59 protein-coding genes and 1 riboswitch are annotated in these 55,727 nt (G+C 57.4%); of the genes, 27 read left to right on the top strand and 32 right to left on the bottom strand.

Annotated elements, in window-relative coordinates; genetic code table 11:
* Positions 1 to 90 precede the first annotated feature (90 nt).
* Positions 91 to 975: a YitT family protein gene (locus KDN35_RS10195; protein WP_171565089.1), complete on the top strand. Its 885-nt coding sequence runs from the start codon at positions 91 to 93 to the stop codon at positions 973 to 975.
* A 158-nt stretch (positions 976 to 1,133) separates the two neighbouring features.
* Here the strand turns inward: KDN35_RS10195 and KDN35_RS10190 are convergent, their stop codons facing one another.
* Complete coding sequence (locus KDN35_RS10190) at positions 1,134 to 2,942, bottom strand: sensor histidine kinase (protein WP_212132659.1); 1,809 nt, start codon at positions 2,940 to 2,942, stop codon at positions 1,134 to 1,136.
* On the bottom strand, positions 2,939 to 3,658 hold the full coding sequence (locus KDN35_RS10185) for a response regulator transcription factor (protein ID WP_171565091.1): 720 nt from the start codon (positions 3,656 to 3,658) through the stop codon (positions 2,939 to 2,941). The genes KDN35_RS10190 and KDN35_RS10185 overlap by 4 nt, the downstream gene beginning before the upstream one ends.
* 146 nt (positions 3,659 to 3,804) lie before the next feature.
* Here KDN35_RS10185 and KDN35_RS10180 point away from each other — a divergent pair, with 146 nt between their 5' ends.
* Entirely contained in the window at positions 3,805 to 4,488 is a 684-nt protein-coding gene (locus tag KDN35_RS10180) for an ABC transporter permease (RefSeq protein ID WP_212132658.1), read from the top strand.
* Complete coding sequence (locus KDN35_RS10175; protein ID WP_212132657.1) at positions 4,488 to 5,378, top strand: ABC transporter ATP-binding protein; 891 nt, start codon at positions 4,488 to 4,490, stop codon at positions 5,376 to 5,378. The genes KDN35_RS10180 and KDN35_RS10175 overlap by 1 nt, the downstream gene beginning before the upstream one ends.
* Positions 5,379 to 5,391: 13 nt before the next feature.
* Here KDN35_RS10175 and speE read toward each other — a convergent pair whose 3' ends face one another.
* The 3 genes from speE to KDN35_RS10160 form a co-directional block, all read right to left on the bottom strand.
* A complete protein-coding gene (gene speE / locus KDN35_RS10170) occupies positions 5,392 to 6,255 on the bottom strand; it encodes a polyamine aminopropyltransferase (protein WP_171565094.1) in 864 nt (287 codons plus the stop codon).
* Positions 6,256 to 6,341: 86 nt separating this feature from the next.
* Positions 6,342 to 7,049 (bottom strand): HAD family hydrolase, encoded by a 708-nt coding sequence (locus KDN35_RS10165; RefSeq protein WP_212132656.1) that lies wholly within the window; start codon positions 7,047 to 7,049, stop codon positions 6,342 to 6,344.
* A 132-nt stretch (positions 7,050 to 7,181) separates the two neighbouring features.
* Positions 7,182 to 7,604 (bottom strand): acyl-CoA thioesterase, encoded by a 423-nt coding sequence (locus KDN35_RS10160; protein WP_212132679.1) that lies wholly within the window; start codon positions 7,602 to 7,604, stop codon positions 7,182 to 7,184.
* A 423-nt stretch (positions 7,605 to 8,027) separates the two neighbouring features.
* Here KDN35_RS10160 and KDN35_RS10155 point away from each other — a divergent pair, with 423 nt between their 5' ends.
* Complete coding sequence (locus tag KDN35_RS10155; protein WP_171565097.1) at positions 8,028 to 8,951, top strand: DMT family transporter; 924 nt, start codon at positions 8,028 to 8,030, stop codon at positions 8,949 to 8,951.
* Here the strand turns inward: KDN35_RS10155 and brnQ are convergent.
* The 3 genes from brnQ to KDN35_RS10140 form a co-directional block, all read right to left on the bottom strand.
* The gene (brnQ, locus tag KDN35_RS10150) at positions 8,948 to 10,297 is read right to left on the bottom strand and encodes a branched-chain amino acid transport system II carrier protein (RefSeq protein WP_171565098.1); all 1,350 of its coding nucleotides are present in this window, start codon (positions 10,295 to 10,297) and stop codon (positions 8,948 to 8,950) included. The genes KDN35_RS10155 and brnQ overlap by 4 nt on opposite strands.
* 152 nt (positions 10,298 to 10,449) lie before the next feature.
* Positions 10,450 to 11,379 (bottom strand): DNA-3-methyladenine glycosylase 2, encoded by a 930-nt coding sequence (locus KDN35_RS10145; RefSeq protein WP_212132655.1) that lies wholly within the window; start codon positions 11,377 to 11,379, stop codon positions 10,450 to 10,452.
* A gap of 195 nt (positions 11,380 to 11,574) precedes the next feature.
* Entirely contained in the window at positions 11,575 to 12,495 is a 921-nt protein-coding gene (locus KDN35_RS10140) for a proline dehydrogenase family protein (RefSeq protein WP_171565100.1), read from the bottom strand.
* Between the two features lie 238 nt (positions 12,496 to 12,733).
* Between KDN35_RS10140 and KDN35_RS10135 the strand changes: the two genes are divergently transcribed.
* Positions 12,734 to 14,434 carry a sigma-54 interaction domain-containing protein gene (locus KDN35_RS10135; protein ID WP_171565101.1) on the top strand — a complete coding sequence of 567 codons (1,701 nt, stop codon included), beginning with the start codon at positions 12,734 to 12,736 and terminating at the stop codon, positions 14,432 to 14,434.
* 467 nt (positions 14,435 to 14,901) lie between these two features.
* Here KDN35_RS10135 and KDN35_RS10130 read toward each other — a convergent pair whose 3' ends face one another.
* Positions 14,902 to 16,059 (bottom strand): PQQ-dependent sugar dehydrogenase, encoded by a 1,158-nt coding sequence (locus KDN35_RS10130; protein ID WP_171565102.1) that lies wholly within the window; start codon positions 16,057 to 16,059, stop codon positions 14,902 to 14,904.
* 128 nt (positions 16,060 to 16,187) lie between these two features.
* On the opposite strand from KDN35_RS10130, the gene KDN35_RS10125 reads away from it, so the two are divergent.
* A complete protein-coding gene (locus KDN35_RS10125) occupies positions 16,188 to 16,409 on the top strand; it encodes a hypothetical protein (protein WP_171565103.1) in 222 nt (73 codons plus the stop codon).
* A gap of 31 nt (positions 16,410 to 16,440) precedes the next feature.
* Positions 16,441 to 16,644 (top strand): hypothetical protein, encoded by a 204-nt coding sequence (locus KDN35_RS10120; protein ID WP_171565104.1) that lies wholly within the window; start codon positions 16,441 to 16,443, stop codon positions 16,642 to 16,644.
* Between the two features lie 101 nt (positions 16,645 to 16,745).
* Here the strand turns inward: KDN35_RS10120 and KDN35_RS10115 are convergent, their stop codons facing one another.
* Entirely contained in the window at positions 16,746 to 17,387 is a 642-nt protein-coding gene (locus KDN35_RS10115; protein WP_349290968.1) for a PilZ domain-containing protein, read from the bottom strand.
* Positions 17,388 to 17,485: 98 nt separating this feature from the next.
* Between KDN35_RS10115 and KDN35_RS10110 the strand changes: the two genes are divergently transcribed.
* On the top strand, positions 17,486 to 17,659 hold the full coding sequence (locus tag KDN35_RS10110) for a DUF5325 family protein (protein ID WP_171565106.1): 174 nt from the start codon (positions 17,486 to 17,488) through the stop codon (positions 17,657 to 17,659).
* Between the two features lie 10 nt (positions 17,660 to 17,669).
* Here the strand turns inward: KDN35_RS10110 and KDN35_RS10105 are convergent, their stop codons facing one another.
* From KDN35_RS10105 to KDN35_RS10095, 3 genes are all read right to left on the bottom strand, one after another.
* Positions 17,670 to 18,725: a tetraprenyl-beta-curcumene synthase family protein gene (locus KDN35_RS10105; protein ID WP_212132654.1), complete on the bottom strand. Its 1,056-nt coding sequence runs from the start codon at positions 18,723 to 18,725 to the stop codon at positions 17,670 to 17,672.
* A 178-nt stretch (positions 18,726 to 18,903) separates the two neighbouring features.
* Positions 18,904 to 19,824, bottom strand: a complete 921-nt coding sequence (locus tag KDN35_RS10100; protein WP_171565108.1) for a response regulator — start codon at positions 19,822 to 19,824, stop codon at positions 18,904 to 18,906.
* Positions 19,825 to 19,828: 4 nt separating this feature from the next.
* A complete protein-coding gene (locus tag KDN35_RS10095) occupies positions 19,829 to 21,115 on the bottom strand; it encodes a sensor histidine kinase (RefSeq protein ID WP_212132653.1) in 1,287 nt (428 codons plus the stop codon).
* Positions 21,116 to 21,317: 202 nt separating this feature from the next.
* On the opposite strand from KDN35_RS10095, the gene KDN35_RS10090 reads away from it, so the two are divergent.
* The 3 genes from KDN35_RS10090 to KDN35_RS10080 are packed head-to-tail and all read left to right on the top strand — an operon-like array spanning position 21,318 to position 24,800.
* Positions 21,318 to 22,316, top strand: coding sequence for a TAXI family TRAP transporter solute-binding subunit (locus tag KDN35_RS10090; protein ID WP_171565110.1), 999 nt, complete (start codon positions 21,318 to 21,320; stop codon positions 22,314 to 22,316).
* A gap of 6 nt (positions 22,317 to 22,322) precedes the next feature.
* Positions 22,323 to 22,853 (top strand): DUF1850 domain-containing protein, encoded by a 531-nt coding sequence (locus tag KDN35_RS10085; RefSeq protein WP_212132652.1) that lies wholly within the window; start codon positions 22,323 to 22,325, stop codon positions 22,851 to 22,853.
* Positions 22,854 to 24,800, top strand: coding sequence for a TRAP transporter permease (locus tag KDN35_RS10080; RefSeq protein ID WP_212132651.1), 1,947 nt, complete (start codon positions 22,854 to 22,856; stop codon positions 24,798 to 24,800).
* A 251-nt stretch (positions 24,801 to 25,051) separates the two neighbouring features.
* On the opposite strand, the gene KDN35_RS10075 is transcribed toward KDN35_RS10080, so the two are convergent.
* On the bottom strand, positions 25,052 to 25,393 hold the full coding sequence (locus KDN35_RS10075) for a hypothetical protein (protein WP_171565115.1): 342 nt from the start codon (positions 25,391 to 25,393) through the stop codon (positions 25,052 to 25,054).
* Positions 25,394 to 25,902: 509 nt separating this feature from the next.
* A complete protein-coding gene (locus KDN35_RS10070) occupies positions 25,903 to 26,802 on the bottom strand; it encodes a CvfB family protein (RefSeq protein WP_171565116.1) in 900 nt (299 codons plus the stop codon).
* A 236-nt stretch (positions 26,803 to 27,038) separates the two neighbouring features.
* On the opposite strand from KDN35_RS10070, the gene KDN35_RS10065 reads away from it, so the two are divergent.
* Positions 27,039 to 27,818, top strand: a complete 780-nt coding sequence (locus KDN35_RS10065) for an undecaprenyl-diphosphate phosphatase (protein ID WP_212132650.1) — start codon at positions 27,039 to 27,041, stop codon at positions 27,816 to 27,818.
* A 33-nt stretch (positions 27,819 to 27,851) separates the two neighbouring features.
* Here the strand turns inward: KDN35_RS10065 and KDN35_RS10060 are convergent, their stop codons facing one another.
* Positions 27,852 to 28,058, bottom strand: coding sequence for a hypothetical protein (locus KDN35_RS10060; RefSeq protein WP_171565118.1), 207 nt, complete (start codon positions 28,056 to 28,058; stop codon positions 27,852 to 27,854).
* A gap of 35 nt (positions 28,059 to 28,093) precedes the next feature.
* The gene (locus tag KDN35_RS10055) at positions 28,094 to 28,480 is read right to left on the bottom strand and encodes a toprim domain-containing protein (RefSeq protein WP_311837990.1); all 387 of its coding nucleotides are present in this window, start codon (positions 28,478 to 28,480) and stop codon (positions 28,094 to 28,096) included.
* Between the two features lie 151 nt (positions 28,481 to 28,631).
* On the opposite strand from KDN35_RS10055, the gene KDN35_RS10050 reads away from it, so the two are divergent.
* Positions 28,632 to 28,790 (top strand): hypothetical protein, encoded by a 159-nt coding sequence (locus tag KDN35_RS10050; protein ID WP_171565120.1) that lies wholly within the window; start codon positions 28,632 to 28,634, stop codon positions 28,788 to 28,790.
* An 89-nt stretch (positions 28,791 to 28,879) separates the two neighbouring features.
* Here KDN35_RS10050 and KDN35_RS10045 read toward each other — a convergent pair whose 3' ends face one another.
* On the bottom strand, positions 28,880 to 29,437 hold the full coding sequence (locus tag KDN35_RS10045) for a histidine phosphatase family protein (protein ID WP_212132649.1): 558 nt from the start codon (positions 29,435 to 29,437) through the stop codon (positions 28,880 to 28,882).
* A gap of 246 nt (positions 29,438 to 29,683) precedes the next feature.
* On the opposite strand from KDN35_RS10045, the gene KDN35_RS10040 reads away from it, so the two are divergent.
* The 3 genes from KDN35_RS10040 to KDN35_RS10030 are packed head-to-tail and all read left to right on the top strand — an operon-like array spanning position 29,684 to position 32,825.
* Positions 29,684 to 31,024 carry an ammonium transporter gene (locus tag KDN35_RS10040; protein WP_171565122.1) on the top strand — a complete coding sequence of 447 codons (1,341 nt, stop codon included), beginning with the start codon at positions 29,684 to 29,686 and terminating at the stop codon, positions 31,022 to 31,024.
* Complete coding sequence (locus KDN35_RS10035; RefSeq protein WP_171565123.1) at positions 30,921 to 32,087, top strand: DUF294 nucleotidyltransferase-like domain-containing protein; 1,167 nt, start codon at positions 30,921 to 30,923, stop codon at positions 32,085 to 32,087. The genes KDN35_RS10040 and KDN35_RS10035 overlap by 104 nt, the downstream gene beginning before the upstream one ends.
* Before the next feature lie 12 nt (positions 32,088 to 32,099).
* Positions 32,100 to 32,825: an exonuclease domain-containing protein gene (locus KDN35_RS10030; RefSeq protein ID WP_171565124.1), complete on the top strand. Its 726-nt coding sequence runs from the start codon at positions 32,100 to 32,102 to the stop codon at positions 32,823 to 32,825.
* Positions 32,826 to 32,861: 36 nt separating this feature from the next.
* Here KDN35_RS10030 and KDN35_RS10025 read toward each other — a convergent pair whose 3' ends face one another.
* From KDN35_RS10025 to KDN35_RS09990, 8 genes are all read right to left on the bottom strand, one after another.
* Positions 32,862 to 33,578, bottom strand: coding sequence for an MOSC domain-containing protein (locus tag KDN35_RS10025; RefSeq protein ID WP_171565125.1), 717 nt, complete (start codon positions 33,576 to 33,578; stop codon positions 32,862 to 32,864).
* A gap of 36 nt (positions 33,579 to 33,614) precedes the next feature.
* Positions 33,615 to 34,415, bottom strand: a complete 801-nt coding sequence (locus KDN35_RS10020; RefSeq protein ID WP_171565126.1) for an NAD kinase — start codon at positions 34,413 to 34,415, stop codon at positions 33,615 to 33,617.
* Positions 34,416 to 34,501: 86 nt separating this feature from the next.
* On the bottom strand, positions 34,502 to 34,951 hold the full coding sequence (locus tag KDN35_RS10015; RefSeq protein ID WP_171565128.1) for an NUDIX domain-containing protein: 450 nt from the start codon (positions 34,949 to 34,951) through the stop codon (positions 34,502 to 34,504).
* A gap of 169 nt (positions 34,952 to 35,120) precedes the next feature.
* Positions 35,121 to 35,522 carry a YugN family protein gene (locus tag KDN35_RS10010; RefSeq protein ID WP_171565130.1) on the bottom strand — a complete coding sequence of 134 codons (402 nt, stop codon included), beginning with the start codon at positions 35,520 to 35,522 and terminating at the stop codon, positions 35,121 to 35,123.
* 133 nt (positions 35,523 to 35,655) lie between these two features.
* Positions 35,656 to 36,600, bottom strand: coding sequence for a S1 domain-containing protein (locus KDN35_RS10005; protein WP_212132648.1), 945 nt, complete (start codon positions 36,598 to 36,600; stop codon positions 35,656 to 35,658).
* A gap of 79 nt (positions 36,601 to 36,679) precedes the next feature.
* Positions 36,680 to 37,810 carry a glycine oxidase ThiO gene (gene thiO, locus KDN35_RS10000; protein ID WP_212132647.1) on the bottom strand — a complete coding sequence of 377 codons (1,131 nt, stop codon included), beginning with the start codon at positions 37,808 to 37,810 and terminating at the stop codon, positions 36,680 to 36,682.
* A 178-nt stretch (positions 37,811 to 37,988) separates the two neighbouring features.
* Positions 37,989 to 38,101: riboswitch (TPP riboswitch) on the bottom strand.
* A 62-nt stretch (positions 38,102 to 38,163) separates the two neighbouring features.
* Positions 38,164 to 38,445 (bottom strand): excisionase family DNA-binding protein, encoded by a 282-nt coding sequence (locus KDN35_RS09995; RefSeq protein WP_171565136.1) that lies wholly within the window; start codon positions 38,443 to 38,445, stop codon positions 38,164 to 38,166.
* The gene (locus KDN35_RS09990) at positions 38,396 to 39,757 is read right to left on the bottom strand and encodes a glucose-6-phosphate isomerase (protein WP_212132646.1); all 1,362 of its coding nucleotides are present in this window, start codon (positions 39,755 to 39,757) and stop codon (positions 38,396 to 38,398) included. The genes KDN35_RS09995 and KDN35_RS09990 overlap by 50 nt, the downstream gene beginning before the upstream one ends.
* A 235-nt stretch (positions 39,758 to 39,992) precedes the next feature.
* Between KDN35_RS09990 and KDN35_RS09985 the strand changes: the two genes are divergently transcribed.
* From KDN35_RS09985 to KDN35_RS09975, 3 genes are read left to right on the top strand one after another with little or no spacing between them, the layout of a single operon-like run.
* Positions 39,993 to 41,267 (top strand): efflux RND transporter periplasmic adaptor subunit, encoded by a 1,275-nt coding sequence (locus tag KDN35_RS09985; protein ID WP_212132645.1) that lies wholly within the window; start codon positions 39,993 to 39,995, stop codon positions 41,265 to 41,267.
* 27 nt (positions 41,268 to 41,294) lie between these two features.
* On the top strand, positions 41,295 to 42,014 hold the full coding sequence (locus KDN35_RS09980) for an ABC transporter ATP-binding protein (protein WP_171565140.1): 720 nt from the start codon (positions 41,295 to 41,297) through the stop codon (positions 42,012 to 42,014).
* Positions 42,011 to 43,198, top strand: coding sequence for an ABC transporter permease (locus tag KDN35_RS09975; RefSeq protein WP_171565141.1), 1,188 nt, complete (start codon positions 42,011 to 42,013; stop codon positions 43,196 to 43,198). Before KDN35_RS09980 ends, KDN35_RS09975 begins: the two co-directional genes overlap by 4 nt.
* Before the next feature lie 284 nt (positions 43,199 to 43,482).
* Here the strand turns inward: KDN35_RS09975 and KDN35_RS09970 are convergent, their stop codons facing one another.
* From KDN35_RS09970 to KDN35_RS09960, 3 genes are all read right to left on the bottom strand, one after another.
* Positions 43,483 to 43,662, bottom strand: a complete 180-nt coding sequence (locus KDN35_RS09970; protein ID WP_171565142.1) for a hypothetical protein — start codon at positions 43,660 to 43,662, stop codon at positions 43,483 to 43,485.
* 62 nt (positions 43,663 to 43,724) lie between these two features.
* Complete coding sequence (locus KDN35_RS09965) at positions 43,725 to 43,871, bottom strand: hypothetical protein (protein ID WP_212132644.1); 147 nt, start codon at positions 43,869 to 43,871, stop codon at positions 43,725 to 43,727.
* Positions 43,868 to 44,140, bottom strand: a complete 273-nt coding sequence (locus KDN35_RS09960; protein ID WP_171565145.1) for a DUF3886 domain-containing protein — start codon at positions 44,138 to 44,140, stop codon at positions 43,868 to 43,870. Before KDN35_RS09960 ends, KDN35_RS09965 begins: the two co-directional genes overlap by 4 nt.
* 91 nt (positions 44,141 to 44,231) lie before the next feature.
* Here KDN35_RS09960 and sspK point away from each other — a divergent pair, with 91 nt between their 5' ends.
* The 5 genes from sspK to KDN35_RS09935 all read left to right on the top strand — a co-directional run bounded on the left by sspK (position 44,232) and on the right by KDN35_RS09935 (position 47,936).
* Entirely contained in the window at positions 44,232 to 44,363 is a 132-nt protein-coding gene (sspK, locus tag KDN35_RS09955) for a small acid-soluble spore protein K (RefSeq protein WP_171565290.1), read from the top strand.
* Positions 44,364 to 44,405: 42 nt separating this feature from the next.
* Positions 44,406 to 44,768, top strand: a complete 363-nt coding sequence (locus KDN35_RS09950; protein ID WP_212132643.1) for a DUF3905 domain-containing protein — start codon at positions 44,406 to 44,408, stop codon at positions 44,766 to 44,768.
* Positions 44,769 to 44,857: 89 nt separating this feature from the next.
* A complete protein-coding gene (locus KDN35_RS09945; protein ID WP_171565147.1) occupies positions 44,858 to 45,157 on the top strand; it encodes an iron-sulfur cluster biosynthesis family protein in 300 nt (99 codons plus the stop codon).
* A 117-nt stretch (positions 45,158 to 45,274) separates the two neighbouring features.
* Entirely contained in the window at positions 45,275 to 46,393 is a 1,119-nt protein-coding gene (locus KDN35_RS09940) for a site-2 protease family protein (protein ID WP_171565148.1), read from the top strand.
* Positions 46,394 to 46,592: 199 nt separating this feature from the next.
* Positions 46,593 to 47,936 carry a hemolysin family protein gene (locus tag KDN35_RS09935; protein ID WP_171565149.1) on the top strand — a complete coding sequence of 448 codons (1,344 nt, stop codon included), beginning with the start codon at positions 46,593 to 46,595 and terminating at the stop codon, positions 47,934 to 47,936.
* A 103-nt stretch (positions 47,937 to 48,039) separates the two neighbouring features.
* On the opposite strand, the gene KDN35_RS09930 is transcribed toward KDN35_RS09935, so the two are convergent.
* The 3 genes from KDN35_RS09930 to atoS form a co-directional block, all read right to left on the bottom strand.
* Positions 48,040 to 49,365: a short-chain fatty acid transporter gene (locus KDN35_RS09930; protein ID WP_212132642.1), complete on the bottom strand. Its 1,326-nt coding sequence runs from the start codon at positions 49,363 to 49,365 to the stop codon at positions 48,040 to 48,042.
* 212 nt (positions 49,366 to 49,577) lie between these two features.
* Complete coding sequence (locus tag KDN35_RS09925) at positions 49,578 to 50,969, bottom strand: sigma-54-dependent transcriptional regulator (protein WP_212132641.1); 1,392 nt, start codon at positions 50,967 to 50,969, stop codon at positions 49,578 to 49,580.
* Positions 50,941 to 52,794: a two-component system sensor histidine kinase AtoS gene (gene atoS, locus KDN35_RS09920; RefSeq protein WP_171565152.1), complete on the bottom strand. Its 1,854-nt coding sequence runs from the start codon at positions 52,792 to 52,794 to the stop codon at positions 50,941 to 50,943. Before atoS ends, KDN35_RS09925 begins: the two co-directional genes overlap by 29 nt.
* 97 nt (positions 52,795 to 52,891) lie before the next feature.
* Between atoS and KDN35_RS09915 the strand changes: the two genes are divergently transcribed.
* The 3 genes from KDN35_RS09915 to KDN35_RS09905 all read left to right on the top strand — a co-directional run bounded on the left by KDN35_RS09915 (position 52,892) and on the right by KDN35_RS09905 (position 54,854).
* Positions 52,892 to 53,362 carry a low molecular weight protein-tyrosine-phosphatase gene (locus KDN35_RS09915; RefSeq protein ID WP_212132640.1) on the top strand — a complete coding sequence of 157 codons (471 nt, stop codon included), beginning with the start codon at positions 52,892 to 52,894 and terminating at the stop codon, positions 53,360 to 53,362.
* A gap of 229 nt (positions 53,363 to 53,591) precedes the next feature.
* Positions 53,592 to 54,164 carry a C39 family peptidase gene (locus KDN35_RS09910; RefSeq protein WP_171565154.1) on the top strand — a complete coding sequence of 191 codons (573 nt, stop codon included), beginning with the start codon at positions 53,592 to 53,594 and terminating at the stop codon, positions 54,162 to 54,164.
* 33 nt (positions 54,165 to 54,197) lie between these two features.
* Positions 54,198 to 54,854, top strand: a complete 657-nt coding sequence (locus KDN35_RS09905; protein ID WP_212132639.1) for a hypothetical protein — start codon at positions 54,198 to 54,200, stop codon at positions 54,852 to 54,854.
* Positions 54,855 to 55,727: the final 873 nt, after the last annotated feature.

Below are 55,727 nucleotides of genomic sequence, written 5' to 3'. Positions count from 1 at the left end.
TTTCTATTCTGAACATATCTGAAAATGCGCAAGCGATTGGACAGTTAATGGTATAATAAAAACATAATTATTATCGTAGGAGGGGAATGAATGGAAGAAACGCTCAAACAACATGCCACTCATAAAAAATTGACCCTCGGCAAACTGCTCAAGAGGGCGCTGTTCATCCTGATCGGGTCTGGCCTCGTCTCCGTCGGGCTGGAAATCTTTCTGGTCCCAAATCACATCATTGACGGTGGAATAGTCGGGATATCTATCATCTTGTCCCACTTGACAGGCTGGACGCTCGGGTTGTTCCTGTTCCTGCTCAATCTGCCGTTTTTGATCGTCGGCTATAAACAAATCGGAAAAACGTTTGCAATTTCAACGCTGTTGGGCGTTACAGCCATGTCGATAGGAACCACGATGCTGCACGACGTTCGTCCGTTGACGGAAGACCCGCTCCTGGCAACCGTATTTGGCGGCATCATTCTCGGCATTGGTGTGGGCTTGGTCATCCGCTACGGAGGATCGTTGGACGGCACGGAGATTGTGGCGATCCTGTTTAACAAAAAGACACCGTTTTCCGTCGGTGAGATCGTCATGTTCTTCAACGTGTTTATTCTCGGAAGCGCCGGTTTCGTGTTCGGCTGGGACCGTGCCATGTATTCGCTGATGGCGTACTACATCGCCTTTAAGATGATTGATTTGACGATTGAAGGGTTTGAAGGCTCCAAATCGGTCTGGATCATCAGCGACAACTACAAGGAAATTGGAGACGCCATCGTCGCCCGGCTGGGACGGGGTGTAACGTACCTCCGCGGAGAAGGCGGATATACCGGCGACGACAAAAAAGTGGTGTTCTGCATCATCACTCGCCTGGAGGAAGCCAAGCTGAAGCTGATTGTCGAGGAAGTGGACCCCGGCGCATTTCTCGCCGTCGGCAACATTCACGACGTTCGCGGCGGGCAGTTTAAAAAGAGGGATATTCACTAACCGTTTGACAGGAAAACCGTGCCTGCTGGTGCAGAGGGGCACGGTTTTCGTTTTTTCCTGTCTTGTATTCTTTATAATTTGATTTGTAAGTCCGCCCGTCTTCTGCGGCAGCATCGACACCACCCGGCTCGCCTGTTCCAATGCCTGCGGAGACAGATTCAGCATCCAGAGCGGATCACCCGCTCCTGTTTCACCTCGTCCCGTTCCTTCAGATCATCGGCGGGCGGAAACAGCATCGCCACTGTCGTCCCCCTGCCCGGTTCGCTCTCGACGCGTATCTTTCCACCGTGCGCCAGCACCAACTGCTTGGCAATCGCCATGCCCAGGCCGGACCCGCTGGCGTCTTCCTGCGTGTGACCTCCCCGGTAGTACCGTTCAAACAGGTTTTCCTTCGTCTCTTCGTCCATTCCCGGGCCGTCGTCTGCCACCTTCACGACAAACCCGCCGCCGCTGTTTGGTCCGACTGACACCAGCACGTTGGTTCCGGGCGGCGTATGCTTCACCGCGTTGGCCAGGACGTTGGCGACGATCCGCCGGAACCATTTGCCGTCCACCTGCCCCAACAGCGACGCCACCTCCGGTTGAAAGCGGATGACGTGCCGCTCCGCCCCGGGGTCGTTGACCGTATCGACGACGATGCGCCGCACCTGTTCCACGATCTCCGCTGTTTTCTTCACCATCGGCAGGGCGTTGTTCTTCAGCCGGTACGTCAGGTTCAAATCCTCGATCAACCCGGTCATGTAGTCGGCCTTTTCCCGAATAATCCCGCCGAACCGGCGAATCTCGCCGGGCCCCCATTCGTACTGGTCCGATTCCAGGATGGCCGCGTAGCCGTAAATGGAACTGAGCGGCGTCTTCAAATCGTGGGACAGGCCGGTGATCCACTCTTCCCGGGTCCGTTCCATGTCCTTTCGCCGCCGTTCGCTGTCGCTCAGGACGGCCGTCAAATGCTGCAGAGCGTCAAAGATGTCCTGAAACACGGCAAACGACTTCTTCCGCCTGCCCCTGCGTGTGGTGCCCACGAGCCTGCCGTTTCGGCCTGTCGGTTCTTGATAGCGTCCGTTTGCCAACTGTTCCAGCCAGTTCATCATGTGCAAGAGCGGCTGACCCACCCTGCGCCCGTACCACAGAGCAGCTGCGAGCACAACCAGCACCAGGATCAGCACGATTTTTAACAACGCCTCCTGCACCAGGCGATCGCTGTTCTCGGCGGCGGAGGTGCCGGGGCGGTAGAGCGGATTGGGGACGCCGACAACAAACGTGCGGCCGGTAGCCTCATCGTAGCGGCTGATGATATTGACCGGCCGGCTTCTCCGCTCCTGTTCCGCCTGCAGTATCTCAGCCGCCTCCAGCCGTTTGGCCGCCTGCGGATTGTTCCACTGCTCCACAAGGCTCCCCTGTCTGTCGTACACGGCCAGCCAGGCGTTGTGTTGGCGAAACGCCTCCTGCACTTCGCTCCCTGGCGCCGGACGGGAGACAGCATTTTCACCGGCCTCCCGCGGCAGCACCAGATGCAGCAGCCGAACCTCCGGCGCCGGGGTGCCGTACAGCACCAAATAGCTCTCCTCTCCCGACCGGATCGTCCAGATACGGGTGTGATGCGGAAAGCCGCTTTCGGGCTGAGCAAGCCCCACCAGTTCGCCCGGCGTGTACCGGCGCGGCACATCAGGCGGACAGTTGTAGGCGTAGACCGCTTCGCCGTTTCTGTCGATGACCTGCAGCCAGCCGTTTTGATTTTTTACGCTGTGCTCCACGTCCTCGTCGACGCGGACGCCATTTTTGTCCACAGCAATGAAGAACAAGGACAAGTCGCTGGCGCTGAGGAGGCTTAAATCGGTTGCCATTTCCCTTTTTGTGAGCTGGTAGCCTAACAATGCGAGCGAGATCACCAGCACGACGATCAGCACCACAAAAAACAGGAGCAGCTGGCGGAAGTGATGGACGATCATTTTGCGGCGCAGCCTCATCGCTTCCTCCCGTCAGCCACCAGTTTGTAGCCCAAGCCTCTTACCGTGACCAAGTATTTCGGCTGGCTCGGATTTTCTTCAATTTTCTGCCGCAGCTTGTGAATGTGGACCATGACCGTGTTTTCGTCAAAGAAGCCGTACTCGTTCCAGACGTGCTCGTATATCTGTTGCTTGGTGAGGACGCGGTTGGGACGCTCACAAAAAAAGAGCAGCAGGCGAAAGACCTGGGCGGAGCATTCCACCTGCTTGCCGTCGACGATCAGTTCGGCCGCCGCGACGTTTACCTGAAACCGGCCGAAATCGTATACGCGGCCGGAATCGTATGGCTGCTCCCTGGACTGGGACAGCGTCCGGCGCAGGTGTGCCTTCATCCGCGCCACCACTTCCAGCGGATGAAACGGCTTGGTGATGTAATCGTCCGCTCCGTACGCAAAGCCGCTCAGCTTGTCATAATCGGAGTCGCGGGCGGTCAGGAAAAAAATCGGCGCCTGCGTTCGCTGCCGTATCGCGGTGCACAGCTCAAACCCGCTCCTATCCGGCAGCATCACGTCCAGAATCAGCAGGTCGTAAGCCTTCTTCTCGATGAGCCGGATGGCCTCTTCCGCACGCGTGCAGGTGTCCACGTTGCGGAACCCCTCTTTTTCAAGCACGGTTTTGAGCATCTGCAAAATCGCTTCTTCATCATCGACCAGCAATATGTGCGCTTGGTGTTCCACAGCCGTTCCCTCCTTGTGTTTTCATCATACCACGTGATTGAGCGCGGGCGGGTGACGACCGGCATGTTTAAGAAAACGATAAGGAAGCGATTGGGGAGAAATAAGGCTCTCCTTTTACACTGAATCGTGAAAGGAGAGGAATCAACATGTGGGCAGTTTGCTTTCAAGAGTGTACCCGTCTGTTGCGGAGCGTGAAGTCGCTCATTACCGTCGCTGTGATCGTCGGGATCTCCTATTGGGTCTCCGATCTGGTCAATCAGGTAGCAGACATATTCTCGGAAAAGGAGCTGGCGCACGGACATGCGCTGGGCGTGTTCGTGCTGGTGATGCTTTTCGGGCCGCTGTTTGTGTTTGGCCTGTCCCATGACATCATGAACCGGGAACTGTCCAGCCGGACGATCCGGTTTTTGCTTACCCGTACCTCGCGGGCGAGCATCGTGCTCGGCAAATGGTTCGGTGTCCTGCTGTTCTGGACGTGCTGCATGCTGGTCACGTTTGGCGTCCTGTTCGCCTCCGTCCGCACGTTTGACGCCAACACGCTGTGGCAGTGCATGACGCTGTTGGTGTACAGCACGTCCCTCGCGCTGTTGATGTCCATCGCGGTGCCGCGCCCCAGCTACACGATGTTTGCGGGGATCGTCCTGGGGTTGGGACTGCCCTTTCTCGGCCTCTGGACGCTCGTCTCCTCCCATGCCACGGCGAAGTGGATCGGCTATCTGACCCCCTACTTCTACATCGAAAAAGGGGGCGCGTTCACCGGCGTCATCTGGCTGTACGCACTGCTCTTTCTCAGTGCGTCCGTCTATCTGTTTCAACGGAGGGATTGCTAGTGGCACTCGTGGAAACCAACCAGTTGACCAAGCGTTTTGGCGAGCGAACGGTCGTCGACGGCGTCACCCTGTCCGTAAACGCCGGCGAAATCTTCGGTTTTTTGGGAAAAAACGGGGCTGGCAACATGCTGACGGGCATTATCCGCCCCACTTCCGGTACGATCCGCATGTTTGACGGCGTCGGCCAGCCGGATGACTGGAAGCGGCGGATCGGCGTCCTGCCCGACTACTCCACCTTTTACGACTCGCTGACGGCTCTGGACCACCTGCGCTATCTGGCACGGGTCAAAGGCATCCGTCTCAGCAAAAAGGAGTGCGAGCGCATCCTGGAGGACGTCGGTCTGGCGGAACACGCCGGACAAAAGGCAAAGACGTTTTCCTTCGGGATGAAGAAAAAGCTGGGCATCGCCCAGGCGCTGGCGGGCGATCCGGAGCTGCTGTTTCTCGACGAGCCGACCTCCGGCGTGGACGTGGAGTCGGCGCTGCAGATTCAGCAACTGCTGCTCAGGCTGCACAAGCAGGGAAAAACCATATTCATGACCTCGCACAACCTGCATGAGGTGGAAAAAATCTGTACGCGGATCGCGATCATGAAGGCGGGGAAGATTGCCTCCCTGGGCAGTCTGGCCGAACTGCAGGCGGCGCATCGCTCCTGGCGCACCGTCCGTGTCCGCCACTCCCAATTGGCCGCAGAACAGAAGCCCGAGCTGGTCGCCTTCGCCGAACGCATCGGCCGCCATCTTCAGTGGGAAGAGGGCCGGTTCTCCCTGCAGGTGGACGACGACCAGAACGTGGCTGCGCTGGTGCGGGCGCTGGTGCAGGCCCGCGTGGACATTTACGGCGTCCACGTGGAGGAGCCGTCCCTGGAGCGCATTTTTCTCGAGGAATGACGAAGGAGAGGGATTATCCCTCTCCTAACGTTTGCTTTATAAAGACCGGCAGATGAAAACACTGATGGATGATGCCCTCATCGACATACCGCGTATCCTTTCCGGAGACGCGCCCGGCTACCGGCTGATCGTACGTCTTCGACCCGAGGGTAAAGCTCCACAAGCCTCCCGGGTACGTGGGCACAACTGCCGTGTACATGCGGGTGATCGGAAACAGTTGGCTGATGTTGCGGTACGTCTGCCCCATCACATCGGCGTGAAAGATGGGGGACTGGCTCTGGCAGACCATCAGCCCGTCCGCTTTCAGCGCCTGTTGCACATGCTCGTAAAACGAATAGGAAAACAACTGCTCCGCCGGGCCGATGGGATCGGACGAATCGACGATGATCACGTCGTAGGTATCTTTCATCTCGCGGACAAACTCCACCCCGTCGCGATACAGGAAACGGACGCGGGGGTCCGACAAGCCGCCCGACACTTCGGGCAGATGCTGTTTGCACACCTGCACAACGCACTCGTCTATCTCCACCAAATCAACCTGTTCCACTTCCGGATATTTGCACACTTCACGGGCCGCCCCGCAATCTCCACCGCCAATCACCAGAACGCGGCGAGGCTGGGGATGAAACGCCAGCGGCACATGGGCAATCATTTCATTGTAAATAAATCCATCCATTGATGTTGTTTGCACAACTCCGTCCAAGACAAGCATCCGGCCAAAATCGTAGGAATCGAGAATCATCACATGCTGAAACGCTGACTGTTCCTCGTGGATCACTTCACGAATCCGGTAACGAATCATCAGGTTCTCCCGTTCGTTCTCGGTCAGCCAGCACGAACCGGCGCTGTTTTGAACAAACTTGGGCAATACGCTCATTTCTCACCCTCCTGAAAAACAAATAGAATCATTATCACCCTATCGAAAAATCGAATGATTTTCAAGGATGCGCGCGCTGCCCCCCCTCAGGCGACAATTTCCCAAAGCTCTTCCAACCGTTTGATCACAGCGAGGGGCTTGTGATCCGTAGCAGGCGGCACGCCGGCGGGATTCAGCCATACTGCCGAGAGGCCTGCATCCATCGCGCCGGCGATGTCAGCTGTCCAGTTGTCCCCGACGAACAGTGCTTCCGCCGGGGAAGCCCCCAAGCGCTCAAGTACAGCCGCGAAAATGCGCCGGTCCGGCTTGTGCCAGCCAATCTGCTCGGAGACGAACACCCTCTCAGCGGGAAAGAGGGGGGTGAGCCCCAGGCGTTCAATTTTTTCAAACGCCATGTCCGCAGGTCCATTGGTGACAATTGCCAGGGTGTACCGTTCTTCAAGCTGCGTCAGCAGCGACTGAACGGCGCGGTCGGGAACGACGGCTGCCATGCAGGCGGCCACATACTGCTCCTGAAAGTCGTCCAGCCGGTCTGTCTCCCCCCGGCGCCCAAATTCGGCGAGGGTGCGCGACAGCCGCAGGCGGCGCAGTTGGTCAAAGTTGATCCGCTTCTCCCGGATGTCCGCCCACAAGGCGTCGCTGTGCCGCTGCAGCGCCTCGTACACGGCATCGGGGTCAAGCCCGATCGTCAGCGGGTGGGATGCGATCGTCTGCCGCATGCCCTTTTCCCAGCAAGCTGAAAAATCAAACAGCGTGTCGTCCAAATCAAACAAGATCAGCTGAAAGTCCGGCATGGCCCTCCTCCTTTGCAAGCGTTTCATCGATGCGCCGGTTGTGCGCAAAAAAACAGCCCCCATCTTACCCATTGTAGAAGAAAAACGGGTAAAATGGAGAGGCCATTGTTGTCAGGCTGACCATGTTGTTGGTTATCCGCTGGTCTGCCCGCTCGGCATCGCCTCAGCCAGCGCGCGGGCCAGATCGTCCGGCAGCGGGACCGAGCGTCGCGCAACCGTGTCGATCATCACCATCGTCACGTCGGCGTCTGCCGCCCGTTCGTCCTGCTGATTGTACAGCTCCTGGCGGATGACGAAACTTTTCTCCCCGATTTTCACCACGGAAGTGCGCACCTGCACCTGCTCCAGCATCCGCAGTTCCTTGCGGTAGTTGATCTGAATGCTGACCACGACCGGCATGATCTGCCGCCGCTTCAGCTCCTCCAACGTAAACCCCTGCTGAAACATCCAGTCAAACCGGGCCCACTCCATGTACTCCAGGTATTTGGCGTTGTTGACGTGCCCGATCACGTCGATGTCGGTCGAACGAACGACCAGATCAAACAGATGCTGCATCCCCATCGCCCCTCTCTTCCTTTACCTGTCTTTTTTCCAGTATAGCGAATGACCGCCGCTGAGTGAATATTCATTCGCAATATTCAGAAGGATTCTGCTGTTTTTTCTTCTCACATTCCTTATAATGAAAGCGTACAGACACATGCGGGAACCGCACGCTGAAAGGGACCTGATCCCTGTTTTGGCAGGTGTTGGGACAGCTTGGTTACCACACCGGTTGCACGCCGGCCGGATCGGCGTGATGCGCCGGTGCGCAGGCAGCCGGACGTTTTCCCATCTTCCGGGAGGTGAAACACAATGGCACGTACCCTGTTTGAATGCGATGTACCCGGCGTTCCCCTCACCTAGCCGGTGCGGGAACGATCCTCGGATGTCCCCCCGGCACGCGACACGCAACACACCACATTTCCGGGAGGGGCTAACATGATGAATCCACAGTGGAAACAGCAGTTGATTGGAGGCGTGTGCCTCACGCTTGCCGCCGCCATCTGGGGCGGCGTATACGTCGTCAGCAAAGTGGTATTGGATGTAATTCCGCCGTTTACGCTCCTGATCATCCGCTTCACCATCGCGCTGGTGGTACTGGGCGCCTTTGTCGCAGCGCGGCGGGAGTTTATTGCGAGACGGGATTTTCCGCTCATCATGACCGTCGCGTTTGTCGGCGTCACGATCTCGATTGCCGCCCAGTTTGTCGGCACCAAACTCTCAACCGCCCACATGGGAGCGCTGATTACCTCAGCGTCGCCCGCCTTCATCGCCCTCTTTGCCGTCTGGCTGTTGAAGGAACGGATAAATGGACGGCAGTTGACCGGCATCCTGCTGGCCACCGTGGGCGTGCTGATCGTGATCGGCGTCCCGGACGAGGCTGATGCCCAATCGTCCCTGATCGGCAACCTGATTCTGCTGCTGGCAGCGGTCAGTTGGGGATTGTACACGGTGTTGAGCAAAAAGGCGACGCTCCGCTACTCATCCCTGTCGGTGACGACTTACGTGGCCTTGTTTGGCATCATCTTTACCAGTCCGTTGATGGTGTGGGAACTGTCGGTGACGCCCGTCACCTGGGGGTTCGGCTGGGAGATTTGGGCCGGCGTGCTCTACATCGGCATCATCTCCACGGCGGGGGCGTTTTACCTGTGGAACAAAGGATTTGAGCTGATGCAGGCGGGCAGCGGGGCAGGATTTTTCTTCATCCAGCCAGTCGTGGGCGCGCTGCTCGGCTGGCTGCTGTTGAACGAGCATCTGGGCCTCGGCTTTTTTGCGGGAGCCGCGTTCATCTTTGGCGGCGTCGCCCTGTCCAACCTGCAGCAAGCGGAATCGTACGAGAAAAACGAAGGCACACCCCATTAGGGTGTGCCGCTTGTTGTTTCCTGGTATTTCGCGCCCCCTGGCTGACGAACGCATCCCACGAGGAAGCCGATCGCAGCTCCGCATACTGCGGGGAGCAGCCAGCCGATGCCTTCGTTGTAAAGCGGAAGGTGTGCAAATACCGACGTGATCCCGTCAAGCGAAAGCCCGAACTGTTTGAGCCCATCGACGATGCTGATAATTGCGGTAGCGATGGTGGCTCCGACGTACACTTCCGAGTATCCGCGGAACAGGCGATGCAGGAAGGAGAGCAGCATCAGCACAATCGCGATCGGATAGATCATCAGCAGCACGGGAACGGAAATGGCAATCAACTGGGTCAAGCCGACGTTGGCCACTGCCGCGCTGAACAGGCTCAGGATCAGCGCCATGGTTTTGTAGGACACGCCCGGCAGCCGTTCCGAAAAGAAATGGCTGCAGGCGGTCACCAGACCGACCGACGTCGTCAGGCAGGCGAGTATGACACCGGCTCCGAGCAGCAGCAGTCCCTTCCCGCCAAACAGGTGCTGAACCACCGTTGTCAGGATTTGCCCGCCATTTTCAGACTGACCCAGCGAGTGGCTGGTCACTCCCAGGTACGCAAGGGCGAGATAGACCAGCGCCAATCCGGTGGCGGCGATCACTCCCGCCTTGACGGTGGCCCACCCGAGCTTTTTGCGCCCGGTGATGCCGCGGTCCTCGATCGCGGACGTGACAACGATGCCGAACACCAAGGCAGCCAGGGCGTCAAGGGTGAGATACCCCTCCACGAAGCCCTTGAAGAACGGCGCCGTTTGGTACGCTTCGGCAGGCTCGCCCGCTGATCCAATGGGATGCAGGAACGATTGGACAAACATCACCGCAATGATCAGCAGCAGGGCCGGCGTCAGCACCTTTCCGATGCGGTCCACCAGTTTGGAAGGACGCAAACTCAGCCAGAAGGTGACAGCAAAATAGACCAGTGTAGTGAGAAACAGCGGCACCCAGCTCGTCTTCGCGCTTTCAGGGAGAAACGGCAGCACGCCCATCTCGAAGGCAACCGTTCCGGTCCGAGGAATCGCCAGAAACGGCCCGATGGCCAAATAGACGACAACGGTAAATACGGCGCCAAATACCGGGTGAACCCGGCCTGCCAACATCTGCAAATTTCCGCCGCTCATCCCGGTGGCAATGACACCCAGGAGCGGCAACCCCACACCAGTGATGATAAACCCGGCCATGGCCTCCCATGCATGGGTACCCGCGGCTTGCCCCAAGGCCGGCGGGAAGATCATGTTGCCCGCTCCGAAGAACAGGGCAAACAGCATCAGCCCGATGGTCAGGGTTTCTCTATGGGTTAATTCTCTCATGGTTTTCCTCCCCAACTCTCAGGTAAATTGAAATTTTTTGAAATTTTTTAAAGTCCCTGTGAAACGCTCAGGTATCACACGAGTGTTAACTATATACCTTACGTTCGTTTTTTTCAAGTCCAAATAATGACAAAAAAAGACGCCCAGAGGCGTCATGCGTTCTGATCTTCCTTTCGTTTGACAGCGCCGACCGCTTCCCACACATAAAGCGACACATAGCTGCGCCAGGGTGCCCAGCTCTCGCCAATCCGGCGGATTTCCTGTTCGTCCGGCTTGCCCGGCAGGCTGTACACCAACTGGATGCCGTTGCGCAGTCCAATGTCGGCCGCGGGGAGCAGATCCGACCGGCCCATGCCAAACATCATCAGGCACTCCACCGTCCATCTGCCGATACCGCGCAGCGGTGTGAGATATGCAAAAATCTCCTCGTCCTCCATCCTCCACAAACTGTCCAGATCGACACGGCCATCCACTACGGCGCGGGCGAAGTCGATGATGTATTCCGCCTTGCGCTGACTGAACTGCAGCGGCCGCAGTTCTGCCGGCTCCAGGCGGGCGACCGCCTCGGCCGTGGGAAAAGCAAAATAAGTGCGGCCTTGATCGTCCTGCAGCTTCTCTCCCGCCAACTCCAGCAACCGACGGGTCAAAGCAGCGGCAAACGGCAGATTCACCTGCTGTCCGATGATCGTCCGGACCATCGACTGAAACAAGTCGGCGTCCAACAGAAAGCGAAGCCCGCGAAAGCGCTCCGTCAGCGGGCGCAGGACATCATCCTGCCGCATGTGCCGGTACAGCGGCTCCAGGTCCACGTCGACACTGAACATGTGCCGGATCGTCGCTTCGAGCGCCATCTTTTCACTGGCGGTCAAGGCTGCATCCGTCCGCCATGTGATCGCCGGTTGTTCCACATCCCCGGTAAAATGCAGGGCCGCCACCACGGGCCGCTGTCCGACGCGAAACACGCGGCGGATCATTCGCGCTTCCGCCTCCACCTGCATCTGCGGGTCCGGGTGCGTTTCCAGCCTCTTCAGCAGCCGTTCAAACGAATACGGCGGTTTCACGGCAATTATGGAACCATCCATCGACACACATCGCTCCTCTCTGCGCGGACATCCAGCCCGTCGTGCTTGTATCCAGCCTACACCAAAAAAGGCCGTATGTCACACGGTTGGTGACAACACGGCAACAAAACGTAAAAGGACTCCTGAACCATGCCTGTGGGAAAAAACATCCTCGCCCGCCCAACGCGGGGCAGGCGAGGATCGTTTGGCGGCTTCTTACTTGCTGAACAGCCCTTTGATCACAAACGCCACGTTGGCCGGACGCTCGGCCAGACGGCGCATGAAGTATCCGTACCAGTCGTTGCCGTACGGCACGTAGACGCGCATTGTGTATCCTTCGCGCGCCAGCTCGATCTGGGACTGCGGACGAATGCCGTAGAGCATCTGGAACTCAAACTGCGTGCGCGGAATGTTGTACTCTTTTTCCAATTGCTTCACGTAGGCAATGATGTTGTCGTCGTGCGTGGCGATCGCGGCGTAGCAGCCGTTCAGCAGGTGCTGCTTGATGATCTTCTTGTAGTTTTCATCGACGTCTGCCTTGTTCGGGAAAGCCACTTCCGGCGATTCCTTGTACGCCCCTTTGACCAGTCGCAGGTTGACCTTCTTTTCTTTCAGCTTTTCGACGTCTTCGCTGGACTTGTACAGGTAGGCCTGGATGACGGTGCCCACGTTGTCGTAGTCTTTCAGGAGTTCGTCCAGAATCTCCAGCGTCACTTCGTTGTGTGCGTAGTCCTCCATGTCAATCCGCACGAAAATGTTGCCGTTTTTCTTGGCTGCGTCCAAAATCCGCCGCATGTTGTTCATGCACAGATCGCGGCTGATGTCCAGGCCAAGCTGGGTCATTTTCAGCGACAGGTTGCAGTCCACGCCGGATTGGTGAATCGCTTCCAGCGTTTTGATGCAGTAGTCTGCCGACTCGTTGGCCTCTTCCACGCTGTAGACGAACTCGCCCAGGTGGTCCAGCGTGCAGACAAGCCCCTTTTGGTTCAACTGGCGAACGGTTTTGATCGCTTCGGCAATCGTTTCACCGGCGACGACGCGGCTCGCGCCGAACCGCAGGCCCCACTTTTTCGCCGCAGCGTTCAGCGTCTTGTTTTTGGACAGGAACAGGAAAAAGTCTTTCATGAGTTGTTCCATGAGAAATCGGTCTCCTCCTCAACAGGGATCTGTGTCCATATACCTAGCAGGAATCGTGCCAAACAGGATGAACAGGACAGATGCCAGCGATTCAGCTTGCTGACGCACAGGAAATTACACACATATGTACAGATTGTGTCCATTCTTGTACACTTTTGATTACAAGGTAAAACACTGTCCATCCGGTGGTTGGCCTGTACCATGCGTGTACTTCTTAGTTTGGATAGGAAGTGATTTTTTGAAACCGTTATTTTCTCTCGATTGTCCATTGGCTTGTCTGGCCGAGCCAATCGGCTCCGCTGCTGTCAGTATACGTGATGGCGAAACGGAAGGTGTGCTGCACCTCGGCGATCGCGACGCTGCCGTTCTCGTCGTCCCGGAGAAGGAGACGCTGCTGAAGGCGGGTGAACGGCTCCTTGCCTGGAAACGCCCCTCTGTGCCCGATCTGGTGACGCTCAACGAGGCAAACAATCCCTCCGGCCTGGTGACTGCTCATCGGCTGTTCAGCGCTTTCGTCACGTTGGCGCAAAACCAGTCCGCCCTGCTGCACACGCTGCTGGACACGATGAGTGAGGCCATTACGATTGTCGATATGCACAACGTGGTTCATTACTGGAACAAGGCGGCCGAGAACATTTACGAAATCGACCGCGCGCAGGTGGTGGGCACGCCGCTGGACGCCCATTTTGACAGCGAGTCCATCCGCCTTCTGGACGCGCTCAAGCAGGGCACCTCGGTGCAGCGGGTCTACCACATCCCCCGGCCGGACCGGCACGTGCTGATCAACGCCGCCCCGATCCGGCAGGAAGGGGATATTATCGGCGCGATATCCATCGAACAGGATATTACCGAACTGGTGCGGCTCAACGAGGAACTGTCCCACACCACCGCCCACCTGCACAATCTGCAACAGGAGATGAGCCGCTTTCAGGCGGCCGACGACCCGTTTTTCACGATCAAGGGACATTCCGCCGCCATTCAGTCGGCGATTCAAGCGGCGCGCAAGGTGGCTCAGACGGACGCTACCGTCCTCATCTACGGCGAGAGCGGCGTGGGCAAGGAACTGTTCGCCCAGGCCATCCACCAGGCCAGCCGACGGCGGGAGAAGCCGTTTATCGCCATCAACTGCGGGGCCATCCCGGCTGCGCTGTTTGAAAGCGAGCTGTTCGGCTACCAGGGCGGAGCGTTTACCGGAGCGGAGAAAAAGGGAAAGCCCGGCAAGCTGGAACTGGCCCACGGCGGAACGCTGTTTTTGGATGAAATCGGCGAACTCCCGTTGGAACTGCAGGTCAAGCTGCTGCGCGCCCTGCAGGAGCGGCAGTTTTACCGCGTGGGCGGCACCGAGCCGATCACCGTCAACACCCGGATCGTCGCCGCTACCAATCGCCAGTTGGAACACATGGTGGCGGAGGGCCGCTTTCGCGAAGACCTCTACTACCGTCTGAACGTCTTTACGCTGGAGATTCCGCCGCTTCGGGAGCGGCGTGAGGACATTCCCGAGCTGGTGCAGTTGTTCCTGCACGAGTACGCCATCGCCAACGATCAGCCTGTCCCGCGCATCACTCCGGACGTGATGCAGGCCCTGATTGACCACACCTGGCCGGGCAACATCCGCCAGCTTCGCAACGTCATCGAGCGCCTGTCCATCCTGCAGGAAGGAGGTGTCATTCTGCCGGAGCACCTGCCTTCCGCCATCCGCTCCCTGACGTTGGCAGCGCCGCCTGCCGTGCCGCTGACACCCCCGTATGCGCCCGTTTCCCAGACTTCACCGGCGGGCTACCCGTTCGCTCCGGACTCGGCCCTGTCGGAACGGGAACGCATCCTGGCCGCGCTTGATCGCACCTACGGAAACAAAAAGGCGGCGGCCGACCTGCTCGGCATCTCGCGCGGCACGCTGTACAACAAAATGAGAAAGTACGGGATCAGCCATGAGCGGTAAGGGGACGCTGCAGCTTAGTACCTGTTCATGATCGCATCTGCTTGCCTGCTGCAAAAAGAAACGCCCAATCATAAACGATTGGGCATCAGACTGAAGACAAACGGTTCATTGAGTTAGCGTCCACAAAAAATGATTTCCAGGCCGAAAGGCCTGCCCATTCATCAACCGAAGCGGAAGACAATGTGCATCGCATGGCGGGATGGGCCAAGCGAGCTCCTTTGACGACCTACTCAGCGGAAAAACGAAGACGCGGGAATCAACAGGGGACACAAGTCTCACTTCCTCGAAATACCCAGATGTTTGTCCCCTGCCCGCGTCTCGTTTTGGAGCGGACATCATTCGCTTCTGTGCTGGCGTCAAGCGAGCGAGCGGGCCCGCTCTCCCATGCGGCGCGGACTTGTCTACACGCTGAACGCCCAATCATAAACGATTGGGCATTTTTGTCGATCATCGCCGCACCGAAGCAGCTAACGTCCAGGTCTCAGCCGAATGATGCGGTCGTCTCCGGGCCCAGGCTCACCGCGTCCATCCCGGTTGCTGGTCAGGAGGTAAAGCGAACCGTCCGGCCCTTCCACGACATCGCGAAGCCGACCGTATTTGTTTTGGTAAAACACCGAAAACGATTGGACGACAGAAGGGTTCCCCGGGTCCAGGGCGACATTCAGGAGTTGTTCACCGCGCAAATTGGCGACCAACAGCCGTCCTCGCCACGGGCCTCTGGTTACAAATGTCATTCCCGCAGGGGCCCAGGTGGTGTCGCCGCTGTGCAGGATCGGCGCTGTCATACCGGCAGCCTGCTGATCCCCCTGGATGACCGGCCAGCCGTAGTTGCCCCCCGGCTCGATCAGGTTGAGCTCGTCGTGAGCGAAAGGGCCGTGCTCCGAACTGTACATGCGGCCAGAGGACGGACTCCAGCCAATCCCCTGCGGATTGCGGTGACCCCAACTGTACACCGGTGATTGCGGAAACGGATTGTCTGCCGGTATCGTACCGTCCAGGTTGAGGCGCAGGATTTTCCCCGCCAGACTGGAGAGGTCCTGTGCCCGTTCCGGGACGCGGGCATCGCCGGTGGTGATGTACAGCCGACGGTCCGGGCCGATTTTCAGTCGTCCGCCGTTGTGAATCACGTCCCCCGGAATCCCGTCGATCAGCACCTTGTCCACCCGTGCCCGATTGTTCTCCTCCCGCAGCCGCACGACACGGTTGTAGGTGCTGTCTCCCTGACGATAGGTGTGGTACACGTACAGCCAGTGGTTGGCGGCAAAATCCGGATCGACGGCCAGCCCCAACAGACCGCCTTCCCCTTCGCTCGTGAACGGCGCGGGAAAGGTGATAAGCGGTTCCGGAAGCAGCCTGCCCTGCTGGATCACGCGCACGCTCCCTGGCCGTTCTGTAAAAAAGATGCGCCCGTCCGGGGCGACGTCCAGCGCCCAGGGCACGTTCACGTTGTCTGCCAGCGTCTCCGGCGTATACGGCACCTCCTCATCCGCCAGCACCGTGGGACGGGGCGCCGCGACGACCGGTTCCACAGCTGGTCTTTCCTGCCGTTCTGCGTTATTTGCTTCACACCCGCCGGCAGCCGTCAAGGCGATAGCCGCAGCAGCTGCCATCATCCACTTCCTCATCTCATCCCTCCGACAGCCATCTTCTCAGTCAGTTTGGTCATTTCGCCTCCTGAACAAAACTCCCGCAGGCTTTTTATACTTTTTTCCAGCCTTTTCTGCTACGCTCCCTTTCGGAAGGAGCGTGATTCATGGTGCATTCCTGCTTCTACTTGGTGCGGAAAAGTCGTCTTCCCCGCTATACGCGCAAATTGATCCGCCTGCGGATTCCGTTTGTGCTGGAAGAGACACACCGCATCATCAGCATCCCAGACGGCTACGTAGCCCTGGTGTTTCCGGAGTTGCCCGCACGCCAATACCAACTTGTTTTCCGGACATTCGGCTTTGACGGCCTTCCGTATCCGCATGTGTAATGACCTCTCTCTCGGAAAGGAGGTGATTGCCATGACGAAGCATCTGTACTTTGCCGTTCGTCTCCAGGACGCGGTGCACTTCATCCGGGTGTTGACCAGCCACGGCATTACGCGTTACCATCTGGAGCCGCACGAGGATCACGTTGCCTTCGTGTTCCGCAGCGTCTCTGCTGTCCGGTACACCATGCTCCGGCATGTCTTTGGTGCAGATGGCAAGTCTCGTCAAAGCCGTTGACAAGCGGACCGGCGTTCCCATGAGGGGCGCCGGCCCCCTAACCTTCTCTTTTAGGCAGACAGAAAAAAATTGGTTCCCTGTCAGAACCAATTTGCATTCCGCTATTCCGGTTGAGCCACCCTCCGTTCTGCCAACTGCCGCTGCAGCAGGTACTTGCGCAACGTGTGAAAATATCTGGAGCCAATGCCGACAATTTTGCAGCCGTAGAAGTAATGCGGTCCCTCGACACGCTCGTGGATCACCTGCAGGTCAGCCTGAACGATGCCATCGGCGCGATTGCGGCCGTACAGCTCCACGTAGAAGCACAGCTTCCGTTCGTCGGGAACGGGCTTGTTGGCGCGGATCGCCAATCCCCCCAGACTCAGGTTGACGAGATTCACCTTTTGATAGAAAAAGGCATTGGGCGCTGCGGAATCGACGGACTGATACTGGACCCATCCCTGGACGTCCATGTCAAACCGCGGATATCGACGGCGCTGCTCGCGAAATTCCATGACGGTCGGCGAGTGGAACAGAAAGAGACGATTGCGTTCTTTTGCCAGCACCACCGCCTCAAAATTGTTGATGGTGTCGTAGTCGCTGGTTCGCACACAAGGCAGTTGGTCCCCCACCGTCACGTCCACCTGGTCGGGAAAGACAGCCTCGATGAGGTCGCCCTCTTCATAGATAACGCTGCCTTCAAATAATTGCTTGCCTTTTCGAATTTGCAAGATGCATTCCATCTGCAGTCTCCACCACTTCACACAAAAATTTGCCGGCTTTTCCGGAAAGACTCACGCGATCGTTTTCACGGAAAATGAGGTATAATGGGAACATTGACAGATAGGAGGTTACAGAACCCATGAGTCGTTATCAATGGATTACATTGGCGTTGGCACTTGCCGTGGCCGCGTGCTTCATCGGAGTAGGCGTGGCCATCGGTGAACGCAGTTGGCTCGGCGTGGTGGTCGGAATCGTCGGAGCGATCGTCCTGATGGGACTCGGCTTTACCTACAAGCGCAAACACATGCGCTGACCCTATGGCCTCAACGCCGAACGAGCAGGCTGTTCACGTAAAACAGCACGGACGTAAACCCCTTGGCCTGTTTCAACAGCTCTCTGGCAATGGTGTAAATGTGCGGCTGGCTCCGGTTTACCTTGCGATCGGCGAGGTAAAAGGCGACCAAGCCGTCTACGATCATACGGTGAAACGCAGGATTGGGCAAGTGGTCGACGCTTGCCTTTGCTTGTTGTATAAAGTACCGCATCCGCTCCGTCGCTTCCTGCTCCGAGGCGTAATAGCTGACAAAATTGAGATCGCCGCCCAAGCGATCCTCTTCCAGATCGATCAGGTAATCCAGCAGGATGTGCAGCCCGCACACCCATGGAAAGTAAGCCGCGGTGACCGCCTCGATCTCTTCGTCCGGGACGTGCGGCTCCGTCGCCAGGCAAAACAGGGCAAAGATGCCGATGGTCGATCCGGTAACGGCGGCAAACTCCTGCCAGTACAGATCCCGGTACCGCTCCTTGTGCCCGTCCCACCAGGCGAGCAGTTGTTTCTCCCGCTGATCGGGAGCGATGTGCTTGTACACCTGCAGGTCGCTGTAAAGGCGGGACAGTTCCAGCACGCGCGGCATGATTTTGCTGTAGCCGGGAAGCTGCCGGGCATGGCGCTGGCTGGTCAGCACGAGGTCGGCCAAAAAACCCCCGTCGTCCTTTTCCTTGTGAAACCGGTAGTAATCCTGCAGCGGAGCACCGGGTGTCAAGGCGTCCTGCATGGACAGATGAAGCTGCCGGAAGTCTTCGGGATCGAGCGACGTGCTGCGGTCGCAGAGATTGTCCAGGTAATCGCTGATCGTTTGGTAGGCTACGATGAGCGGTACGACGACCTCAACGTGAGGGACCACCTGAGCGGCGTAGACGGACCCGCCCTCGCAGTGGAATTTTTTGGTCTCCATGCTGGACAGCGCCTGCTTGCGGAGTTCCGGGTCCGGAATCGTCTGCGCCCGCCGGTACCAGGCGGCAAACTCCCGTTCCAGCACAGGACGAACATGACGGTAGATCCTGTACAACAGCTGCCACGGATGTCGTAGTTCCCTCACGTCATTCCCTCCTTATACACATAGCACTATCTTACCACAAATACCCTCTCTTCTCCTCATTGTTGCCGCGTGCGTGCCAATTTCTTCACACCTTCCGAAAAGAAGGGGAACACCTTCTGCCACCAGGCATGGACGGAAGAATGGACGGAGGAAAGAACGCCATGCGGGGAACAGCAAACTATCCGATCAGCCGTTTGGCCTCCAGATACAGCACCAGGATGAATTTTTTTGCGTTGATCCGGATGGACGACGGAGCCGGTTCGATATGGGTCTCCAACTCCTTCATCCGTTTGCGCACTTCGGTAAAGTCAAAAAAGGTAGTCGCGTAGCTTTCAAACTTCGGGTGGGCGTAGTCGGTCAACCCGAGTGACGCGAGGTGGGTCAGCGCCTGATAGATTGCCCGGCGCACCCGCTGTTCCGCAGCCTTTACCTCTTTTTGCACGTCGGCGGCCGCCGCCTGCCAGCCCAATTTCTCCGCAGCCACGCTGGCAAAGATGTCTTTCAGGGCGGGAAACTTGTAATCGCCGGCTTCTTCTTTTTCCATCCGGTAGAGGTAGTCCAGCATGTCCAGCAAATCCTTGCTGCCGCTTTCCCCGATCATCCCCAATTCCGTCAGCAGGAATTTGCCCGCCGTGCGGATCGTCCTGTCCGGCACTGGCTGCTCTTTTCGCTCGCCGCCCGCGCCTTGGGTCAAGACACTGAGCGATCGCTGGATGCCCTCGATGGAGCGCTGCAGCAGGATGCGCTCCCGCACCTTTTGCAGGACGCTGATCACCTCCAGTCGGTTGATTGGCTTGGTGATGTAGTATTCGATGCCCTGGGAGTACGCCTCCGCAATCATGTCTTTGGATTCGACCTGGGAAATCATCACGACGCGGCCGGAAAAGCCGGACAAGTGGCGAACCGTCTCAATCCCGTCGCGGTTCGGCATCAACAGGTCGATCAGCAGGATGTCGACTCCCTTCAACTCCAGGTAGTTTTTGTCTATCAGCGAACCGTCCTCCGCTTCACCGGCCACTTCCCCCAGATCTGCATCCTCGATGATGTGAGCCAGCATCGAACGGATGGCCGGATCGTCATCTACAATAAAATAGCGCATGTCATCATCCTTTCTGCACGAGATGGGCCGCCGGCAGGCGAATGATAAAGACAGTGGCGTACCCGTCTGTGTTTTCGCAAATCTCGATGTTTCCCTGCAGGGTTTCCACCACTTCCCTGACATACGAAAGTCCAATTCCGGTTGACGGATGGCCCGACACATCGTACTTCGTGGTAAATCCGGGCTTGAACAGCAGTTCCTTGTCTTTGACAGCAATGCCCGGGCCGTCGTCGCTGACCGATAACCGCAGCCACTCCTGCCTCTCGTCCATTGTGGCGGAGACGGCCACCGTGCCGCGCTCCCGGATCGCTTCCACGGCGTTGGCAACGAGGTTGTTCACCAACGACAAGGTCGTGTAGATGTGACAGGATAAATGGGGCATATCCACGCGAGCCTCGAAGCGGATGTCCTTGCCCAGCAGGCGGGCATACTTTTCGTTGGCGCGGACGATGATGTGGATCAGCTCTCTCAGCGGCAGGTAGTCCCTGGCGTTTTCATCGGAAATCAGCTTGGACAGACCGGCGTAAATCCGCTGGTTGTCCTTTTTCACCTCGTGCACCTGCCCGGCGATGCGCAGCGCCTGCCGGGCGAAGGCCTCGTCGTTCTCGTCGCGGGCGGTGTCCTTCATTTTGCGGTACAGATCGTAACACTCCCGCGTGATTTCCTCCACTTGCTGCAAGGTTTTTTTCAGATGAATCGACTCCTCGTACAGGCTGGCGATCAGCATCAGCATGCGCTCGCTGCGGATGCGCTGCTGCTCCTCCATCCACTTCGCCTGACGGAGCTGGATCACGTTGAAAAAGCTGAGCACGAAAAAGCTGCGAATCAGCGCAATCGCCGACACCGGCCAGATTACCGAAAGTTGAAGCACCGCCTCCCACGACGACGCGCGAAACCAGAGTTCCACCAGATTGCCCCCAATCTCCGCCAGCGTCGCCAGCCCGCCGACCAACAGCGGGCGGTGGTGCCATTCATTGACACGAAACAGGGAGAAGAGACAGGAATACGTCACGTAAAAGAAAAAGGCGGGCAGGTGCATGTGAATGGAGGAAACCAGATCAAACCGATCGGACACAGCCCAATCCAGTGCAACCCGAAACAGCACCACCAGGCAGCCCGTCAGCCCCCCACTCACATACGCCGGAACCTTGCGCAGCCACAACAGGAAAAAGAAAAAAGCAGTCGTGCCAAAACTCACACGAAAATCGTCCTGAAACGGATGAAATTTCAACTCGCCTGCGATTGGCACGGCGATCAGCATCAGCATCAAAATGTATACGCTTTCTCTCATCGGTTTTCCACTTTCGTTGCAAGAAGGTTTCGACATTATTTTATTTTACTATAACTTTTGCATAGATTTTTGTAGTTTTTTGTAGGGAAGCGCTTACACTCGTGGGTAGATAGTCCCTTTCATCCCGCAAAATGATTGTATTCTGACAAAAAAAGGGTACTATAAGGTTATGGAAAGACTATTTGCATAAGGGGGAATTTTCATGAAAAAACGCAGTCTGCTTCTCTCGCTGACGCTGCTCCTCACGATGTCGCTCGTGACGGCATGTGGCGGCGGGAACAATGCGCAAGGGGGCCAGGACGGCAATGCCGGCGGTGGCAGTAGTGATCCGAGCCAACTGATCATCGCAACCGGCGGTACCGGCGGCACCTACTATCCGCTTGGCGGGGGCATGGCCGATCTCATCAAGAAAAACACCGGGGTAACGGCCACAGCGACTGCAACCGGCGCTTCGGCAGAAAACGTCCGTCTCATCCGCGACAATCAAGCAGATATTGCTTTTATCCAAAACGACATCGCCGAATACGCAAGCCAAGGCACCAACATGTTCCAGCAGGACGGCAAAATCGACAAGTTCCAGGCGTTGGGCGCCCTCTACAACGAGACCATTCAGATCGTCGTCGCCAAAGACAGCAACATTAAAAGTGTCGCTGACCTGAAAGGCAAGCGCGTCTCCGTCGGCTCTCCGGGCAGCGGAACGGAAATGAACGCCCAGCAAATCCTCGAGGTGTACGGCCTGACTTTTGACGATCTGAAGCTGCAGCGCCTCTCCTTTGCCGACTCTGCGCGAGCCATTCAGGACGGCCAATTGGACGCCGCGTTCCAGACGGCCGGCACACCGACTGCAGCCATTACCGAACTGGCCGCTACGACAGGCGTGACGATCATTCCGGTTGACGATGACAAGATTGACGCACTGATCCAGAAGTATCCGTTCTACGTAAAAACGACAATCCCGGCCAACACCTACCAGACCGTACCGGAAGAAGTCAACACCGTCTCCGTCAAGTCGATGCTCATCGTCCGCTCTGACTTAAGTGAAGACCTGGTGTACAAGGTGACCAAGGCGATCTTTGAGAACACGGACAAACTGGGACATGCCAAGGCAAAAGAAATCAAGATTGAGGACGCGCTGAAAGGCGTCAGCCTGCCGGTACACCCGGGCGCGAAAAAGTTCTTTGACGAAAAAGGCGTACAGTAAGACCCCATGTTTCTGCACAACCAGGTAGGAACCGGGAAAGGGCGGACGTCGTTCCGCCTTTTCTCCTTCCTTTTATTGACCACTGTGATTCTGGCGACTCTCATCCCCATTTTCCCCGCTCTGGTCATCCGCGACACGGAGACGAACCGGCTGGTGTGGAGCAGCCAAATCGCCGACGACGGCACATTTGCCATACGCTGGACTCATTCCATCAACCGCACGCCCGTCGTGGAGACGTACCGCGTCCAAAACGGGCAGATCATTTTATCCGAATTGACCTTTCAGGATTACGGGATCGGCATGGAAACCCAACTGGCTGACGATGAACAACTGATCAGCGAAAATGGTTTGTTTCGCATCGTCAACATGCACCGCGCCTACCCCGCCCTCCATCTGTTCATCGGACAGGTAAGGGCTAATCATACACTGCTTTTTTCCGGACGGGAAATTCCGCTCGCCGACGTGGACAATCCCGGCGCGGCGGTAACGATCCGGGTGGAGAAGCGCTCCATTTTGCAAGCGATTGGAGGGTACTAGATGAGCACGCAACAGATGAGTCAACAGGAAATGGAACGATTGATTGCTCAGTACGACAAGGAATCCGCCGTGCGTCAGCTGTCCGGGCCGATGAAATGGATCACCTTTGTCCTGCTGGTTCTGTTTTCCGTCTACCAACTGGTCAGCACGCTCTTCCTGACGCTGCCGCCGCAAATTCACCGCCCCATCCACCTGGCGTTTGGCCTGGGGCTGGTCTATCTGCTCTACGCCGGACGTTCGAAAGGGCAAGCTGACGGCAAGGTGGGAATCGTCAACATCATCCTGTCCATCGTCGCCGTCCTGGTGTCGCTGTACTGGGTTTTCGACTACGACGGGCTGGTGTTGCGCACCGGGAACTACACCACGTTTGACCTGGTAATCGGAGGCGCGGCCATCCTCCTGGTGCTGGAGGCCGCACGCCGTGTCGTGGGCCTGCCCATCACCATCATCGCCGCTTTCTTTTTGCTGTACACCTACTTCGGGCCGTACATGCCCGGCTTTTTGGAGCACCGCGGCAATGACGTCAGCCGGATTATCGGTCATTCCTACTACACGCTGGAAGGGATTCTCGGAACGCCGCTCGGGGTGTCGTCCACGTTCATCTTTCTCTTCATCCTGTTTGGCGCCTTCCTGGAAAAGACCGGCGTAGGCGAATACTTTAACGATCTGGCGCTCGTCATCGCCGGGCGCCGCATCGGCGGACCGGCAAAGGTGGCCGTCTTCTCCAGCGCCTTGCAGGGAACGATCAGCGGAAGCTCCGTCGCCAACGTGGTGACGTCCGGCGCCTTCACCATTCCGATGATGAAACGCCTGGGCTACCGCTCCGAGTTTGCCGCCGCCGTCGAAGCGTCATCCTCCACCGGCGGTCAGATCATGCCGCCGATCATGGGCGCCGCCGCCTTCCTGATGGCGGAGTTCATCAACGTTCCGTACATGGAGATCGCCAAATCGGCTGCGCTGCCGGCAATTCTGTTCTTCACCGGCATTTGGATCATGACGCACTTTGAAGCCAAGCGCCTCGGGCTGCGCGGTCTGACCCCGGAAGAGCTGCCGAACAAAAAAGAGGTGCTGAAGAAACTGTATCTGCTGCTGCCGATTCTGGTGATCATCGTCGTACTGATGATGGGCGTCTCTGCCGAGCGTTCCGCCATCATCGGAATCGCGTCCACAATCGTGGTCAGCGCATTCCGCAAAGAGACGCGCTTGTCGCTTGCGGACATTCTGGAAGCGTTCGCTTCCGGCGCCCGCACCGCTCTGGGTGTGGTGGCGGCAACGGCTTGTGCCGGCATTATTGTCGGGATGGTCACGCTGACCGGTATCGGGCTGAAACTGGCCAACGGCTTGATCGACCTGGCGGGCGGCATTCTGCTGCTCACCCTGTTCTTCACCATGATCGCGTCGCTGATCCTGGGGATGGGCACACCGACCACGGCCAACTACATCATTACATCGACGATTGCCGCTCCCGCCCTCATCCAGATGGGTGTGCCGGACATCGCCGCGCACATGTTCACCTTCTACTTCGGGATTATTGCCGACATTACCCCGCCAGTTGCGTTGGCGGCGTTCGCTGCGGCCGGTATCGCCAAATCAAAACCGATCCAGACTGGGGTGGAATCAACGAGGCTGTCCATCGCAGCCTTTATGGCGCCCTACATCTTCGTCCTGTCGCCGCAGTTGCTGTTGATCGACACCACGTTTTGGGAATCGGTGTGGGTGTTGATCACCTCCACGCTCGGCATGATTGGCGTTGGCGCCGGTCTGATCGGCTTCTGGATGTCGAAGCTGAATCCGCTGGAGCGTATCCTGGCTGTCGCAGGCGGCGTTTTGGCCGTAATGCCCGGACTTGCCACCGACTTGTCAGGTTTCGCCCTGCTGGCGCTCGTGTTTGGTCTCTCCTACTTCAGGGGGCGCAAGGAAAATCAGCAGATTCAGATCGCTTCCTAAGCCAGGTGCTAGATGGTTTTATAAAACTACAGGCTGTCGATGCCATTTCGACAGCCTGTTTCTTTTTTACGCGAAGCAGTCAAAAAAATAGCTCTCCTCTTATCCCAGACGGGCCAAGTCGGAGAGCTACATTTTTTTATCACGCTGCATCAGTATTGTCCAATGGGGTGAATAAGGGTCTTGGATTTCCCTTCATGTTTCACGGGGTGGTTTGGCCAAATCGGAAGCTGAAAACGGTTAAACACAGCTTGTTACTCTAACATTTGCTCAAGAATTTTTTCACCTTTTTTATAAACGGATCCGTCGAGTGTAAATCGGTACAGAACCATCTTTTTGCTCGTGGTGTCGTATATCCATAAAAACTTGTCGCCATTCGCCGAAGTGGAATGCATCATGACAGCATCACCGCTGGACAACGCCCCATCCTGAGCGAAGAGCGGCTCTGATAACTGCGGTTTCGTCTGAAGATGATAGATGATTTCTCTTGACGTCTCTTTTGCAGTCTCTGCAATCGAAACAATTCCGTAAACAACCGCCACTGTAAGTATCGAAAGTAAAATACCTACCCATATTTGAAACCAGTTGCTTTTCATTGCCAACCTCCTCCTCTCGTGGTCACTATTAAAATATCAAAATTTGTAATCTATTCCATTAATGAATTTTTCCGGGGGGGGTATGACTTTTATGAAATGTCCTGAATGCAGCTACGAATTGAATCTGAATGAAAAACATTGGAGTCATGAGGGGGAAAATGTCTACGTTATACACTCACAGTTGCATCATGAAACGATGTACCACGAAATCGTTGAGCATTACTTGGCGTTGCCTGGCAAAGCTCCCGATGGGAACCGCTCATACACTCACATTATCATTGATGATGGTATGTCGCAAATTTGCGGTTGCTCTACCTGCTTTATTCAGAGCCACAGAGTACAAAGCAGAGTGGAGAAGCTCTATAGCGAACAGAATATATATTTTGGTTTTACTTTTTGACAATGTATTATCGCACGGCGGGATGGGCCAAGCGAGTCCGCCCCCATCACCCCATGCACCACGGACTTCGTCTACACACTGACGGGCCCCTGTTTAGGGACCCGTCTTTTTACTTGCGAATCAATCTTGTCCAGCCTTCGTCCTGCTCCACCTTTTGCTCCTTCATCAGCTTGCCCAGGGCCCGCTTGAAGGCTGACTTGCTCATCGCGAACTTCTCCCGGATGATGTCGGCCGGGGTGTCGTCCGTGTACGGCATCGCTCCGCCCCGGTCGATCAGGTAGTGAAGAAGCTTGTCCGCGTCTTCTGCGTACCGGACTTCCTTGCGCGCATGCATCGAGCCGTTCAACCGGCCGTCTGCGCGCACGTAGCTCACTCGGCAGCGGACCGACTGCCCCAGGCGAAGCGGTTCCGTCATCTCGTCGCGGTGGACGAACAGCACGTGCTCGTCGTCCGTAAACAGGAACGCTCCCTCCTGGATCACTTTGTAGACCGTGCCTTCCACCCACTTGTTGTGCATGTCGTTGTCGGCCGGGACCGCAATCCGGCTGATTTCCTCCTCCGACACCGGCCTGGCCAGCAGACGTCCCTGCTTGTCCCGCTTCAGCGTCACCAGCAGGCGGTCACCCGCGCGAGGCCATTCCTGCCGCATCTTGGGGAGATCGTCCACGAACAGCAGCAGGTGCTTCTTGATGCCGTTATCCAAAAATACGCCCAGGCGCGGGGACACATCCACCACTTCCAGCCAGCCGTACTCGCCCCACGATACATAGGGCATCTGCATGGTAGCCGCCAATCGATTTTCATGGTCGTGGTAGAGAAAGACGTCCACCTCTTCACCGACCCGGAGCGGACCGTCTGCTTCGCTCCGGTGGAGAAACACCTCCGCCTCTCCCTCGTGAAGAAAATAGCCGAAATCCGTCTGCCGCGCCACCGTCATCGTCACGGTCATGCCCGCCTGGAGGTGGGTCAGAGCGGTGTGCACCCGGTTTTTGTTGTGCCTCTTGTTCATTTGCGTCCTTTCCTCTCTCTCCTGTTTGCATCCTAACTATACCCAACCGGCGGCAATCCATTCCACACCTTTTTGCCCATCCCGCAGAAAATTCGGCTAATCAGGCAAGTCCGGCCGACGGTTGCAATATGTATGGATTGTACCGGTTGTACCTGTTTTGATGTGTAACCAACTGATGACGACTGTCGTAATTACCAGCAGTTATTTCCAGTCTAAATAGATGGGAGCGACTCGTGATGCTTGTGCTTCTGGAACATATCATTCTCGGCATTGTTCAGGGGTTGACGGAGTTCCTGCCGATTTCCAGCACCGGTCATCTGGTGCTGTTCCGCAAGCTGTTCGGTCTGCAGGAAGCCGGCCTGCTCTTTGACACGATGCTTCACTTTGGGACGCTGATCGCCGTCGTCATTGTGCTTTGGCCGGAGATTCGTCACGTCCTGATTAACCCGACCGGCAAACTGGCCCGCCTGCTGGTCGTCGGCACCATTCCCACTGCCGTCATCGGCCTGACATTTGAAGACTATTTTGAGGAGATTTCCCGGACCGGTGTGACGATCGGGTGGGAGTTTCTCGCCACCGGCGTGATTATCTGGGGAGTGGAATCAATGCGCAGGGGGACGCGGAAGTTCGACGAGATCAACTACACGGACGCCCTGATCATCGGTACGCTGCAAGGCGCCGCCATCCTGCCCGCCATCTCCCGCTCCGGCCTGACAATTGCCGGTTCGCTTATGCGCGGCATCAATCGCGCCGATGCAGCTCGCTTTTCTTTTTTGCTGTCGCTTCCGGCCATTCTGGGAGCTACCGGACTGCAGACGCTCAAGCTGGTCAGGCAACCGGTGGAAACGGACGCGATGATTCCGATGCTGGTGGGTACGATGTGTGCCGCCATCGCCGGATACGTGGCCATACGCTGGATGCTGAAGATCATCAGCACCGGCTCGATGAAAGGCTTTGCCGTTTATGTCTGGGTCCTGGGCATTATCATCCTCGGCATGCAGTATTTCGGCGGATAGCCAAACAATAAGCCGGCGCTGCCGCCGGCTCTTTCACTTTATGTGCTCCTTGTCTCCGTACCGGCTGGCCACCAGTTTGGCCACCAGCAGCACGAGGCCGTAAAACGCCGTAGCCAGGAGCGATGTGGCCAGCCAGGTGGCGGTCCCCAATAACAGGTAGAGCAGGACGTGAGCGACAAAAATGCCCAACAGCCAGATCCCGATGTTCATCCGGTTGATAAAGGCGACCAGACTGCGCAACCAACAGACACCTCCAACTTGTGCAGATACTGTTGTTATTGCCCCTGCGGCCGCTTCTTATCCCCGTCCGGCCAAACTTCCGGGTCCCGCTGTCGGTCCTGCACCTGAAAGCCCGCCCGCTCCAGAATTTCGGCCAGCACATCCAACGGTGTGTTGGCCACCTGGGCAAACATCCGCCTTGTATGCAAATGCTGGGCGTGGGGAAAATCGTCCGATAGCTGCCTGCGCAATTTTTTTCCACTGTGGTCCTCATCCGTAAACACGTACACCTCGTCGGCCGTCTCCAGTTTTTCCGCAAGCCGCCCCGCCTTGTCCGTGCTGTACGACCCGTATGTGCAGTAAATCAATACCGGTTCGGCCAAAACCTGCAGAAGCCGCTCCCTGTCCGTTTTTCCCTCGACAATAATGACACGTTCTTCCACGCGGCCACGCCTCCTTTTCCAGCGAGGTGATACGTTTAGTATACCCGTTCCAAAAGCGGCCGGAAATAGACCGCCGGGAACATCTGGCTGCGTAACACAGACGCCTGCCGGGGGAAGCTAAAGGTGAACCAGGGGGAAAGGAGCGTGCACCATGGCACAGTGGAAAAGCGCCAAAAATTTGAACCAGAAAGGCTTGGCTGTCACCGGCCTGACGAGCAGCACAATCGCTGACGACACGCACACGGAAGACAACCAGGGAACTTCGCAGCAGCGCAAGCAGAAGGAGCAGCCCGAGCCCCGGCCCATGTAAGGACCGCTTGTCTCTCATACAGCCGTCTTATACAAGGCGGCTGTTTTGGTACCGAGGGAGCGAATCGCTTCCCGCACGTACCCGTTTTGTCAGCCTTCCCACACCCTGCTGACCTCCCGCAATTCTGTGCCGTCAAATGACAATCGGTAGATATCGGGCATGGAAAGTTGTTGCCAGAAATGATAATCGTACCGTTTGTCAAACACATTCATGATTAATGCCATCAAATTGCCATGGGTGCCGATGACGACGTTCTTTCCGGAAAACCTGGTTAAAACCTGCTCGATTGCTTTGATTCCCCTCTTTTGGGCAGCGGCATTCGACTCCCCGCCTTCCCATGAAAAATGCTCGTCTTCCCACACCCGTGCGACGGCGTATTGAAAATCCTCCACGGGTTTTTCAGACAAGATTCTTTCCTTGAACCCTTCCTCGATCTCCACCGCTTTCCCAATGGAATGGGCTATGCCTTCGACGGTTTGAATCGCTCGTCTGTACGGACTTGATATGACATGATCGACGTTTTTCCGCTTGAGCAATTCGGTTACTTTTTTCGCGTCCAGGCAGCCGCGCTCGGACAATGGCCGGTTTCTTTCATCCGGCGTATAAACGGAATGGGCGTGCCGCACAAGATACAGATTGGTTCCCATCAGATGCTCCCCCCAGGGATTCCCATATTTTGTTTTATTGTATCATTTCGAATCCATCTTGACGTGTACCTTAACCCGACACCGACATGTTCGTCCCGGACGGTGCAGTGATTGTCATCATTTCATTTCTTTGCAGAGATGTACGAGCCTTGCGAAAAAATGATTGCATTCCACCATCTCACGTCATATAATCTAACATAAAAATTAACATGTCAGATTATCTGACACAGAAAAGGAGTGGATTGCATGGAACCGACACTGCCTCTTCTCGCTTCCGCAGTGGATGCCACCTGGGTGATGGTCTCCGCCATTTTGGTGATCTTCATGCAGGCCGGATTCGCGCTGTTGGAGGCTGGGTCGACGCGCATGAAAAACGCCGGACACATCGCCGGCAAGACGGTCCTGACGTTTGGAATCTGCACCTTGGCGTTTTGGGCCCTGGGCTTCGGCCTGACGTTTGGCAACGGCAATTCGTTCATCGGACTGACCGGCTTTTTCTTCAACGGAACGGAGGAACAGGCGGCTGCGGCCTACGAATCCCTTTCCTTCGCCAACATTCCGGTCGGGATCAAGTTCCTGTTTCAACTGGCTTTTGCCGGCGTCTCCCTCTCCATCGCCTGGGGCGGCTTCGCCGAGCGCGCCAAACTTTCTGTCTACGTCGTTTTCGGAATATTGTATACGATCTTAATTTATCCGGTTGTCGGCCATTGGATCTGGGGGGGCGGATGGCTGGCGGACCACGGCAAACAGGATTTTGCCGGATCGACGGTCGTCCACCTGACCGGAGCAACCGCCGCTCTCGTCGCCACCATCCTGCTCAAGCCGCGCCTCGGCAAGTACAACAAAGACGGCAGTTCCAACTTGATACCCGGTCACAATCAGGTCTACACCACGCTGGGGGTCATCATCTTGTGGATTGGCTGGTTTGGCTTCAACGCGGGGTCTGCGTTTGGCTCCGTCTCCGGCCTCTTTGGCCATGTGGCGCTGACGACCAACCTCGCGGCCGCGTCCGGTGCGGTTGCCGCTCTGGGCATCGCGTGGGCTGTCACGGGGAAAGCAGACATCCCGAGCATGCTGAACGGCGTGCTGGCCGCCCTGGTGGCAATCACCGCTTCCTGCGCGTTTGTGGAACCGTGGGCTGCGATTGTCATCGGGTCCGTGGCAGGTATTCTTACATTCTATACTGCCATCTGGTTTGATCGGATGGGCATTGACGATCCAATCTACGCCTTCTCCGTCCACGGCATCGCCGGCATCTGGGGAACGCTGTCCAACGGCTTTTTTGCCGCTCCCGCCCTGGTAGAAAAAGTGGGCGTCGGGATGCCGGGCCTGTTCTACGGCGGCGGCTTCCACCAACTGGGCGTTCAGGCGTTGGGTGTATTTGCCGCGCTGGTGTATGTGCTTGTCGCTTCGTACGTCATTCTCGCCATCATGAAGAAAACGATGGGACTTCGCGTAACCGAAGAAGAAGAGGTGATGGGCCTTGACCTTAGCGAACACGGGGGATACGGATATCCCGAACTGCTGCAATCGGAACGCCCTTACGTTTCCGCCCCACAAAGGCGATCCACTCATTCTCTCACTTGAGGATTGTCACCGCATCGCGGACGCCGGTTCGTTTCAGGAACTGCTCTCCCTGCGCCGGGAGCTCTTGAACCTGTCCCGGTTGGAAGGGATGAATCGGGCCGGGGAAATGGCACCGTACGCCGTGACTGTCAATCTGATCCACGACAAGGTGATCCGCCAGGGCGTGCTGCTCGCCGTGCGCCACCTGGCGAAAATGGGCGTAGGCACGCCGCCCGTCCCGTTCGCCTTTCTCCAGTTTGGCAGCGGCGGGCGAAGCGAACAGGCCGTCATCAGCGATCAGGACAACGGACTTGTCTACCGGATTCTTGACGGCATGGACAAACGGGAGATGGAGCGTGTGGAAAACTACTTTCACCTGCTGGGGGCTGCCATCGTGCAGGGCTTGGAACAAGTAGGCTATCCGCCCTGCCGGGGCAACGTCACCTGCGTGTCGGCCCGCTGGCGCGGCAGCACGGACCAATGGATGGAGCGCCTCGCCGCCTGGGCTGCCGATCCGGTGTGGGAGCACGCCCGCTATCTCCTGTTGGTGGGCGACGCCCGCATCCTCTGGGGGGAGCCGGATGTGGTCGCCCCGCTGATCAAGCAGTACCGGAGGCTGCTCGCCCACAACCCGATTCTGATCGGCAGGCTTGTGAGCAACACCCGCTTCCACCGGATTCCGCTCACGTGGCTGGGCCGGATCGCTCCGGACATCACCGGCCGCTACCAGGGCGCGATCAACCTAAAATACGGCGTGTATCTGCCGATCGTCAACGTCGTCCGCCACTTCGCCCTGGCTCACGGCATTCACGCCGCCTCCACGCTGGAGCGGCTGGCTGCCCTGCGGGAAGCAGGCATCTGGCCGGTGGCGTTTTGCCGGGAGGTGGAGCACCACTTCCGGCTGCTGCTGGGCCTTAGGCTGATCGCTCCGCTGCACTGGCGGGACGGCACCTACGCCAGCAACAGCTACGTCAAACTGTCGGAGTTGTCGTCGGATACGCTCTCAATGCTGCGCGAGGCAATGAAGCTGGCGCTGCGGTTGCAGAAATGGACAAAAAAAATGCTGGCCGCGTACCCGGAATAGGGAGGTGCCGGCATGCACACCAGAGACCTGTGGGAACGCTTGCGGCAGATGAGCCGGGCCGCTGAGACAGTTCGAATGCCGTCAGCGGACCGGGACCTTGGCAATCCGGGGCTAATCGCCTTTCTCCGCTCGCTGCGGCGCGAACGAAAGGAAGCGGAGGGCCGGCTGCCGCTCGCCGATTTGGAAGTGGTCGTCGTCGATCTGGAGACGACTGGCTTTTCCCCTGACCGCGGTGACACCATCCTCTCCATCGGTGCCGTGGCGATGCGGGGAGACCAACTGCTTTTGGGAGAATCGTTTTACAGCCTGGTCGACCCCGGCCGGCCGATTCCTCCCCACATCGCCTCCCTTACCGGGATACGCGACGAGATGGTTCGCACCGCGCCCGATCCGGCTGCCGCGCTCCAGCGCTTTTTCCAGTTTGTCGGCGACCGGCCGCTGGTCGCCCACCACTCCCGCCACGAGCGGCAGTTTTTTCGGGCGGCGTTATGGAAACATGGCCGCCGGCGGTTTACGCATCGGCTGCTGGACACCATGCTGTTGGTCCGCGTGTCGGGCGAGGTGATCGGCAACAGCTCGCTGGACGCCCTGTGCGCCGCCCACGGCATTCACATCTCCCGCCGTCACCACGCCTACTGCGATGCCGTCGCCGCCGCCTCGCTCTGGGGGATCTACCTGAGAAAGGCGATTGAGCAGGGATATACCGATTTGGGGGAGATCTACGAGGAACTCAGATAAAAAGGCTGTCCGTCAGTCTTGTCGGACAGCCTTCCGTCATGGTTCTTCCACAAATACCTCGTCGCCTTCCGACACCCGCCCCTGGGTGACGACGGACGCGTACACGCCGAAGTGGTTGCGGTGCCGCTTTACCACCGTTTTCAGCACAGCCGGATGCAGCTCCAGCGTATCCGGGTCGATGTTGATGGAGATGCAGCGTTCGCAAGGCTTGTTCACCTGCAGTTCCACGTCATTGATGCGCAGCCGCCTGCCCAGCCAGGCATCCTCGGCAAACGGCGTGTCCTCATCCAGCACGACTACAAAATTGGCCCGAAAGCGGCGAGGGTCCAGACTCTCCCGGCCAATCAGGCGGGCGATCTCCCGCAGCGAGGCATCGGTCACCAGCAGGATGTGATCTTCCCAGTTTTCTCCGCCTTCACGCGGTGTGCTGCGCACAGCAGTCACCGGCCGTCCCGTCGTCTCAGCCACCCTGGCGAACAGCGTCTCCTCCCAGCCGTACACGGTACCGTCCGGCGCGGTCACGCGCACCTCCGGATAGGCGTCCTCGCCGCTCTCCGCTGCCAGCCGGGCGGTGAAGCCCAAGACGCCCGGAACTGCATCCGCACTGAGATACTTGCCGTTCCTGTCCCGGAAGTAATAGCCCCGGTCGCCGTACACGCCAAATGCGTCCACGCGGCACGTCGTCAGCCGCTCGCCGCCCATAGCCTTGACGGGATGACGAAAAATCGCCGCAAGCGTCCCCGCTTTTTTCATCCCAGCCGCCTCCTCCGCCTGTTTTCCAGCGTTTCTCTATCCCGTAATGAACGAATTGCGCACCCGGCTCCAAAACGTGAGCCGCTTGTAGCGGGCAAACTTCACTTTGTCCACGCCGACGCGGCAGGTGATGGAGCACACGTCCTGCCAGACTGCCTGCTCCCGGTCCAACCCGATCATGATCTGTGGATTCATCACGATCAGTTCGACCTCGTGGTGCTTGGGCAGCACCAGCGAGCTGTTGATCGTCCGGTAGGCCTGATTGTTGATCGATGCGATCTCCGAGAGCTGAATCGCTTCGATGGAAGGATGGACGAGCGCTCCGTTCACCGCTTTGTTGTACGCCGTGCTTCCAGACGGGGAAGAGACGATCAGGCCGTCTCCGCGAAACGTCTCAAACTCGTCGCCGTTTATGTACACACAGGCCACCAGCGTGGACAGGGACGCATTGCGGATCACCAGTTCGTTGAGCGCCCATTTGTGAATGATGCGGCCGTCGCGGGTCAGAATGCGGCACGAAACGGTGGGGTATTCGGCGACAAACGGCTTCGTCTGCTCTTTGAGAGCCTGTACGAACGCATCCAGCTCGTTTGGCCGCCAGTCCGCGTAAAAGCCCAAATGGCCGGTGTGGATGCCGACGTATGTCGGTTCAAAGCCGTATTGATGCACCGCTTCCAACAGCGTTCCGTCCCCGCCGATGGAGAGCACGAGATCAGGCGTCTCGCCCTCTTCCCGGACAAAGCAGTACGGGCTGTCCTCGCCCAGCAGTTTTTCCTTCAGCTCCCGTTCTACCTCCCGGGAGTAGTCGTCATTCCGCAGTACGGTGGCAATTTTCATGGTGGTCTACCCTCACTTTACGCACATACATGCCTGCTATTCACAATGTTACAGGAACACTCCGGTGGCCGGGATGCCGACGCGGGCTACCAGCGCTCCGCCGCAAAACGGCCGGAGCGAAACTCCTCCAGCCGCCGCCTCGTCGCAGGCGACAACTGCTCCGGCAATTCTGACCAAGCAAAAAAGCGCATATCCGCCACTTCCGGGTCAGACTTTGGCCGTTCATGCTGGCGGTACCGGGTGACGTGGAACAGCGCGATGTGATCCCGCTTCCCTTCCCGCTCGCTGTAGTAGAGGTGGCAGATCCTCATCTCGCTCGCCTCTATGCCGCACTCTTCCCACAGCTCACGCCGGGCCGCCTCCAAAAACGTCTCTCCCTTTTTCACTCCTCCGCCCGGCAAATACCATCCGCTCACATACGTGTGGCGCACCAGCAGCACGCCTTTTTCATCGTCCGTGACAATCAGCCGGACACCCAGCGTCAGCGGCCTGCGGATACGCCAATACAGTTTGAGCAGCGGGTAGTACCAGGCCATCGTTTTCCACTCCCTGTGATTCCATTCCTGTTGCTACCATTCTACACTACCGCGAAATCCACCGCCATAGCAGGCACACGGCAGGTCAGCGCAGTGCCAGATGGCAGAATCAGGAATTGCAATCCGGTGTTATTCGCAAAAAACGGGCCCTATTCTGGGCCCGTTAATGCTAGGCAAACCGTTTTTCCAACTCCCGGACAATCGCCTCCGCCTTGCGCATCCAGACCTGTTCCACAGGTGCGTCCTTGTCCACCGGCTCCTGAAACTGGTTCATGGCAGCCGAGGCGACAGGCGAGTAATATCCGATGTCTTCCTCCACACCGGTCTGGTAGACGTGTTTCAGCACAAACGGCGTCCCCAGTTCCAACCAGGCGTCCGGGCTGTCCAGTTCCCCTTCCATGACCGTCACCGGCAGCCGCAGATACACCATCCCCTGATCGTCCAGCTTGCGGTCAAAATACCCCCGGTGGTAATCCCAGTTGGCCAGGGTAAAGCCGTCCGGTTCGAGCGATTCGCGAAAGAATCCAAACGTGCCTCTCGTACCCGCCAAACTGCTTTCAATCGGTTGCATCTCCATCCCTGCCTTTTTCGGATTCTACCCGGTAGTGTGCGACAAACGGCGCGGTTGTACTCAAACATCGGTGAAAATGGAAAAAGCCTCCCGCCGGATACAGCCCGGCAGAGGCTTCGTGCTGGTGTTATGGTCAAATGAGGGAAATCGACAGCAGGGTAAACAGCGCCAGAGGAATCACCTTGCGGCGGCAACGGCGCTTTTTCTTCTTGTGAACAGGCACTCTGAACACGCCGAACGGAACAGGGTAGAAGTATGGATAGCTGGGGTATGGGTATGGACTGAAATCAGTATACGGGCTTACCTGGGAATACGGGTTGCCGTACAAATTGATGTTGTTTTGCAGCGTGACGTTGCCCTGGGGTCCAGCGGTTTCGTAGGGACTGACCGCTTCGTACGGACTTACCATTTCGGCAGGTTGTTCAAACGGTGCGGTTTGCTCGTAGGGGCTCACCACTCCCTCAGATTTGCCGGACGGACCGGCTGACTCAAAGGGACTCACCATCCCGTACGGACTCTCAGCGGGGCCGGTCTCGTAGGGACTTACCATCCCGTACGGACTGACGTTGGGCCCCACCTCGTAGGGACTTACCATCCCGTACGGACTGACGTCAGGCCCCATCTCGTATGGGCTTACCATCCCATATGGACTGACATTCGGCCCCACCTCGTAGGGACTCACCATCCCGTACGGACTGACGCCGGGCCCCATCTCGTAGGGACTTACCATCCCGTACGGACTGACGTTGGGACCTGTCGTACCGTATGGACTGACGGCACTCTCCCGAGGCGGACATCCGTCTTGCGGTCGTGATTTTTGCGGATACCGGCTGGAGACCGGCTCCACAGCTCCCATAACATCGGCCGGCCCCTCATCGTTTTCCTCAATTTCCACGTAGACGTGGAAATCGTCAACATCGAGAATTTTGCCCTCGTACACGCGGCCGTCCATCGCTTCGATCCGTACCTTTTGCCGCGCGTGCTTCTTGCAAATCTCCTGCACGGTTTCACGCATATCCTTTAACATGCTGACCGCCGCCGGTTCAGCCTGAAACAGTTGTTTTTGCGACGACTCCATGAAAACTCCTCCCCTTTTGTCGTTTCTGTATTACGATATACGCCTGCGTGTGGGGAGGTGTCTATTTTTCCAGGCAAGTCTAGCCCATTTTGCGGCCTTGTGACACGACACTCGTAAAGCGTTCGGGCAAAAACGGTTCCAGCCGTTCTGTCCGTCCCTGTTCCAGATAATCCGCCATCAGCTTGGCTGTGATCGGAGAAAGCAGAATGCCGTTGCGAAAGTGTCCGCCGGCGAGCGACAATCCCGACCATCCCGGCACCGGCCCCAACAATGGTTTGCCGTCGGCGGTAGCCGGGCGCAGTCCCGCCCATGCTTCCAAAAACGGGGCCGATGAGAGCGCCGGCACATACGGCATCACGCCGTTCAGCACGCCGGTCAAGCCTTCCAGCGTGACCTCCCGCTGGAAGCCGGCCTCGTCTTCCGTAGCGCCGAGGACGATTTTGCCGTCCCGTTTGGGCGTGATATAGCCCGTGCTGCCAAAAATCACTGTCTGCAGCGGAATCCCCGCCGAGTCGACCGCTGCGATCTGTCCACGCACCGGGAGAACGGGAATGGACAGCCCCAGCCAGCCCATCGCGATGCCGGCCCACGCCCCGGAGGCGATAATGGTTTCGTCGGCAAAGAGCGATCCCGCAGTCGTCTCGACGCCCACCACCCGGCTTCCTTCCGCGACGAAGCCCGTCACCACGCAGCCGGAAAGCAGCGTCACGCCCCGCCGCTTGCACGCCGTCACCAGTGCCTGCAGCAGCATCCGGTTGTTGACATGCCCTTCGGATGGCGAGTGGATCGCCGCGATCGCCCGATCCGTCAACAGCGGTTCAACGTCGCGGATGGCCGCTCCGGTCAGCCAGCGGACATCGTAACCGCTCTCCCGCTGCCAGGTGAACTTTGCGCGCAACTGCTCCGCTTCCTCTTCCGTCAACGCCACGGTCAACAGCCCGTCGATGCAAAGCTGCACATCTCTGCCCGCCTCTGCTTCCAGCTCCGCCGCCCATTCCGGGTAGAGGCGAAGCGACTCGATGCCCAAATCAAGCAGCGGGCCTGGCTGGGAAAATTCCTTGAGCGGAGCCAGCATGCCGGCCGCTGCGGAAGACGCCTGGCCGCCCCACGCCCCCTGCTCTGCCACCGTGACGGACAACCCGCGCCGCGACAGCTCGTAAGCCAAACTTAATCCGATGATGCCTCCGCCTACAATCAAACAATTCGTCATGGTTCTTCCTCTCCTCGATGGAACTGCGCCCCGCCCTGCTCAAGCGGCGAAGCCTGGGTAAACGCGCTGTTCTCCTGCCACCCCGCTGATGCCGCCCCACCGGACGAAAGCATGCAAAAAGCCCACCTTCCCCGGCAGGAAAGGTGGGCCGATGCACATCCGCAAACACAGACAGCTCTTTTGCTTGCAACCACTTCCCTGCGCCAGCATGATCTGGATCAGGTGCAAAGGGTCGACGGTCATCGCTTCCGTCCTCTCAGCCCTGCGTGATGGACTCCCCCAGTAGCTTTCCGTTATGTCGTTTACACCCTTCAGTATAGACTTGCGGCCGCTCCCTGGCAAGAGCGCGGCGCTCAGTCCTCGTCTTTCACATCGTAGCTTTCAGGAATGGGCTCGTTTCGGGTCGCCTCCTCCCATTCCCTCAGTTTGCGGATCTGTTCCAGATGATGTTGAAACTGGTCCTTGTTGATCAGGTATTCTTCGCCGTTGTGAACGGCACGGATGCGTCCCTCGCGGATTTTTTCCAGAATAAACGTCTCCGGCAGTTCCAGGTAGGCAGCGGTCTCGGACACAGTCAGGTACGTCTTATTGCTTTCCACGCAGTCTCGCTTCCAGTGCTGCTTTTTGCTGTTCATACCCCGGTTTGCCCAGCAGGGCGAACATGTTCGCCTTGTAGGCTTCCACTCCGGGTTGGTCAAACGGGTTGACCCCGAGCAGATATCCGCTAATGCCGCATGCCTTTTCAAAGAAGTAGATCAGCTCACCGAGATGGTAGGCCGTCGCTTCCGGAATTTCCACCACGAGGTTGGGCACGCCGCCGTCCACATGGGCCAGGAGCGTTCCTTCAAACGCTTTTTTGTTGACGAAGTCCATGCCCTTGCCTGCGAGAAAATTCAACCCGTCGAGATCGTCCGGATCTTCGCTGATCGTAACGTCCACCGCCGGCTTGGACACAGCCACCACTGTTTCAAACAGGTGGCGCATGCCGTCCTGGATGTATTGTCCCAGCGAGTGCAGATCGGCGGAGAACTCGGCAGATGCAGGAAAAATCCCCTTGCCGTCCTTGCCCTCCGACTCGCCGAACAGCTGCTTCCACCACTCGGCAAAATAGCGGAACTGCGGCTCGTAGCTGACCAGCAGCTCGACGGTTTTGCCTTTGCGGTAGAGCGCGTTGCGGACAGCCGCGTACTGGTAGCACGGATTGTCTTCCAGAACAGGCGTCAGGTAACGCTCGCGGGCAGCAGCAGCGCCCTGCATCAGTGCATCGATATCGGCGCCGCTCACGGCAATCGGCAAAAGACCTACTGCAGTCAGCACGGAGTAGCGTCCGCCGACGTCGTCGGGGATGACGAACGTTTCGTACCCTTCCTCGTCAGCCAGCCGTTTCAACGCGCCTTTCGCCTTGTCCGTAGTCGCGTAGATGCGTTTTTTCGCTTCCTCACGTCCGTATTTTTTCTCCAACCAGGCGCGGAACAGACGAAACGCGATGGCCGGTTCCGTCGTGGTGCCCGATTTGGAGATGACATTAATGGACACGTCTTTCCCTTCGAGAACATCCATCAGATGGGAGACGTAGACCGGGCTGATATTGTTGCCGACGAAGTAAATCTCCGGCGTGCGCCGTTTGGACTTGGGCAGCAGGTTGTAAAAGTGGTGGCCCAGCACATCCACGACGGCTTTGGCCCCCAGGTACGAACCGCCGATCCCGATGACCAGCAGCACATCAGACTCCGCTTGAATTTTCGCGGCTGCCTGTTTGATCCGTTCATATTCATCCTTGTCATAGTGAATGGGCAAATCGACCCAGCCGAGAAAATCACTGCCAGCCCCCGTCTTGTTGTGCAACAACTCGTGTGCCTGTTTGATTGCAGGGGCAAGCTGTGTCCATTCGTGCGGCCGGACAAAGCCCAGAGCATTCGAGCAGTCGAAACGAAGAACTTGGTTCATGGTTCCCTCCATAAAAAGACATGTTTGTATCTGTTTCTCATCTTATCATGTTTACCTTTGAGCCGGCAGAGAAAGAAGTCGGATCTGTCCTGCGGCGAAGAAATCTGCCGCATAATTGTGAACATTTTGTGAACGATTCCAACCCAATTGTTACCTTTTCCCTTCAGCCGCGTAAAACCATTCGAATCTTATCATTTGAATCTTATATCATGATGGATCAAGGAGACAGGATCGTATGAAAAAACGCTGGTGGATCGTCGGCTCCGTCGCTGTCGTACTGGGCGTGGGAGCCGCAAGCATGGCCCTGTTGGGCTCACCGCAGGGAGCAGGAATGCCTGTAAGCGTGGGAAAGGTCACCACGGCCGCGCTGGAGACCAAGGTACTCACCTCCGGGATCGTCACTGTCGCAGACAAGCAACGGGTATACGCCAATGTCAGCGGAATCCTGCGCGAGTTTGCCGTGAAGGAGGGGGATGTCGTCAAAAAGGGACAGGTCATCGGCAAGATCGACACGTCTGACGTGGAAAGCCGGATCATGGAGATCGACGCGCAGATCGAACTGGCCCGGGCCAACCTGTCCAAGGCACAGGCCGGCAGCGAACCGGAAGAACTGGCGCAGGAGCGGGAGCGCGTCGCCCAGGCGGAGCGGGATTACGACAATGCCAAACGGGAGTACGAGCGCATCCGGCAGCTGCATGAGTCAGGCGCCACTACCCAGCAGGAGCTGGACAAGGCGAAGGCGCAGCTGGACTCGGCGCTGTCTCAACTCAACGTGACCAGGCAGCAGTACGCGCTGAAACAAAAAGGGCCGCGCAAGGAAGAGATCGCCTCCCTGCAGGCACAGATCAACTCCCGCCTGGCGGAGAAGGCCCTGTTGGAAAAAGAACGCGTGCAAAGCGTGCTGGTCGCCCCGACCGACGGCACAGTCATCGACCGGGCCGCAGAAAACAGCCAATACGTGAACAAGGGAACGGAAATCCTGACGATCGCCAATCTGAACCACCTGTTGATCGAAGCGGACATCAACGAGTCCGACGTCAGCAAGATCAAACTCGGGCAGACTGCGGTGATCGAAGGCAGCGCGCTGGGCAAGCAAAGGCTGAACGCCAAGGTGATCCGCATCTCCCCGATCGCCGTCACGACGCCAAACAGCTCGGGACAAGGAGAAAAGACCCGGGTAAAAGTGACGCTGGAACCAAGCGGAGACTTGTCCGCCTTGAAACCTGGCTTTCACGTCGACATCGACATATCCGTGCAAAAGATCGACAACGCCCGGCAGGTGCCGATCGAAGCGGTGCAGCAGGAAGCGGACGGCAGCACGTTTGTCTGGGTGGCGGAAAACGGCGCGGCGAAAAAGCGGAAAGTGACCGTGGGCGTGGAAAACGAGCTGTTCGCTGAGATCACGTCGGGATTGAAAGGGGACGAACAAGTGATTCTCGGTCCGTTTGACACCCTCCAGGAGAACGCACCGGTCCTCCCATCCGAGGAACCGCAGAATTCGGGCATCTAACCTGTTCGGAAGAAAGGAGGTCGACCGATGCTGCACGTCGAAGGCCTGACAAAATCGTACAAGACGGGCGAGTCGGTACTGCCCATCCTGAAAGGTGTCTCGCTCACCGTGGAAAAAGGGGAATTCGTCGCCATCATGGGGCCGTCCGGCTCCGGCAAATCGACATTCATGAACATGCTCGGCTGCCTCGACAGACCTGATTCCGGCACCTACACGCTGGACGGGATTGAAGTCAGCAAACTGTCCGACAAGCAGCTCGCGCAGGTGCGCAATCAAAAAATCGGCTTCGTCTTTCAATCCTTTAATCTCCTGCCCCGTTCCACGGCGCTGCACAACGTGGAACTGCCGATGATGTACGCCGGTGTAGGACGGTCGGAACGGCGAAAACGGGCACTGGAAGCGCTGGAGCGGGTCGGACTGGCTGAACGCGTCCACCACAAGCCGACACAGCTCTCCGGGGGGCAGCGGCAGCGCGTGGCCATTGCCCGCGCGCTGGTAAATCGGCCGTCCATCCTGTTGGCTGACGAGCCGACCGGCAACCTGGACAGCCGCTCCGGCACCGAAATCATGGCCATGTTTCAGGAACTGCACAGCCAGGGCGTCACCATCATCCTGGTTACGCACGAGCCGGACATCGCCCAGCACGCGGAACGCATCGTCACATTCAAGGACGGCGTCATCATCCGCGACGAACGGGTGGAAAACCGGCTGATTGCCGTTCCGTCCGACGAGGTGATCACGACATGAACGTCTGGGAAAGTTTTCGCACCGCCCTGGAAGGCATTTGGGCAAACAAGATGCGCTCCGGCTTGACTATGCTGGGGATCGTGATCGGGATTACTTCAGTGATCGCCGTCACCGCCCTGGGGGAAGGCGGACAGAAAGCCATCATCAGCGAGATGGAGAAATTCGGTCAAAACTCGTTCAACGTCTTTGTTGATTACAACAGCAAGCAAGAGCATGCGCCGGAAGACCTTACGGTAGAGGACGCCGACGTGCTGAGCAAAATCAGTCCCAACATCGAACACATCGTGCCGATGAACCAATCCATGGCAATGCTCAAGGGACCAAAAAAGGAAGAGCGCGTCAACCTGTATGCCACGACGGCCGATTTTCCCAAGGTGCAGCCGACCATTAAAGTGTCCAAAGGACGTTTTTTCAGCGCCGCCGATGACAAGGAACTGCGGGCGGTGATCGTTCTGGAGGAAGAACTGGCACAGAAGCTGTTCGGCCAGATGAACCCGTTGGGCCAGCGCGTCCGCATGGGCAGCACCTCGCTGGTGGTGATCGGCACGTTCAAGGAAGACAAGTTTCGCTTTGACGTGGAGCAGTCCTACAGCGCCTACCTGCCCATCCGGTTTGACCAGAGCCGCTACGAAGAGCCATGGGTCAGCTACCTGATCGGCAAGGCCACCGACAAGGAGTCGGTCAATGCCGCCATGCAGCAGGCGATCCAGTACCTGAGCCGCAAGCACCAGAAAGAAAGCCACTACCGGGCCGTGAGCATGCAGCAGCAGGTCAGCCAGTTCAACCAGGTGACCGGCATACTGACGACGGTGTTCAGCGTGATCGCGGGCATTTCGCTGGTCGTCGGCGGCGTGGGCGTCATGAACATCATGCTCGTCTCCGTCACCGAGCGGACCCGCGAGATTGGCATTCGCAAAGCGCTGGGAGCGCGACGAAGTGACATTCTCGTCCAGTTTCTGATCGAGTCGGTGATCGTCTGCCTGATTGGCGGGCTGATCGGCGTCCTGTTCGGTCTTGGCACCGCCGCGCTGATTTCCTACTTTGCCAAACTGCCGCCGCTCATGTCCTGGAACAGCGTGTTGATCGCCTTTGCCTTTTCCAGCGCGATCGGCATCTTCTTTGGCCTCTACCCGGCCAACAAGGCCGCCAAGCTGGACCCGATCGAGGCGCTGCGATACGAATAACGACGCCTTCGCGGGGCACTTTCGCCCAACCGCACGGAAGCGTCCGCCTGCCTGATGGACATATCCCGAATCGAACGCAAAAAAAGCACCTGTAAGCGCTGAAGTGCACTCCATATTGCAGACTGATCAGATCAGCATGTCTCGCCGCCGCACGAAGAACGTCTTCAGCTCAACAAAAAAGCAAACGCCTGCAGCGTACAGGCGTCAGCTTGCTGCCCAACGGCAGGGCGTTTCTTCATGTCTGCATCTATGGGAGTTTGACCATAGCGCTTGCAGGTGCTTTTTCAATAGAGCGCCGGAGTGTCCGTGACCAGTTTCAGGAGAAAAAAGAGCGTTATCCCCACGCTGGCCACCGTCCACCAGAGCCATTTGCTTTCGGGCTTGCCCTCCTTGTATATGCCGATCAGCCGCCAAGTGCCTACCGCCACGCAGAAGATGCTGACAAACAGCAGGATTGTCCCCATGGGGCTCCCCCCTTCCCTTCTTATAGCTATATGGGAAAGGCGGGGAAAAAATCCCTGTACGCCTATCTGTCCTTTTTCCCCAGTCGGGACAAGATTTCGCGTCCCCGCTCCTTGAGTGATTCATCCTTGAGTGTGAGCTGCCGCTTTTTCATCAGGCCGTTTTTCGACGTGTCCGGCCGCTGCCTCCGTCCGTCCGCGCCCGCCGTCAATTGTACTTGCCTCCGCCTTTTTTCTCATACTCTTCCAGCAGTTCGGCAAAGCTCTTGTTGCGCTCCCGCTCTTCCTGCTCCCGCCGTCTGCGCTCCGCTGCTTCCTGTTCTTCCCGCTCGCGGGCCGCTTTTACCTCCCGCTCCAGCATTTTCAGCTTGTCTAACGCTTCCTGGCTCAGCATCTCTTTCAGGTTCAGACCCGTTTTCACCTCCGCGGCAGCCGGTTGTGCCGTCGGCCGCTGCGGTTGGCGCCGCTGTTTCTTCGCCATGGTCCATTCTCTCCTTTCACCGTTTGCTTGTTCATCATTACTGCTGCTTCCGGTCATACTAACACCAAGCGACACAAGAGGAGGGCAGATGATGGTACGCAATAAGGAAAAAGATTTCGGCAAGTCCCCCGGAATCAGCAGGCCGAAAGCCCAGTCCGAAGCGATCCGCTCTGACGGCTCCATCAATAGTGAACCACAAGAGCGGCTAAAAGAAAACCGGTAAGAGCAACAGGCGCAAAACCTTCGCCCGGAGGAGATGCTCACGATGGACCGCAAGCAAAAGACGGAACAAAAGACGGAAGTGAATAAAGACGTCTCGATCGATGGCACGCTTCCCCATCAGATTAACGCACCTGATTTTAAAAACTCGACCCGCTCCATGCAAAAACCGTTCGTCAACGAACACGGCGTCGTGATCGGCGACAGCTTTTACAATTCACCCGAATCGCCGCTCAACCAGTGGAGCACAGAGACAGACCCGTTCGTCATGGCCGGCGACAAATGGGTTCACCCGACCAATGACATCGGCTGGAATACGACGGAAAACAAGGAGCTGCTGGAAGACAAGCCGCCCAAAGGAGTGCCGTTCATGCACCCGACTCACGACGTCAGCATGGGCAAGGATTGACGAGAACATGCGCCGCTGTGCCATCAGCGGCGCTTTTTCCCGTATATGGTACAATAGATGGACATGATCTGTGAGAGAGGAGTTCCATCATGAGCATCCACGTGACCATCGAACCGGCGTTTGCCCAGGCCTACCAGCGATACGCTGGATTCCGCCCCGGCGACACGCTGCGCTTGTACGTCCGCACGGGCGGTCCCGGCACCGGCGGCCTGTTTTATGCGATTGAAAAAGACGAGGAGCAGCCGGGCGACGCAATCTTTGAGGTGGAGGGTATGCGCTTTGTCATTCGCCCGAACGACTTCTGGTACTTTGACGGCGCCGAACTGCGCTACAACGCCTTGTACGGGGAATACGGCTTTACCTTTCACAATCCGCGGCTGGACACATAGACACTTCAGCAGCCGCCCGACCGGGCCCGAGATCAGCCGCCCCCTTGCCGGGAAACTTTTCCCGCCGTTGTACGTATACCGAATAGAGTCTAGCATTACCGTTCGGGAGGAACTGGCATGAACAAAACCAGGTCAGCTCTGGTAATCCTTGGCGTTTTTCTGCTGACCAAACTGAAATGGGTTGTAGGACTGTTAAAATTTTCAAAGTTCGGCACGACGCTGCTGTCGATGCTCATCAGCCTGTGGGTGTACGCCTGGATGTACGGGTGGAAATTCGCAGCGGCTCTCGTCTATTTGATATTTGTCCATGAAATGGGGCACGTCATCGCTGCCAAACGCAAGGGGATCAAGGTATCGCCTGCGGTGTTCATTCCCTTTGCCGGCGCGTTTATTGCGATAAAGGACCAGCCGCGTGACGCCGCCACTGAAGCGTATTTGGCATACGGCGGACCGCTGGCTGGCATGCTTGCCTTTTTGCCTGCCCTTCCCCTTTATTGGTGGACGCATGATCCGTTCTGGGTGCTGGTCATCTATCTCGGTGCGTTGCTCAACCTGTTTAACCTGCTGCCCGTATCGCCGCTGGACGGCGGACGGGTCGTCTCTGTGCTGTCCACCAAAATCTGGTTGATCGGCCTGCTGGCGCTGGGGTTCATGATGTTTGTCAGCCCCAGCCCGATGATCGTCATCATTTTTATCTTCGGAGCGATGACCTGGTGGAGCCGTGCGCGGGAAGGGTACCGGCAGCGCGTGCTGCGTTATGAAAAGGAAAAGCTGGAAGGCGTACTGCAGGAGATTGCCCACTGGCCGCAGCTCGACTCGTCGATTGAGACCCGGGAACGGCTCAGCGCCGAAAAACAGAAGGCTTTTGCCATCCCGGTTCCCAAAGGGTTCGCTATCCCGTTTTTGCAGGATGACAAACGTTTTGTCCGCGAACGCATCGCCATGGACAAAGAGTATGCGGATCGGATCTGGGAATTGTTCCGGAAGTGGGAGCACGAACCGGTGCTGTTTGTAGACGGTGATCCGTCCCGTCCCGCTCCCTCTCCGCTGCTCACCGAAGCAGAACAGACCACCCGCCAACAGCTGGCCCGGGTGGAGGAGCAGCTGCACCGTCTGACCACGTATTACGAGGCACCTGCCTCCACCAAGTGGAAAGTGCTGGTCGCCTATCTCGCCCTGGCCGGCGTACTCTCCGCCTTTTTCGTCTACGGCCAGCACCTGCTGGGCGTGCGCTGACAAGCTGCTTTTTTCCGTACAGGCCTCTGCGGTCGGTTGCGGGAGCAAAAACGGGTGAGACGGCCACCTTACCGCTGTTTTTTCCGGACAGCGGGTCCCCAGGGGGCGGAATGACGGTTTTTCGGCTTTGTGCATCAGGGTTCCAATTTTGTAACATAAAAGTATACATCAAAATATTCCAGAGAGGATGACTGTTTACTTGGAGAGTATTCCGCTAGTGCTGAACCTTTTGCTTGTCGCTTTTCTCGTCTTTCTGAACGGTTTTTTCGTTGCGGCTGAATTTGCCCTCGTCAAAGTGCGCCAGACGCGTTTGACCCAACTGGTCAATGAAGGACACAAACGAGCCGGCTTCGCGCAAAAAGTGACGCAACAGCTGGACGCCTACCTGTCCGCCTGCCAGGTGGGAATTACGCTGGCCTCGCTTGGACTGGGCTGGGTCGGGGAACCGGCCATTGCACACATGATTGTCGAGCCGCTGCTGCATAACTTCGCACTGCCCGACTACGTCATTTCCGCGATTTCGTTCGGCGTGGCCTTTGCCTTCATCACGTTCCTGCACATCGTATTGGGCGAACTGGCGCCGAAATCGCTGGCCATTCAGAAAGCGGAAGCGACCTCGCTGTGGGTGGCAGCACCGTTGATGCTGTTTTACAAGATAATGTACCCGGCCATCTGGGTGCTGAACGGAACGGCCAACCGGCTGCTGAAGTGGGCCGGACTGGAACCGGTGTCCGAACACGAAGCGGCCCACACGGAAGAGGAGATTCGCCTGCTGGTCACGCAGAGCCATCAAAGCGGCCACATCGACCAGACCGAACTTTCGCTCGTGGAGCACGTGTTTGACTTTTCCGAAACCCTGGCCCGGGAAGTCATGATCCCGCGCATCGACATGGTTTGCCTGTATACCTCCAACACGTTTGAGGAAAACCTTGAAATTATTCGCACGGAGCGCCACACGCGCTTTCCGGTGGCGAACGAAGATAAGGACAACATCATTGGGTTTGTCCACGCGACCGACTTTTACCTGGCCGCCCTGGAAAACAAGGACGTGCGGCTGGAGAATTACCTCCGCCCCGTGCTGACCGTGCCGGAATCGATGGAGATCAGCCATGTGCTGCGGCTGATGCAGAAAAGACGCTCGCAGTTGGCAATCGTCATCGACGAATACGGCGGGACGGCGGGTCTGGTCACCATGGAAGACATCCTGGAAGAGATTGTCGGCGACATTCAGGACGAGTTTGACACGGATGAACGTCCCGACATCGAAAAAACGCCGGAAGGCCTGTCCGTCGCGGGAAAAACCCTGTTGGCTGATCTAAACGATCACCTGCCCTTTGAACTGGTGTCCGATGACGTCGATACCATTGGCGGCTGGCTGTACAGTCAGCTTGAAGAGGAGATTGCCGTCGGCGCTTCCGTCGAGTGGGAAAACCACCTGTTTACGGTGACCGACATGGACAATCACCGCGTGACGCGGATCGCCATCACACAGTTGGTTCCCCCCGAAGCAGACCAACAAGAATCGCCATTGACCGCAGTGTAACAGCATACGACCGAAAGCCGGCATCTGCATGTGACAGATGCCGGCTTTTTCATGGGGACAGACGTATTCGACCGGATGGATAGCGTGTATGTGTCGCGGGATGCTAAAACAGCAGGAATCCCAGGCTGATAATCGCGCCGGTGACGAACAGCATCATCAGGCAGTACCCCATGATGTCCCGCGCCCCCAGCCCCGCCAGGGCCAGTACCGGCAGCGCCCAGAACGGCTGGATCAGGTTCGTCCAGGCATCTCCCCAGGCGATCGCCATCGCCACTTTGGCATGGGAAACGCCCAGTTCCGTGGCGACCGGCATCATGATCGGCCCCTGCACTGCCCACTGACCGCCTCCGGAGGGGATAAACACGTTGAGCAGACCCGCGCTCCAGAAGGTAAACAGCGGGAAAGTGGCTGGCGTGGAGATGCTGATGAACCACTGGGAGATGCTGGCGGCCAGCCCCGATCCGGTCATCATCCCAATGATGCCGGCGTAAAACGGAAATTGCACAACGATCCCGGCGGTCGCCTTGACCGCTTCGTTCATGGCGTCGAGAAACTTGCGCGGTGTGCCGTGCAGCAATATGCCGAGGAACAAAAATCCGAAGTTGACGATGTCCAGGTTGAGTTTGAAGCCGTTTTTCACAAAGTAGGCAATCAGGAAGATCAGACCCAACGCGGAGACGAGCATGGACACGATGCGGCTGTTCTCCAGCCTGGCGGCGGGGCTGTCCATTGCTGTCGCATCAGACGCGGCTGCCGTCTCCTCATGATCGATGCCCGGCCCTTTGTACACCACCGTATCCTCTTTCGCCGGCATCATCATCCGGTTGATCAGCGGCAGGGCGATCATGATCGCGATGACGATCGTCAGGTTCATCGGCGAAAAGAGCGTTTCCGACGTGGGAATCACGCCGATGACGTCCTGCAGGCTGTGGTTCTCCGTGGCCACCGTCAACGGGACGGAGCCGGACAGTCCGCCGTGCCAGACGACAAAACCGCCATACGCGCTGGCGATGAGCAGACGGTAATCCACGTTTTCCACCCGCCGGGCGATTTCCCGGGCCAGCAGAGCGCTGATGACGATCCCGAATCCCCAGTTGATCCACGCCGCCAAACAGGAGATCAGGCTGGTCAGAACGATTGCCTGCCCCGGTGTTTTGACCGAGGAAGCGACCGCGCGCAATCCCCGCTTGCACAGGTCCGTGCTGGCCAAGGTATGACCGGTGACAAGAATCAGCACCATCTGCATGGTGAAGCTGAGCAGTCCCCAGAAGCCGTCTCCCCAGTACGTTACCATCTCCAGCGGCGACTTTCCGTTGACAGCCATCCCGGCAAAAAACACGACGAATGTAAGGATGATGGCGAAGATGAAGGCGTCGGGCAGGTAGCGCTGCACCAATCGGACCGACGCGTTGGTCAAGGCTTGAAACACGTGACGTTTCCCCCTTTTCAAAAGAATTGGCTGCCTTTCATTTTTGGAAGTAGCAAAAGACATGCCAATCGTCAGGGAGGACAGGAGCCGCAAAAATGTATGCGCTTTCATAACGATGCTTGCGCATCATTGACTACTTTTTGCACACATTGACTCCAGTTTGCACAGTTCGTGTTTGTAACGGTGCAGCCCGTGTGCATGCGGTCGGCGCTCTACTCCCACTCCTGACCGTCCAGCCCATACGCTTCCAGCTTGTACAGGAGCGCGCGACGGGAGATGCCCAGCCGTTTGGCCGTCCGCAGCCGGTTGCCCCGCTCTTTGCGCAGCGCGCGGACGATCGCTTCCCTCTCCACCTCTGAAATGATGTCCCGCATCGTCCGATTTTCGATGCGGATCGCGGTAAGCCCGTCTGCTGCGCCGACCGGTTCGTTTTCCATCGGGTGCACCTCCACGTGCTCCGGCAAGATGGCCGAGCCGGCGGCCAGCACCAGTGCGCGTTCGATGGTGTTCTCCAGTTGGCGGACGTTGCCCGGCCAGTCATACGCCATCAGGACGTCCAGCGCAGCGGGCGAGAGATAACAGCCCTCCTTGCCCAGTTCCCGACCGTATTTGGCGAGAAAATGCTGCACCAACAGCGGGATGTCTTCCTTGCGTTCCCGCAGCGACGGCATGTGAATGGGAACAACATTCAGCCGGTAGTACAGGTCTTCGCGAAACCGCCCCCGCCGAATCAGCTCCCGCAGGTCCCGGTTGGTGGCCGCGATGATCCGGACGTCGACCGGCACGGGTTCCACGCCGCCCAGCCGAACCAGCGTCCGATCCTGCAACACGCGCAGCAGCTTGACCTGCAGCGGCATGCTCAGTTCGCCCACCTCGTCGAGAAACAGCGTACCGCCGTCCGCCAGCTCAAACAGCCCCGGTTTGCGGCCGGCCGCTCCCGTAAACGCGCCCCGTTCGTACCCGAACAGTTCGCTTTCCAGCAGGGTTTCCGGGATGGCGCCGCAGTTGACGGGAATCAGCGGCTTGGCCGCGCGTGGGCTGTTGGCGTGTATCGCCCTGGCGATCAGCTCCTTGCCCGTTCCGCTCTCCCCCTGGATCAGCACTGTTGCTTTGGTCGTGCTGACCCGCCCGACCAGCTTGTACACCTCCTGCATCGCCGGACTCAATCCCACCAGCCCCGGTTGGTCCGTCCGTTCCTCTGTCGGCCTCCTGGCCACCCCTGCCGATTCGTTCGGCTCGCGCTGATGCATCGCCCTGGCCACCACCTGCTTGATCCGGGCCACGTCAAATGGCTTTTGCACGTAGTCAAACGCTCCCAGCTTCATCGCTTCCATCACGTCTGCGGCTGACCCGTAGGCGGTCATCATCACCACGCTGGGACGCGGCCCATCCACCTGCTGCAGCCGCCTCAGCGTCTCCATGCCATCCGGCTCCGGCATCCGCAGATCCAGGAGCATCACCTCGGGCTGAAAGCTGCGCACCAGTTCCAGCGCTTCCGCTCCGCCAGACGCTTCTCTCGTCTCGTACCCCGCTCTGCGCAGCGCCGTCGTCAGCGCCTTTCGCACATTGGCCTCGTCATCCACCAGCAGCACCCGTTTTTTCATTCTCTTCCTCCTTTCTGTCGGTCCCCGGCAGCATCACAGTAAACCGGACGCCTCCCGGCACGTTGCCTGCGCTGATCTGTCCCCCGAACGCCTGGACGATTCGTTGGGAGATCGCCAACCCCAGCCCCGTCCCGGCCGGTTTGGTGGTAAAAAACGGCTCAAACACGGACAGCAGGTGTTCTTCGGCGATGGGCGGGCCGTCGTTGGTTACGTGAATGCGCGCCTCCCGCTCGTCTCCCTCCGCCTCCACCCTGAGGCTGCCGCCGTTTGGCATCGCCTGTTGTGCGTTGATCAATATGTTGAGAAACACTTGTTTCAACAGTTCGGGCGAGGCCAATACAGCCGGCAGCGAAGCGGCGTACGACTTTTGTACCGAGATGCCCTGCTTGGCCATGCCCGGCTCCACCAGCGCCAACGTCTGGTCCAGCACGTCGCACACGGACGAGGGGACGTGCCGCTCTTCATTGGGGCGGGCGAACAGCAGCAGTTCGTCGGCAAATCGGTTCAGCCGTTCCACTTCTTCCACGATGATACCGGTGTACTCGCGGTTGTCGTGTCCGGGTGGCCATTCTTCCTCGAGGATTTGCGCAAACGCCTTGATCGAGGTCAGCGGATTGCGCACCTCGTGGGCGATGCTGGCGGCCAGCTCCCCCACCACGGCCAGACGTTTCGCCTGCGCCAGTTTGGCCTCCATCCGCTTCCACTCCGTCCGGTCGTCCAGCAGTGCGATGGCTCCCAGCATCTCTCCGGCCGGGCTCCGCCAGATGGAGGTGGTGACGTTGACAACCTGTGCTCCCTGCCCGCTGCGGGCGGGCCGCCACTCCGCGTCCCGGACCGTCCGACCGTGATGCAGGGCATCGGTCAGCGCAGCCACCAGCACCTCTTCCTCGGCAAAGATGTCCGTATAGGTCTGCCCCACCGCCTGCTCTACTGCCAGTCCCGTCATCCGGGCTGCGGCACCGTTCCAGGCCGTGATCCGTCCGCAATGGTCCAGGGCGACGATGCCGCTGTCCATGCTCTGCACGATCGTCTCCGTATGGCTGCGGCTCGCCTGCAGGTCACTGGCCAGCTTGTTGATCGCGTCAGAAATCTCCCCCGGCTCTCCGTCCAGCCGTTTCATGCGAAAGGACAGGTCAAACCGCAGCCGCCTCAATCCCGCCTTGATCTCGGCCAGAATCGTTTCCAGACGGTGCATGAGCAGGCCGCTGGCCGCAGCCGCCACCACGCAGCCGATCCCCAGAATGGCGTAGATGCTCCTCCGCATGCCTGCCAGCTGCACGTCGATGCTGCTCATCAGTTCGTTGGCCCAGGCGTATCCGATGATCCGGCCGTCACGGATCAGGGGAAGCATCGCGTTCATGATGTTTCCCCGCACCTGTTGGCCGACCGCCACCTCGATGACGCCGTCGCGCAGTACCCGCCGCCCGGGGTGGTCGGGAGGGATCGGCTCGCCCACGTAACGACCCGTCTCCTCGCTGGGACCGTACGTCACGATCGCATCCAGGCCCGCCGCGTAATAGCCGACCCCGACCCCCGGATGTGCAGCGGCGAGGCGGTCCGTCAGGGGTGCCAGCGCCCGGTTTAACGCTTCGATCTGCTGCTCCCGCGGCGCCGTCAGCATCCCTCGTTCCCGGAGCACGGCGTCAAAATCTTTCGACAATACGTAGTCGAGCTGTTCCGTTACCGCGATCAGTTTTTGCTTTTTCTCCTCCAGCAGCGCCTGCTCGGCCGCTCTCAGCAGCACCGCACCGGTAACGAGAATCGGCAGCACGGTCACGGCGATGACGGAGGCGACAAAGCGGATCCGGTACAGGTATGCTTTCACGCATCAATCACGTCCCTTTTTGCTTTTGCCTTTGGTGTGATCCTATTCTATCATAACAACTGTATCGGAGATTGAGATGCGCGAAAGGAGTTTGTCCATGATTCGAGTCTTGTTTGTCTGTCTCGGCAACATCTGCCGTTCGCCGATGGCGGAAGCCGTCTTCCGCCGGCTGGTGGAGGAGAAAGGGCTGGCGGAGCAAATCGCCATCGATTCGGCAGGCATCGGCGGTTGGCATGCCGGTGAGCCGCCGCACGCCGGCACACGCAAAGTCCTGAGTGAAAAGGGCATCCCGCATGACACCCTGCGGGCCCGTCAGATCACGCCAGCAGATTTTACTGAATTTGACTATATCGTCTGCATGGACGAGGAAAACCTGTCCGCGCTGAAGCGCATGGCCCCGCCCGGCAAAGCTGTTTACCGTCTGATGGACTTCGCGCCGCACCTGCCGGAGAGCGACGTGGAAGACCCGTATTACACCGGCCGGTTCGACTACGTCTACCAGCTGGTGGAGGCAGGCTGCCGCGGCCTGCTCGACCACATCCAGGCAAACAAAAGCCCCTCCAAGTGAGGGGCTTTTGCCTTTATACGGGTTAGTTGCACGTACAGAAACGATTTCCATTTTTATCCGTCCTAACTGGTGAATGGGATTCAAAAGGTGGTCAATTCCAGGCTTTTAATGATTGTTTGCACAATACATCCCTGATCTAATTAGACTTGTATTTTGAAAATAAAAGTATTGTAATTATATACCATTTTTGTTAATATGCGGACGAAAGTGTGTTGTTAGGAGGTAGAATATGTTCAAGAGAAAATCTTATACTTTTGCACTGTCGGGTAAAAAATTATTATCTATATCTATAGTTGCTGGATTGATAATTCTTGCAAAAACGGCAAATGCTTATCCTTCTACATATTCATTGGATGTACCGAATATAAAACAAGAAAAAGATCAATGGTGTTGGGCCGGAACTTCAGTGTCTGTCTTAAAATATTATGGAAAAAGTATCAGCCAAACAAGTTTCGTGAATAAGGTGAAAGGAGCTACTCTAAATCTGCCTGCAACGATGTACGAAGTGAAAAGAGGGCTCAATGCCTACGGGGTAAATTCAAGTGTATCCGAATCTCCAATGTCTTTTTCTAGCCTGATCTCCAATATCTATAGCAATGACAATCCTGTCATGGCACTAATTCAATGGACAAGTGGCGGTGGACACTATGTGAATATCGATGGGTATGACGAGGGATCAACTGATTATATCACTTACATGGATCCATGGTATGGAGATCATTTTGTTAAGTCTTACAAATCTTTTAAAAGTAGCAGTTCTCAAACATGGTATGGTCAAGTATACAACTTTAGATCCTTTTAGGTTTGGAAATATTTAAAATAAGGAGGTACAAATGTGCGAAAAATCCTTTTCACATCTGTAATCGTATTGCTCGCTATTGGCTTCTTTGCAATCGGTTATGCCTCTGACAAACCGGAACAGCAGGCGTTGAAGGATTATCAACGTATTCAGAAACAATTTGAAAAAAGCGTGTCAGCGCAAGCATCAATAGACAATCTGAAACTGTCCAACTTTTCGATCCCCATTTTCTTCACACTCACTGCGGAAGAAATCGCTTCATACGAGGGAAAGGAACTGTCAGATATTCTACAGCCATCGGACCAGTGGCTGTGGTTTATGCAGGACAACGGTGAGACAAAAGGTATCGTAATTGCGGACAGCAAGGAGCCGATTCAGATGGGGGGTGAAAATTACAGTAAAGACTTGATGAAATTGTATAAGGCGATTCAACAAAATGATTCAAAAGACAATGATGTTCGTTACTTTGAATTCCAGGGCGGAGGAATCTTTTTGAGCGTCGACAAGAATAAAGAGGAAGTGTGGTTGACCAGCCGGGCAGCCGAGCTATTGAACTTATCACCGTACAAAAAATTGTCACCGGAGACGGTCTTGAAGAAGATGAAAGAGCGAATCACAAATACAAAAGATTTATGGGAAGATATATGGGTAAACTCAAGCGAACAAGAGGGCACTGGCGAACAGTATGAATGAGTTCGGGTTACCATTTTCCCCGTCAGCCTCTTCTTCCAACCGTGCTGTCACTTCGCCCGATTTTGCTGTGTCGGCTGCCGCGGCCTGCTCGACCACATCCAGGCAAACGAAAGCCCCTCTGAGTGAGGGGCTCAGCGTGTAGACAATGTTCGCGGCGCATGGGAGATCGGGCCCGCTCGCTCGCTTGACGCCCAGCACAGAAGCGGATGAAGTCCGCTCCAAAACGAGACGCGGGCAGGGGACAAACATCTGGGTGTTTCGATGAAGTGAGACTTGTGTCCCCTGTTGGTCCCCGCGTCTTCGTTTTTCCGCTGAGCCGGTCGTCAAAGGAGCTCGCTTGGCCCATCTCTCCATGCGATGTACGTTGTCTACAGTTTCGGTTGATGAATGGTCAGGCCTTTCGGCCTGGAAATCATTTTCTTATGGACGCTTATTCAATGAACCGTTTGTCTTCAGTCTGAGCCCCTCCAAGTGAGGGGCTTTTGCCGATTGTCCCTTAGTGTCCGACACCCGTATCTAGTCGGTGCTGCCCTTTACAGAAGAAAATAAATCACGAGGGCAACAAGATACAAGTAAACAACTCTTATATTGAATCTTTCGCAAACCTTTTGCAACCAACCTGATACGTATTTGTCGACGACTTTCACCACAAGATACAGGATTGCTGCTGCTATTGTTATACTAATAAATCTATTTTGAACTATGAAATCGAACCATTCATGTGACTTAAACGTTACCAATAAGGAAGCAAAATACAAAAACTTGAAATATGGTTCTTTTGCGTTTTCCATTATTTGAATTTGTTTTAATTCCTTCCTGATCTTCTTCTACCGAATGTTTTTGTAGCAATTTATAGAATTCTTCTACCACTTT

Source organism: Brevibacillus sp. NL20B1 (assembly GCF_018195675.1).
GTDB lineage: Bacteria > Bacillota > Bacilli > Brevibacillales > Brevibacillaceae > Brevibacillus > Brevibacillus aydinogluensis.
The sequence above is the reverse complement of the archived record's forward strand: the minus strand, read 5'-3'. Positions and strand labels throughout refer to the sequence as shown.

Bases quoted from the DNA above. Each gene is read 5' to 3' on its own strand.
- KDN35_RS09985 (WP_212132645.1), top strand. From the start codon at position 39,993: ATGAAAAAACGCTGGTGGATCGTCGGCTCCGTCGCTGTCGTACTGGGC.
- KDN35_RS10025 (WP_171565125.1), bottom strand. From the start codon at position 33,578: ATGAAAAAAGCGGGGACGCTTGCGGCGATTTTTCGTCATCCCGTCAAG.
- KDN35_RS10030 (WP_171565124.1), top strand. From the start codon at position 32,100: ATGCACACCAGAGACCTGTGGGAACGCTTGCGGCAGATGAGCCGGGCC.
- KDN35_RS10095 (WP_212132653.1), bottom strand. From the start codon at position 21,115: ATGAGAGAAAGCGTATACATTTTGATGCTGATGCTGATCGCCGTGCCA.
- sspK (WP_171565290.1), top strand. From the start codon at position 44,232: ATGGTACGCAATAAGGAAAAAGATTTCGGCAAGTCCCCCGGAATCAGC.
- KDN35_RS10160 (WP_212132679.1), bottom strand. From the start codon at position 7,604: ATGCAGCATCTGTTTGATCTGGTCGTTCGTTCGACCGACATCGACGTG.
- speE (WP_171565094.1), bottom strand. From the start codon at position 6,255: ATGAGCGTATTGCCCAAGTTTGTTCAAAACAGCGCCGGTTCGTGCTGG.
- KDN35_RS09910 (WP_171565154.1), top strand. From the start codon at position 53,592: ATGTTCAAGAGAAAATCTTATACTTTTGCACTGTCGGGTAAAAAATTA.
- KDN35_RS10005 (WP_212132648.1), bottom strand. From the start codon at position 36,600: ATGGAGTCGTCGCAAAAACAACTGTTTCAGGCTGAACCGGCGGCGGTC.
- KDN35_RS10100 (WP_171565108.1), bottom strand. From the start codon at position 19,824: ATGCGCTATTTTATTGTAGATGACGATCCGGCCATCCGTTCGATGCTG.
- KDN35_RS10190 (WP_212132659.1), bottom strand. From the start codon at position 2,942: ATGAGGCTGCGCCGCAAAATGATCGTCCATCACTTCCGCCAGCTGCTC.
- KDN35_RS10145 (WP_212132655.1), bottom strand. From the start codon at position 11,379: ATGGATGGTTCCATAATTGCCGTGAAACCGCCGTATTCGTTTGAACGG.
- brnQ (WP_171565098.1), bottom strand. From the start codon at position 10,297: ATGAGAGAATTAACCCATAGAGAAACCCTGACCATCGGGCTGATGCTG.
- KDN35_RS10195 (WP_171565089.1), top strand. From the start codon at position 91: ATGGAAGAAACGCTCAAACAACATGCCACTCATAAAAAATTGACCCTC.
- KDN35_RS10155 (WP_171565097.1), top strand. From the start codon at position 8,028: ATGATGAATCCACAGTGGAAACAGCAGTTGATTGGAGGCGTGTGCCTC.
- KDN35_RS10125 (WP_171565103.1), top strand. From the start codon at position 16,188: ATGGTGCATTCCTGCTTCTACTTGGTGCGGAAAAGTCGTCTTCCCCGC.
- KDN35_RS10140 (WP_171565100.1), bottom strand. From the start codon at position 12,495: ATGGAACAACTCATGAAAGACTTTTTCCTGTTCCTGTCCAAAAACAAG.
- KDN35_RS10070 (WP_171565116.1), bottom strand. From the start codon at position 26,802: ATGAACAAGAGGCACAACAAAAACCGGGTGCACACCGCTCTGACCCAC.
- KDN35_RS10050 (WP_171565120.1), top strand. From the start codon at position 28,632: ATGGCACAGTGGAAAAGCGCCAAAAATTTGAACCAGAAAGGCTTGGCT.
- thiO (WP_212132647.1), bottom strand. From the start codon at position 37,810: ATGACGAATTGTTTGATTGTAGGCGGAGGCATCATCGGATTAAGTTTG.
- KDN35_RS10090 (WP_171565110.1), top strand. From the start codon at position 21,318: ATGAAAAAACGCAGTCTGCTTCTCTCGCTGACGCTGCTCCTCACGATG.
- KDN35_RS10080 (WP_212132651.1), top strand. From the start codon at position 22,854: ATGAGCACGCAACAGATGAGTCAACAGGAAATGGAACGATTGATTGCT.
- KDN35_RS09995 (WP_171565136.1), bottom strand. From the start codon at position 38,445: ATGAACAGCAAAAAGCAGCACTGGAAGCGAGACTGCGTGGAAAGCAAT.
- KDN35_RS10020 (WP_171565126.1), bottom strand. From the start codon at position 34,415: ATGAAAATTGCCACCGTACTGCGGAATGACGACTACTCCCGGGAGGTA.
- KDN35_RS09990 (WP_212132646.1), bottom strand. From the start codon at position 39,757: ATGAACCAAGTTCTTCGTTTCGACTGCTCGAATGCTCTGGGCTTTGTC.
- KDN35_RS09950 (WP_212132643.1), top strand. From the start codon at position 44,406: ATGGACCGCAAGCAAAAGACGGAACAAAAGACGGAAGTGAATAAAGAC.
- KDN35_RS09925 (WP_212132641.1), bottom strand. From the start codon at position 50,969: ATGAAAAAACGGGTGCTGCTGGTGGATGACGAGGCCAATGTGCGAAAG.
- KDN35_RS10075 (WP_171565115.1), bottom strand. From the start codon at position 25,393: ATGAAAAGCAACTGGTTTCAAATATGGGTAGGTATTTTACTTTCGATA.
- KDN35_RS09940 (WP_171565148.1), top strand. From the start codon at position 45,275: ATGAACAAAACCAGGTCAGCTCTGGTAATCCTTGGCGTTTTTCTGCTG.
- KDN35_RS10045 (WP_212132649.1), bottom strand. From the start codon at position 29,437: ATGGGAACCAATCTGTATCTTGTGCGGCACGCCCATTCCGTTTATACG.
- KDN35_RS09970 (WP_171565142.1), bottom strand. From the start codon at position 43,662: ATGGGGACAATCCTGCTGTTTGTCAGCATCTTCTGCGTGGCGGTAGGC.
- KDN35_RS09975 (WP_171565141.1), top strand. From the start codon at position 42,011: ATGAACGTCTGGGAAAGTTTTCGCACCGCCCTGGAAGGCATTTGGGCA.
- KDN35_RS10015 (WP_171565128.1), bottom strand. From the start codon at position 34,951: ATGGCCTGGTACTACCCGCTGCTCAAACTGTATTGGCGTATCCGCAGG.
- KDN35_RS10120 (WP_171565104.1), top strand. From the start codon at position 16,441: ATGACGAAGCATCTGTACTTTGCCGTTCGTCTCCAGGACGCGGTGCAC.
- KDN35_RS09960 (WP_171565145.1), bottom strand. From the start codon at position 44,140: ATGGCGAAGAAACAGCGGCGCCAACCGCAGCGGCCGACGGCACAACCG.
- KDN35_RS10010 (WP_171565130.1), bottom strand. From the start codon at position 35,522: ATGCAACCGATTGAAAGCAGTTTGGCGGGTACGAGAGGCACGTTTGGA.
- KDN35_RS10180 (WP_212132658.1), top strand. From the start codon at position 3,805: ATGTGGGCAGTTTGCTTTCAAGAGTGTACCCGTCTGTTGCGGAGCGTG.
- KDN35_RS10085 (WP_212132652.1), top strand. From the start codon at position 22,323: ATGTTTCTGCACAACCAGGTAGGAACCGGGAAAGGGCGGACGTCGTTC.
- KDN35_RS10130 (WP_171565102.1), bottom strand. From the start codon at position 16,059: ATGAGGAAGTGGATGATGGCAGCTGCTGCGGCTATCGCCTTGACGGCT.
- KDN35_RS09945 (WP_171565147.1), top strand. From the start codon at position 44,858: ATGAGCATCCACGTGACCATCGAACCGGCGTTTGCCCAGGCCTACCAG.
- KDN35_RS10110 (WP_171565106.1), top strand. From the start codon at position 17,486: ATGAGTCGTTATCAATGGATTACATTGGCGTTGGCACTTGCCGTGGCC.
- KDN35_RS09915 (WP_212132640.1), top strand. From the start codon at position 52,892: ATGATTCGAGTCTTGTTTGTCTGTCTCGGCAACATCTGCCGTTCGCCG.
- KDN35_RS10040 (WP_171565122.1), top strand. From the start codon at position 29,684: ATGGAACCGACACTGCCTCTTCTCGCTTCCGCAGTGGATGCCACCTGG.
- KDN35_RS10065 (WP_212132650.1), top strand. From the start codon at position 27,039: ATGCTTGTGCTTCTGGAACATATCATTCTCGGCATTGTTCAGGGGTTG.
- KDN35_RS09980 (WP_171565140.1), top strand. From the start codon at position 41,295: ATGCTGCACGTCGAAGGCCTGACAAAATCGTACAAGACGGGCGAGTCG.
- KDN35_RS10165 (WP_212132656.1), bottom strand. From the start codon at position 7,049: ATGCCGGACTTTCAGCTGATCTTGTTTGATTTGGACGACACGCTGTTT.